The sequence below is a fragment of the Massilia scottii genome (assembly GCF_030846495.1).
In the GTDB taxonomy this organism is placed as follows: domain Bacteria; phylum Pseudomonadota; class Gammaproteobacteria; order Burkholderiales; family Burkholderiaceae_D; genus Telluria_A; species Telluria_A violaceinigra.
In genome coordinates this window covers 1-56,696 of sequence record NZ_JAVCWM010000004.1, presented here as the reverse complement: position 1 = coordinate 56,696, position 56,696 = coordinate 1, and the positions used below count along the sequence as shown (strand labels likewise).

Below are 56,696 nucleotides of genomic sequence, written 5' to 3'. Positions count from 1 at the left end.
TTTCCGTGGCGCGCCAGCAGCATGGCCGCGCCCTCGTTGCGGTGCTCGCGGTAAGCCTGGCCGCAGTCGCTGCAAAAGCGCAGCGGCAGGCCGCCCGTCACCAGATAATAAAACAGCGCCCCGAGGGCAAAATAATCGCTGCGCGTATCGGTATGGTAGCTGCCGGCGGCATCCGGGAAAAACTGTTCCGGCGCCTGCCAGCTGGCCGTGCCGGCGTAGGCGCGGGCCTGGCCGCCGGCCAGCGGGCGGCTGGTGCCGAAATCGGCCAGCTTGACGCTGCCGTGACGGCGCGAGAGCAGCACATTGGCCGGTTTCAGGTCCAGATACGACCAGCCGTACTGGTGAACGGTGGCCAGCGCCTGGTTGATCTGCCCGAGCCAGTCGAGCAGCTGGCCGGTAGGGAGCGGGCGGCCGGCATCGCGTTCGAGGGCGATGTGGCGGCCAAGATCGGTGTCGAGCAGTTCGAGCGCCATGACGGGCAAGCCATCGTGCTCGCCGCTGTCGAGCAGGCGCACCACGTGGCGCTCGTCCCACGGGGCGAGCGATTGCAGGAAGGCGATTTCGTTGCGGGCGCTGCTCACCCAGCGCTCCTGCTGCAGGGGATGGGCGCGCGCCATCTGGTCGCGGTTGACCAGCTTGAGCGCCACCTCGCCGCGCGGTCCCATCGCACGCCACACCTCGCCGTAGGCGGAGCCGCCCAGCTGGCCGCACAGGCGGTACTGGCCCGCCCCAAGCGCGATGATTGCATCCGCTGTTTCCATGCTTCCCCCTCAGGTGCCGGCACGTGCCGTCAGCAAGCCATAGCGGAGGGGCTGGGAAAGCGAGCCGGGACGAAAAAAAGGCACGAGAAACTCGTGCCCGGGCAAAACTGGGGGGAACTAGCTGTAATTAACGGCCGTATCCGTGACCGTGTCCGTGACCACGACCGTGGCCGCGGCCATGACCATGGCCGTACCCGTGACGATATCCGCGGCCGCGCTCGACATACACGACCGCCGGAGGGCCGTAGTAGCGCGGTGGCGGCGCGTAATACACCGGGGCTGGCTGGTAGTAGCTGCGCGATTCGACATACACGCGTGCCGGCTCGCGGTACGGGCGCTCGTAGCGGCGCTCTTCGTAGCGGGTTTCGTAGCGGTTGTCGTTGTAGTTGCCGGAGTTGTAACCACGGTCGCGGGTGCTGATCGAATTGCCGACCACCGCACCGATGACGCCACCAACCAGCGCGCCGTTGCGCGATCCTGTGCTGTTGCCGATTGCTGCGCCGGCGACGGCGCCGATCGCCGTATTGACACCGCGGTCGCTAGCCATTGCGGTGGAGGAGATGGCCGCCGCGGCCAGAATCACCGCACCAGCAAATTTTGTGTTCAACATAGCGTTTCCTTTGGCCTCAACCGAGATCGGGATGATCACGCAAGCGCTGGGGCATGACTCCACTATATCCGTACTCCATCGGAACTCCATTGGTAATACAGAATCTTACAAATGCGGACGTCCTGTAACAACGGTGCCGTGCAATCTCTGCCCTTGCGTAAGCCGATTGCCGCCCCATCTGCCTTCGGTTACCCCTCCTTTTCCGGACCTGCCCATGCCCGCGCGCGCCGTTTTCATTGTTCTGGCCCTTCTGTCAATGTTGCATGTCTATATAGGCATGCGGCTGGTGCCGGCCATCGATCCCGGCCCGCTGGGCGTGGCCTTGGCGGTCGCCTTGCTGGCCGCGTCGACCCTCTTGATGCCGGCCGGCCTGCTGTCGGTGCGCTTCAAGCGCTGGCGCTGGGCCGACCAGCTGGCGTGGGCAGGGATGCTGACGATGGGCTTTTTTTCCTCGCTGCTGGTCCTGACCCTCGTGCGCGACCTGGGCTTGCTGGCGTTTGAAGTGGCCGGCGGCGCGGGCCAGGCCATCGTGCGCGGCACGGCCATGGCGGTGCCGTTGCTGGCGCTGGGCGTGACCCTGATTGGCCTGGTCAATGCCCGCCGCGTGGCGCGCGTGGTCGATGTGGACGTGCCGATCGCCGGCCTGCCGGCCGCGCTGCACGGGTACTCGATCGTGCAGATTTCCGACGTCCACGTGGGCCCGACCATCAAGCGCGGCTACCTGAACGCCATCGTCACCCGGGTCAACGCGCTCAAGCCGGACGCCATCGCCATCACGGGCGACCTGGTCGACGGCAGCGTGCGGCGCTTGCGCATGCATACCGAACCGCTGGCGCGCCTGTCGGCCCGCGACGGCGCCTTTTTCGTCACCGGCAACCATGAATACTATTCCGGCGCCGACGAGTGGATCGCCGAGATGCGCCGCCTCGGCCTGACGGTGCTGATGAACCAGCACGTGGTCTGCGAGCGCGGCGACGCGGCCCTGATGATCGCCGGCGTGACCGACTTCACGGCGCACCATTTCGACGAATCGCACCGCAGCAACCCGCGCGCGGCGGCAGCGGGCGCGCCGGACCATGTGACGGTGCGCATCCTGCTGGCGCACCAGCCGCGCAGCGCGTCCGCCGCGGCCGACGCGGGCTTTCACCTGCAGCTGTCGGGCCACACGCACGGCGGCCAGTTCTTCCCCTGGAACCTGTTCGTGCCCCTGCAGCAGCCGTTCACCGCGGGCCTGAACCGCATGAGCGAGCTGTGGGTCTACACCAGCCGCGGCACCGGTTACTGGGGTCCGCCGAAGCGCTTCGGCGCCCCGTCCGAGATCACGCGGGTGCGCCTGGTGGCGGCATGAGCGGGGGTTGACGCGCTGCCGACCCGCCTTTGACCGGCATCATCCCGGCACGCCCGGCGTAAATGCGCTATCGTTGGAATCCTTCTGCCCACTTCAAGGATTGAACGCATGTCACGCACGTTCCACACGCCTGTGTTGTCCCTTATCGCCGCCAGCATCGTCAGTGGCGGCGCGCTTGCCGCCGCTCCCGGCAACGATCCCGCCGCCCTGGCGAAAATCCGCGATACCGCGCTCAAAAGCGACTGGGCCTACGAGCGCCTGGCCGACATGACGGACCTGATCGGGCCGCGCCTGTCCGGGTCGGCCGGCGCCGCCGCCGCGGTCACCCAGGTGGCCGACGCCATGCGCAAGCTGGGCGCCACCGTGACGCTGCAGCCGGTCAAGGTGCCGCACTGGGTGCGTGGCGAAGAAAAGGGCGAGCTGGTGGACTACCGCGGACGGCCGGCCGGCGTGACCCAGCGCGTGGTGCTTACTGCACTGGGCGGATCGTCGGCCACGCCGGCGGCGGGGCTGGTGGCGCCGGTGATCGTGGTGCGCAGCTTCGATGAACTCAAGGCGCGCAGCGCCGAGGTGAAAGGCCGCATCGTGCTGTTCGACGTGGCCTTCGACCAGGGCATGGCCGAGCGGGGCATGGCGTCGCAGGCTTACCGCCAGGGCGCGAAATACCGGGTCGGCGGGCCGCGCATGGCGGCCGAACTGGGCGCGGCCGCGGCGCTGGTACGCTCGGTCGGCGGCGCCGATTTCCGCCTGCCGCATACCGGCACCGGCGGCATGCAGGACGGCGCGCGCATTCCGGCGGCCGCCGTCAGCGCCGAAGACGCCATGCTGATGGTGCGCCTGGCCGCGCGCGGCCCGGTGAGCATGCGCCTGACGCTCACGCCGCAAGTGCTGCCCGACGCCGACAGTTTCAACGTCATCGCCGACTGGCCGGGCACCGACAAGGCCGACGAATTCGTGATTGTCTCCGGCCACCTCGACTCCTGGGACCTGGCCACCGGCGCCAACGACGACGGCGCTGGCGTGGCCAGCGCGATGGGGGTGATCGAGACGCTGAAAAAGCTCGATTACCGGCCGCGCCGCACGATCCGCGTGATCGCCTGGGCCAACGAGGAAAACGGCGGGCGCGGCGCGCAAGCGTATTTCGAGGCGAACAAGACGACAGTGGGCAAGCAGATTGCCGCGATCGAGAGCGACAGCGGGGCCGGGCGGCCGTTCGGGCTGCGCGCCAGCGTGCTCGCGCGCGACGTGGCGCAGTTCGCGCCGCTGCAGGCCGCGCTCGAACCGATGGGCGCAGGCGCCTTCCAGCGCAGCGATGCGCTCAGCACGGGCGACCTGCACGAACTCGAACAGGCCGGCGTGCCGAGCTTCTCGCCGCTGATCGATACGTCCAGCTACTTCCATTACCACCATACCGCGGCCGATACGCTCGACAAGGTCGATCCGGAAAACCTGCGCCGCCACGTGGCGCTGATGGCAGCCACCACCTGGTTCCTGGCCAATACCGACAAGCCGGTGGCGCGCTGGGTCGACGCCGCCAAACAGTAAGAACCGTCTCAGAAAGCGTTGAGCGGGATCTTCAGGTAGCGCACGCCGTTTTCCTCGGGCGGCGGCAGCTGGCCGGCCCGCAGGTTGACCTGGATCGCGGGCAGGATCAGGGTCGGCATGGCGAGCGTGGCATCGCGCGCGCTGCGCATGGCCACGAAGTCGGCCTCGCTCACGCCATCGTGCACATGGATGTTGTGCGCGCGCTGCTCCGCAACGGTAGTCTCCCATGCGGGTGCGCGTCCGCCGTGCGGGTAATCGTGGCACATGAACAGGCGCGTGGCGTCCGGCAGCGCGAGGATGCGCCGCACCGACCGGTACATCAGCGCTGCGCTGCCGCCGGGGAAATCGCAGCGCGCCGTGCCCACGTCGGGCATGAACAATGTGTCGCCGACGAAGACGGCGTCGCCGACCGCGTACGCCATGTCGGCCGGGGTGTGCCCGGGCACGTGCAGGGCGCGCGCCTGCAGTGCGCCGATGGCAAAAGTCTCGTCGGGCTCGAACAGGTGATCAAAACAGGTCGGTTCGCCCGGATCGGCGAACAGGGCGGAAAAGGCGCGCTGCACGCTGCGGATGTCGGCGCCGATGCCGGTTTTCCCGCCCACTTGCGCGGCCAGCCAGGGCGCTGCCGACAGGTGGTCGGCGTGGGCGTGGGTTTCGAGCAGCCAGGCGACGCTGAGCGCATTGGCGCGCACGAAATCGATGACCCGGTCGGCCGATGCGGTGGCGGTGCGGCCCGAGCTGGGATCGAAATCGAGCACCGGATCGATGATCGCGCAGGGCGTGCCCGGGCCGGCGAACACCACGTAGGTGATGGTGGCGGTGGCGTCGTCGAAAAACGCCTGGATCTGTGCTTGCATCGGAAATAAGGCTGTCATGGTCGCCTGATTATATTCCCACTACATTCCCACGACAGGTAAAAAAGCCCGGCGGTTCCTTTTGGAACTGGCCGGGCCGGTCGAACTGTTGCGGGACTAAAAATTCAGTCGCGGCAGGAAGTTACCCGGAATGATGCCGAAGACGGACAGGACGATCAGGATCAGGAGAATGATGAACAGCACACGGACGATCTGCGCCACGGGCGACGGCAGTGGCAGCATGCTGACGAGCCACCAGATCAGTCCGAAGACGACCAGGTAGACGATGAGGCTGATGAGGATATTCATGGTGTTTTCCAATACGGCTGTTGTTATTTAAGTGCTTCGGAGTAGACAGAACGGACGATATCGGAAAAGCATCTGCCGATCCGTTCGGTAGGGCACATAGCGCATGCGTGAGTGGCGTCGGTGCGGCCGCGATCAATCGATCGGCAGGCGGCGGATGGCGCGCGCCCGGCCGCGATAGGGCCGGCCGTACATGGTCTGGATGCCGCTGGTGAAGTTTTGCCCCCACACCAGGTGGGCGCGCGGCTCCTGCGTTTCGCATGACCAATACCACATGCGCTGGAAGTGCTCGCGCAGGTTGGCGTACAGCAGCGCCAGCTCGCGCCGGGTCGGCAATTCGCCGCCGCACTGCAGCGCCCAGTCGCGCGCAAGTCCCCACGGAACCTCTTCTAGCTCGTCGGGAAGCAACACCAGATGGTGGTCCCGGCAGTTATCTTTTCCAAGAATCAGACCGGCATAGTGCTCGCCAGCGGGAAGGGCGTGTTTGACATCCTTGTAGTCGCGCATGGGTTCTCCGTCAGGTTGAATGTCTTGCTTAGAGCGGCCCGGCGAAGCCAAGTTGCAGTTAAGTGTTTGATTTCTATGCGGGAATTAAAAATGTGGTTCTCATACTTGACAGAAATTTTCCTGTCAAATAGTTGAACCTAAACATTTGATTCCGCTCAAACCTTACTCATTCACGTCACAAGGTAAGGAACCTGTAATGAATAAATTTGTCACTTTTGCTTCGGACATCCGTGTCAGTGCGTTGCTGTGCAGCAGCATGACGGTCTTGCTGACCGCGTGCGGCGGTGGTGCTGACCAACAGGACTTGTCCCAGGCTAAGCAGCAAACGCAGACGGCCGGCTATATCGTCAGCACCGAATCGACCGCTGCGGCCACGGCGCCGGTCGATCCGCTGATGGCGGTCCGCGCCGACGGCGACCAGGCCGAACCCGCCGCCATTGCCCCCCGGGACAACGGCACCGATGCCGCGAGCAGCAGCGCAACGCCTTACTCCGAGAAAGATTTCATACTGACCGGCTATGGCGCCGGCGACGCCATGCCGGCCCGGGCCACCGCCACGGCGTACGGCGCCAGCGATGCCGCCGCCCTGGCCGCGGCCAGAGCGCAGCAAGCACCGGCACCGGCGGCATTGGCGCCCGTCATTCCTGCCACCACCTACAACTTTTACGTCGCACCGAACGGCAACGACAACAACGCCGGCACCGCCTCCGCACCGTTCAAGACGCTGGCCCGCGCGTCGAAAGCGGCTAAACCGAGCACCACCGTGTTCGTGGCCCCCGGCACCTACACCGGCGGCATCAAGACCACCGTCAGCGGTTCCGCGAGCGGGCGTATCTATTACGTGTCGAGCACCAAATGGGGAGCCAAGATTGTGGCTCCCGGTTCCAGCGGCAAGGCCGCCTGGGATAACCGCGGCAATTATGTGGACATCGTCGGCTTTCACGTCGATGGCAGCGGCAGCAAGTGGACCAACGGTATCTACAACGGCGGCTCCTACGACATGATCCGCGCCAACCATGTGCACGACATCGCCAAGGGTGTCGGCTGCAACAGCGGCGGCGGCTCGGCCATCGGCATCGACAGCTACTACAAGGGCGTCAAGTCGGATGTGGTGGGCAACCTCGTGCACGACATCGGCCCTGTCGGCTGCCGCTTTATCCAGGGCATTTATGTCAGCACCTCGGGCAGCGTGAAGAACAACGTGGTCTACCGCGTCTCGGAAGGCGCGATCCACCTGTGGCACGATGCCAACCGCGTCATCATCACCAACAACACGGTGACGACCTCGAGCACCGGCATTATCGTCGGCGGCGGTGACTACTATCACACCAAGGGACCGAACGATTACACGGCCGTGTACAGCAATATCGTGTACGACAACAAGATGGGCGTGTCGGAGCAGGGCCAGACGGGCAAGAACAACACCTACCGCAACAATCTGGTGTTCCAGAATTCGACCTACGACTTCAGGCTCAAGAACGGCCTGAAGCACACAGAGACCGTGTCCTCGGCACCCTTGTTCGTGGACTACAAGCGGACCGGCACGCCGGACCTGCGCCTGACCAGCAGCTCGCCTGCGATCGGACGCGGCACGGCGACCGAGGCGCTCGCATTCGATTACCTGGAAAACCCGCGCAACGCCAAAACCGGGTATGACATTGGCGCCTATCAGTACCAGGCGCCGTCGACGCAGGAGTAACAGCATCCGATGCGCCGGCCCGTCACGGCCGGCGCATCGTCAATACGCCACGCCCGGTGTCGACGCCGGGCGTGCGCATCCGGCAGCGATCCGGTACGATGAAGGGCGAACCCCCCCATTGTTAAGGAGATACCCGATGTTGCCCATTCCCTTGTCCCACACCCTGAGCATCGCGGTAATGATGCTGGCGCTGCCTGCCGCGCTGGCCCAGTTGCCCACCAGCGATGCGCCGCCGCCCGCCAAAGGCTGGCGCGCGGAAACGGTCGGCGAAGGTTTGTCCCATCCCTGGTCGATGGCGTGGCTGCCGGACGGCCGCCTGCTGGTCAGTACCAAGGAAGGCAAGCTGCATCTGCTCACGGGCAAGCGCTTCGGGCAAGTAGCGCTGGAGGGCATGCCGCCGGTCTTCACCAACGGGCAGGGCGGCCTGCTCGACATTGCCATCCATCCGGGCGACAGGAAAAATCCGCGCATTTACATGACCATGGCCACCGGTACCGACGAGGCTAACCGCACCACCCTGGTCCAGGGCGTGTTCGACGGCAAGCGCGTACACGGCATCAAGACGCTGTTCCGCGTCCAGCCCGACAAGAGCGGAGGCCAGCATTTCGGCTCGCGCCTGCTGTGGCACAAGGACGGTACCTTGTTGATGAGCGTCGGCGACGGCGGCAATCCGCCGCAGAAGATTGGCGGCATGCTGGCGCGCGAGCAGGCCCAGAATCTGGGCAGCCATCATGGCGCCATCCTGCGCCTGACCGATGCCGGCAAGGCTGCGCCCGGCAATCCGCTGGCTGCGCGCCCCGGCGCGTTGCCGGAGATCTGGAGCTACGGCCACCGCAACATCCAGGGCATGGCGCTCGACGCCAGCGGCCGCGTGTGGGCCACCGAACACGGACCGCGCGGCGGCGATGAACTTAATCTGGTCGAAGCGGGTCAAAATTATGGATGGCCGCTGCAAAGCTACGGGCGCGATTACCGCACGGGCGAAGCGGTTGGCCAGCCGGTCGTGCCCGGCATGACGCAGCCGAAGGTTGCATGGGTGCCGTCGCCGGGCGCATCCGGCCTGACCCAGTACAGCGGCAGCCAGTTCCCGCAATGGCGCGGCAGCCTGTTCAGCGGCGGGCTGGCCACCACCGATGTGCGGCGCATCGTGCTGGACAAGGAGGGTAAGGTGGTGTCGCAGGAACGGCTGGAGATCGGCAAGCGCGTGCGCGATGTGCGCCAGGGGCCCGACGGGCATCTGTACGTGATTACCGATGAAGACAACGGCCAGTTGCTGCGCATCGTGGCGCAATAAGCGGCGCCTGGTGGCGGTACGGGTATCGTGCCTGGGCCGGCCAGCGCCCGCACCGCCAGCTTTCCGGCACCGGCGCGGCGGGCTCGCAGCCGGGTCCGGGTTCGCGCTGCTCCGGGGCGGGCCGTTCGGAGCCGGGTCTGGATTCGCATTGCAGCGGCGCGGACGTCACCGGTTTCTCGAGCGGCACCGTGGTTATGGAGGGCGTGAACGTACCGATGATCAATGGTTGTCCAACAGCCAGCGTTGGTACCGCCAACGCTGCCGGCCTGACGGAAACCGGCTGGACCATCACCATGTCGGGCCGGAACCTCATCGTTTCACCGATTAGCGCTAAATCCGTTGATAGGTGCAAAGTAACTTGTACCGAGGTGGCGACCTTCTCCCCCATGTCGCCGCAGCGCGCGCCAGGCCAGATCAGCAGGAAGCAGCAATCAACGAATCCTTCTTGCGGCGATGGCCGCCCACACCGGCTATCAGCAAGCCGCCCAGTATCATCATAGCCCAGGACTCGGGCTCCGGAACAGGCAGGAGCGACTGGCGCAAGTCGATGCCGGCATCGGTCACGATGGCGTAAGCCGGCACGGCCACGCCATCGGCGGTGACATTGGACAGCCCGCCCCAGTAGCTTGAATGTGTCGAATCGACGAAGCACCCGGCGGCGGAGTCGATTTCAGCGGTTTCGTACACCGAGCATGCGGCGCCCACCATCTGGTGAAACAGGATCGGCTCGCCCCACACGAAATCGACCACCAGCTCCTGCATTCCGAAACCTGGCTCCTGGCGGATGCCGTCGGCGTCGTCCACCACGTGGCTGGTCAGCCAGGTGGCATTGCCCTGGTTATCCCAGGAGTGCGTTTGCATGAAATCGGCGTAGCTCAGTCCAAGCGACGTGCGCGCCGCGAAAATACTGTCGAATTGCAAGTGGCCAGAGGCTGCCACTGTGCCGCTACCCGGGTAGGTCCCGATCGACGTGCTCGGCGCGTAATCGAAATGGTTGCGGATAGTGAATTGTCCCTTTTTCCCTGCCAGCGCGGCGTTCGACAGGGTGGCGGAAAATTCCCACATCGCAAATGCGCTTGCGGATGCGCTTGAGGACAATGCCGAATTGGTTGCCGCGTGCGCATACGCCTTCAGCACACCCGGGCGCGCATAGCCATAGGCGCTGGCGGCCGAATAAATGCTGGAGGCCGACTGGATCAATTCAAGCGACGGCTCCCCGAATTCACGGTCGATATCGGTACGGTAGTCCTTGACGCGATGGGTCGGCACCTCCGCCTCGGCAATAATGGTCAAGCCGGCGTGGGCCTGGCTCGCAAGCACCAGAAGACTGAACATTGCACAAACAGATTTTGTTGACATCATTTTTCCCCAGGTTAAAGACACCGATCGGGAAAGCAAAATCTGGTCCAGTTATTTAAACCTCATATTAGTCAATTGCTTACAAAAACTCGGTAGGCTAAGTTGTAAAAAGCGTCGACAGAGGTCAAGGTCGTGATCCATGCGACTTGCACTGCGTCAACGGTGCTGTGGATGATGCGCGATGAGGCCTGTATCAAGCTCGCTGGTCGCCAGCAGGTCTGCCGGTGCGGTCGTCTTGGCCATGGCTTCCGCAAACACCTTCGCGAGCTCGTGCAGTCTTTTGTCGGCGTGCCCGGTCGCCAGCTGGGTGGCCCCGGCGCCGATGAAATCGCCCAGGGTGAGCGGCGCGGTGGGGACAGGGTGGTCGGACTGGGGAGGGGCATCGGTCATTGGCTACACCGCGTGCTTGTCAAAAAACGCGATCGCGCGGACGGCCCGGAGCAGGGCCCAGGTTCGCGCTATTCCGGCGCGCCCGCGTGCACGCGGGTCAGGCCAGCAACGCCGGGACCACCGCGGTATCCATGCCCAACAGGCCGATCGGCGTGTCGTGCGCGGATGCGGACGGCATGTCGTGGGCATGATCGCCCGGCGTGCGCGGCGGTGAAAACGACAGGATCGCGTAATTGACGTGCACCTGGTAAGCATCGATTGCCGTCGTCGCCGACACCATCGACAGCAGCGTGCGCGCTGCCGCGGCTGCGTCACTGCCCTGATATGCGCCAATCTCTGTCGGCACATCCAGCTCGGCCGTGAAGTTCCACGCAACGCTGACCTTGTTGGCGATGGTTTGCCTGTCGGTCAATCCCTGGGCCGATGTGTTCGACTGCGCACCGCCAAGAATCGCCAGCGCGGCATTGGCGCGGGTCAGCTGGCCCGAATCGATGGCGGACGTCCAGAAATCGAGCCCGGCCTGGTTCGGGGCGCGGTTCAACAGATTGTTGAAGATGGCTTTGACGAACACGTGGGTGTCGCCCGGGTACAGCGCCTTCGATTCGGCGCTCGTGCCGAACGAGTCGATGAGGTTGCGGATGCCCGCATCGCTGCCGTATTTGCCGCTCAATTCGCTGGCGTTGTCGGGTGCCTTCAGCGCCGCCAGCTGCGACTGGAAGGCGCGCAAGCCGGCCGGATCTGCGGCACGTCCGAAATAACCCAGATACAGCGACTCCGCCAGCATGCTGTAGCGCAGGTCGACCACGCCATCGGCGAAGGCGACCTGCTCCACGTTGCGCACTTCATCGCTACCTTCAAGGCCATCCTTGGCCGAGATCGTCAGGCGGGTACCCATGTGGATCATGCTGTAGGCGGCCCGGTCGCCGGAATAGACCAGGGCATCGTCGCCGGCGCCGCCATCGATTTTCTCGCCGCCCATGCTGGAAAAGAGCTTGTCGTCTGCGCCGCTGCCGGCAATGGGCGTGGGCGTGCTCGCCGTCGCCGTGTCCAGGTCCGCGTAGAGGCGCACGCTTCTGCCCGACGACCCCGGGTACATCAAGACGCCGGCATAGAAGGTTCCCGAGTAGGGAGCAATGAAATCGTGCAGATAGGCGCTGCCATCGGCGGAATAGTCGTACTCCTGGACAATTGCTTCACCGCGTTCGTTGTACACCCAGATCATGGGCGCCTGCTGGTCGTCGGTCGCGCGGATCGCATACTGCTTGCCGGCTACTCCAGTCCAGCTCAGGATCTTTTTGTAGTTGGGGCCCGCAGCCGGGTCGCCGACGCTTGCGGACAGATCCCATCCGAATTCCATGGGCGCGGGGAGATGGGCCTGCAAATTGAGCCTGGTGGCCGCCGCCATGTCTTCGGGAAGCAAGTGAAATTCGGTTGTGATCGTCGTGGTCGTCATGCTGCACCCTTATCGGTCGGACGGAGCCAAAGCGGGGATTTTAAGGGCAGTGATGGTAAAAAAGAAAGAGCTTGTAAATATATAATTTTGCGTATTGGATAACGACTACCGCAGCCGGCGCGGATGATGTCGCAGTACGAACGGCCCGCCACGATCGCTCAGGGGATCGTTGCCGTTTTCCGCATCGCCGTCGATGCGCAAGGTCGAATATGGGCACTGCGTGGGGGAAGCCACGGGCGGCAAAGAAAAGCCCACGCATGCGTGGGCTGGGTCCGTGCTGGCAAGGACGTGATCGCCGCGCCAGCCGCAATGCGGAGCGAGCGGCGCCGGCATCAGGTTCGCCGGCGCCGCTCGGCCGCGGGTTGAAAAAAGACGTCAGCTATCCATATCGTCGCTCAACTGCGCGCTCTGTCCCGATGCGTCCGCGCCACCGCCGGCGGAATCGGACGCGCCCACCGGCGACTGGCCGAAGGACTGGATGATGCCTCCCATGGCCTCGTACCCGGTGAGCGACGGTCCCCAGCTCGAACCGTTCCACCACTTGTGGTACAGCGCGCTGTCCGAGCCCGTGACAAACACATCGAGCCTGTTCGGGCCCCATGCCACCACCCGCGGTTGCGAGGACAGGATGCCGCCCATGTTTTCGAAGCCGAGCAGCGATGGACCCCAGCTGCTTCCGTTCCACCATTTGTGATACAGGGCGCTGTCGGTGCCGACCACGAACACATCGATGCGGTTCGGACCCCACGACACCGCCTCGGGCATGCCCACGCACACGCCGCCGAGTTTTTCCAGGTTACCTCCGGCGGGCAGCCAGGTACTGCCGTTCCACCACTTGTGATACAGCGCGCCATCGGTGCCGGTCACGAACACATCGAGGCGGTTGTTGCCCCAAGCCACCGCGCGCGGCGCGGACATGCACACCCCGCCCAGGTTTTCGTAGCCGGTCAGCGACGGCCCCCAGCTGCTGCCGTTCCACCACTTGTGATACAGCGCGCGGTCGGTGCCGATGACGAACACATCGAGCCGGTTCGGACCCCAGGAGACAATTTCAGGCTGCTCCATGATGATGCCGCCCATGTTTTCGTAGCCGGTCAGCGAGGGTCCCCAGGTCGACCCGCTGCGCCACTTGTGATACAGCGCGCGGTCGGTGCCGATGACAAACACGTCGAGCCGGTTGGGGCCCCACGAGATGGCACGCGGGTCGCCGATGCACAGGCCGCCCAGGTTGGTGTAGCCGGTGAGCGAAGGCAACCAGTTGCTGCCGTTCCACTGCTTGTGATACAGCGCGCTGTCGGTGCCGGTCACGAACACGTCCAGGCGGTTGGGTTGGGTCGAGATGGCCTGCGGCGCGCTGGTGCCGACACCGCCCATGAATTCGTAGCCGGTCAGGGACGGGTTCCAGCTCGAACCGTTCCACCATTTGTGATGTATCGCGCGGCCCGTTCCCAGCGCGAACACGTCGAGCCGGTTCGGACCCCACGACACTACGGGAGACGAACTTGGTTTGCGCGGACCCGCCTGCACAGCCAGTTCTTGGGCGTCGGGCGTGTCGTCCTGCGCCGCGGTCGCTGCGGCAGGCTGGCTCATCATCTGAGCGCCCGGCATGCCATGCGCGCTGGCCGGGGCGGCGCTGCCCGCGTCGGACATCCCGCCACTGGTGATTGAATCCGTAATTTCCGATTGCATCGATTTCATGCTGTTTCCCTTCCGGTTCGTTGATCGTCTTCCTGCACGGTGCCGTGCCAACGGCGTATGTGCGCAGGCCTGTATAAATTATCGACGCATACCAAACGGGAACTTTTGATGGATGTGCAAGCGCGACGCTTCCGTTTCCGGATGCGGGAATAAAAATACCTATCTAAAAAGCAAAAGCGATAGCTTGTTACATGGAAACGCAATCGCGTGGCGTGCCGCGCCTGCGCGCCGCCAGCAACACCCTGCGGCGCAGGCGCTGGCGCACGTGCAGGCGGTGTTCCTAGTCGTCGCCCGGACCCTCGCCGGGCATGGTGTCGGCCATCAGCCGCAGTTCGTCGTCATCGAATTCGTCGTCATCCGGATAGTCCGGCGCTTGCAGTTCGTCGTCCGCAGGGGTGATGCCCTCGTCCGGCACGCCGGGGCAACGCGGCGCGGTTGACGGCGTGGCGCCGGGCAGGTGGTCCGGCTGGTCGTTTTCATGAGCGTTGCTGTTGGACATGGCAAGTCTCCACTGAAGTGATGACTGTTTGGACAACGGTGCATACTGCAAGGTTCCCTGCCGGTTTGTGCGCGCGCATCAAGCGGCGCGGCGCCGCCGTGCAGCCAGCAGGCCGGCGATGCCGATGCCGATCAGGCCGAGCGAGGCCGGCGCGGGCACGGGCACCGGCACCGGGATGGTCGGCACCGTGGTCGCCGCATTGCTCAGCGAGAAACTCAGATCGTTGAACTGGTAGGGCCCGCCGCGTAAATCCTCGAAACTGACGAGTGCGGTTCCCGGCGTCCAGTCCTGCTGCACGCGCGCATGGGCGCGCCGGTCCGGATTACGGCTGGCGGGGCCGCTGAAGAAATCGCGCCCGGTCGTGTTCACGTGCAGGCGGAACATCAGTTCGCTGCCCACCACGAACCGCCCGAGGTTGAAGATGCCGCCGACCTTGGTGTCGCGGTTGCTGAACATGAACACATCGTTGTTGTCGACCCCGTCATCGGTAAACAGATACAGGTCGTTGGCATAGTCGGCCGAGCTGCCCTGGTACGTTGCCACGAGGGCGCCCGCGTTCGCGGCGAGCACGGCCAGCCCCTCGGTGCCGGGCGAAGCGATCGGAATGGCGAACGCCGCGCCGGGTGCCAGCAGCCCGGCCAGTGCCACGGTGCCGGCAATCAGTCGAGAACAGAATGTCATGCGCGTGCTCCCTGCAAAAGCATGTGATATTTCCGTCACCAAAGTACTACGGAGAATAGTCATCATAGCGAGCACAGGATGACGCGTAAGCTATGCGATTTGAGTATAGCTTTTTGTCGAATATTCATATTTCTTGGCTAGCTCGCAGGCTTAGACTGCTTGTCATTCTTGACTAATGGCTAAGCGATGAAAATCATCAAACTGACGACGTACCGGGTTCCGCCGCGCTGGATGCTGTTGAAGATCGAGACCGACGAAGGCATCGTCGGCTGGGGCGAACCGGTGATCGAAGGCCGCGCGCGCACGGTCGAAGCGGCGGTCCACGAGATGACGCCATTCCTGATCGGCCAGGACCCGGGCCGCATCAACGACCTGTGGCAAGCCATGTACCGCGGCGGCTTCTACCGCGGCGGCGCGATCCTGATGAGCGCCATCGCCGGCATCGACCAGGCCTTGTGGGACATCAAGGGCAAGCTGCTCGGCGTGCCGGTCTACGACCTGCTGGGCGGCCGGGTACGCGACAAGATGAAGATGTACAGCTGGGTGGGCGGCGACCGTCCGTCCGACGTCATCGCCGGCATCCGCAAGCTGCGCGCGGTCGGCATCGACACCTTCAAGATGAACGGCACCGAAGAAATGCGCATGCTCGACAGCGCCCGCGCGGTGGACCAGGCGGTCGGGCGCATCGCCGAAATCCGCGAAGCCTTCGGCAACGAGATCGAATTCGGCATCGACTTCCACGGCCGCGTGGCCGCCCCGATGGCCAAGGTGCTGCTGCGCGCCCTCGAACCGTACCGGCCCCTGTTTGTCGAAGAGCCGGTGCTGGCCGAGCAGGCCGAGTATTATCCGCGCCTGGCCGAATCGACCTCGATCCCGCTGGCGGCCGGTGAGCGCATGTACTCGCGCTTCGAATTCAAGCGCGTGCTCGAACAGGGCGGCCTGGCGATCCTGCAGCCGGACCTGTCGCACGCGGGCGGCATCACCGAATGCGTCAAGATCGCGGCCATGGCCGAAGCCTACGACGTCGCCGTGGCGCCGCATTGCCCGCTCGGTCCCGTCGCGCTGGCGGCCTGCCTGCACCTCGACTTTGTCTCGCATAACGCGGTGCTGCAGGAACAGAGCATGGGCATCCATTACAACCAGGGCGCCGAACTGCTCGACTACGTCAAGAACAAGGAAGACTTCCGCATGGAAGGCGGCTACATCGCGGCCTTGACCAAGCCGGGCCTGGGCGTCGAGGTCGACGAAGAGCGCGTGATCGAGGCCAGCAAGAACGCGCCCGACTGGCGCAATCCGCTGTGGCGCCATGAGGATGGCAGCGTCGCCGAGTGGTAGCGGTCAAAAAAACAAAGACGCAAGCAGTACCATAATAATAACGGAGACAAGATGCACCTGATCGTCAAATGCCTGCCACTGCTGGTGGCAGGCGCCTTTGCCAGCACCGCGTGCGGCCAGGCCCTGCTGCGCATCGACGCCAGCGCGCCGGCCAAAACGCCGCTCGAAAACCAGCTGCACATGGGCGCCTCGGTGTCGCCTTCGGGTGAGCGCATCGGCGCCAACAGCCAGTACCTGACCCGCAACGGCAAGCCATGGATGCCGGTAATGGGCGAGTTCCACTACAGCCGCACCCCGGCCGACGAATGGGAAGCGGAACTGCGCAAGATGAAGGCGGCCGGGATCGACATCGTGGCCACCTACATCATATGGAACCACCACGAAGAGCGGCAGGGCGCGTACGTCTGGAAAGGCCAGCGCGACCTGCGCCGCTTCGTGCAGCTGGCAGCTGGCGCGGGCCTGGACGTGATGGTGCGGGTCGGCCCGTGGGTGCACGCGGAAGTGCGTTACGGCGGCATTCCCGACTGGGTGGTGGGCGCCATGCCCACGCGCGGCGACGACCCGCAGTACCTGCGCCACGTCGCGCGCCTGTACGGCCAGATCGGACGCCAGCTCAAGGGCTTGCTGTGGAAGGAAGGCGGGCGCGTGATCGGCGTGCAGATCGAAAACGAATACAACCACAATGGTCCGGGCGAAGGCGCCGGCCATATCAGCACCCTCAAGCGCATGGCGCGCGAGGCCGGCATGGACGTGCCGCTGTACACCGTCACCGGCTGGGACCAGACGGTGTATCCGTCCGGTGAAGTCACACCGGTGTTCGGCGGCTATCCCGACGAGCCTTGGGCACGCAGTACCACCGAGCTGGCGCCGAAAGAAACCTACGCCTTCCGCTTCGACAGCCGCGTCAGCGGCGACCTCGGTGCGCAGACCCGCGCCAGCACGCGCGGCACCGCCGAAACCGATATCGACAAGACCCCGTTCCTGGGCGCCGAATACGGGGCCGGCCTGCCGTTCATGTACCGCCGCCGCCCGGTGGTATCGAGCGACGACATCGCCTCGATGCTGCCGGTGCAGCTGGGCTCCGGCGTGAACCTGGTCGGCTACTACATGTTCCACGGCGGGCGCAATCCGGTCGGCATGACCACGCTGGAAGAAAGCACGCTCACCGGCGGCTACAACGACACGCCGATGATCAGCTACGACTTCCAGGCGCCACTCGGCCCGGACGGCCAGCAGCGTCCCGTGCTCACGCGCCTGCGGCCCTTCCACCTGTTCATGCGCGACTTCGGCGACCGCCTCGCGCCGATGACGGTGCGTAAGCCCGACGTCGTACCGGCCGGCCCGGACGACCTGACAACGCCGCGCTTGTCCGTGCGCAGCCGGGGCGACAGCGCCTTTCTGTTCGTGAGCAACCACGTGCGCCAGTATCCGATGCAAGTGCAGCGCCAGGTGCGCTTCTCGGTCAGGCTGCCCGGCCAGACCGTGGAGTTCCCGCGCCAGCCGGTCGACCTGGCCGACGGCAGCTACTTTATCTGGCCGGTCAACATGGACCTGGACGGCACCCGCCTGGCCTATGCCACGGCGCAGCCGGTGGCGCGGCTCGATAACGGCAAGGCCGGCGTCGTGTACGTGTTCGCGGCCAGCGCCGGCATTCCCGTCGAACTGGGTTTCGACGGCGCCGCCGCAAGCAGCCTGACGGCCCCCGGCGCGCGCATCGCCCAGGAGGGCGGCAAGACCGTCATCGATGGCATCACCCCCGGCACGCAGGCGGCGGTGACGATCCGGCGCGCCGGCAAGGCGCCCGTGACGCTGCTGGTGCTAACTAAAGAACAATCGCAGCAACTGGCCATCGGCCAGCTGGCCGGCCAGCGCCGCCTTGTCATCGGCGCCCAGCAAACCTGGTTTGCCGACGGCAGCCTGCGCATGCGCTCGGACGGCAATCCGGCCTTCCGCTTCGCCGTGTATCCGGCGCTGCCGCGCACGCCCAAGGCCGACATGCCACTCAACGCCGGCCAGGACGGCATGTTCCAGTCGTTCGCCGTTACGCTGCCGGCGCGCAGCCATGAGGCGACGTTCAAGCCGGTGCGCGCGGCGCGCCCGGTCCGCCCGGTGATGATCGGCGGCCTGGCCAACGCCGCGCTGCAACCGCTGCCCGAGAGCTTCAGCGCCGCCGCGGCCTGGTCGATCGCGCTGCCGCGGGACGAGAACAGGCTCGATGCGCTGATCGAACTCGATTTCGTCGGCGACATCGGACGCCTGTTCAACGGCACCCGCATGCTCGACGACTGGTACTACAGCGGCTACGGCTGGCAGTTCGCGGCGCGCCATGCGGGCAGCGGTCCGCTGACCCTGTCGGTGCTGCCGCTGCGCGCCGACGCCCCGGTCTACATTCCGAAGGAAGGCCGCCCGGACTTCGGCGGCAAGGAGCAGATCGCCGAACTGCGCGCCGTGCGCGTGACGCCGATCTACCGTCTCGATGTGAAGCCGTGACGATGACGGCGCCATCGTCACGTTTGTCGCACCATCCCGGGCGCTGCCTGCGCTGGGATGCGCGCGGCCACCGCTGGTGGTGGGCGGGCAGCGGGGCGCACGCGGTGCACGCCCTGGCCGAGCAGGATCCGGCGCCGCTGGCCTGCCGCCTGCCGGACGCCGCCGGCCTGCTGGCGCACTGCGCGTCCGGGCGCGTGCTGCTCGGGCTGAGCAAGCGCCTCGGTTTCTCCGAGCCGGGCCGCGACACCGGCCCGCGCCAGTTGCGCGTGCAGCCGCTGGTGGCGGTGGACGCCGCCGAACCGCGCACGGCGATCAGCGACGGCTGCACCGACCGACGCGGTTTTCTGGTGTTCGGAACCCGCAACGTGGCCGAGGACGGGCGCGCGATCGGCAGTTTTTATCAGTTTTCGGGCAAGTACGGCTTGCGCCGGCTGGCCTTGCCGGTGGTGGCCGAAGCGAGCGCGATCTGCTTCAGTGCCGACGGCAAGCGCATGTTTTTCGCTGATGCACGCACCAGCGAGTTGCTCGCCTGCGACTACGACGCCGAGCGTGGCAGCGTTGGCGGCATCAAGGTGTTCGCGCAGCTCGATGCCGGCGCCACGCCGCGCGGCGCGGTGCTCGACGCCGCCGGCTGCCTGTGGAACGCCCAGGCGGGCCAGTTGGTCCGGTACGCGCCCGACGGCAAGGTGTTACGGCGCATCGCGCTCGATTGCAGCAGCATCGCCTTTGGCGGTGCTGGCCTTACGCAGCTCGCCGCAGTAGGCGAGGGCGGTTTGTTCACCGTCTCTGTTCCCGGCGTCGCGGGCCAGCCAGACAGTCCATTCGACGATCATCCATCACAATAATTGAACAGGAGACCACCATGAAAACCTTCCCTACTCTCGCAAAACTGGCGGCGGCCGCTGTCGTGGCATGCGCTTTCGGCGCCGCCCAGGCGGCCGATCCGGTCAAGATCGGCTTTTTGGTCAAGCAGGCCGAGGAACCGTGGTTCCAGGACGAATGGCGCTTCGCCGAGCAAGCCGCCAAGGACAAGGGCTTCACCCTGATCAAGATCGGCATCCCGAACGGCGAAAAAATGATCGCCGCGATCGACAACCTGGCCGCGCAAAAGGCGCAGGGTTTCGTCATCTGCGCGCCGGACGTCAAGCTGGGCAAGGCGGTCGAACGCGCCGCCAAGCGCAATAACATGAAAGTCATCTCGGTCGACGACCGCCTGCTCGATGGCGCCGGCAAGCCGCTGGCATCGGTGCCGCACATGGGCATTTCGGGCTACGAAATCGGCAAGCAGGTGGGCGCCGGGCTGGCCGCCGAAATCAAGGCGCGCGGCTGGAACCTTGCCGACGTCGGCATCCTGCGCGTGTCGTACGACCAGCTGCCCACGGCGCGCGAGCGCACCATGGGCGCGGTCGATACCTTGAAAGCGGCCGGCGTGCCGGCGGCGAACGTGGTCGATGCGGCGCAATCGAAGACCGATACCGAATCGGCCTTCAACGCCGCCAACATCGCCTACACCAAGCAGCAGCGCTTCAAGCGCTGGGTGGCGGTGGGCCTGAACGATGAAGCGGTGCTCGGCGCCGTGCGCGCCGCCGAAGGACGCGGCATGCGCGCCGACGCGATGATCGGCATCGGCATCGGCGGCAGCAAGACGGCCCTGAACGAATTCGCCAAGCCGCAGCCGACCGGTTTTTTCGGCACCGTGATGATCAGCCCGAAACGCCACGGTTACGAGACCGCCGCCAATCTGTACGACTGGATCGCCACCAACAAGGTCCCGGCGGCCGAAACGCTGACCGCCGGCACGCTGATGACGCGCGCCAATGCCGCCAAAGTGCACGCCGAAATGGAGCAGTGATCCACGATGTCCGCTTACCTCCAGTTTGACGAGGTCTCCAAGCACTTCCCCGGCGTGATCGCGCTCGGGGGCGTCAGCTTCGAGGCCCATGCCGGGACCGTGCATGGCCTGCTGGGCGAAAACGGCGCCGGCAAGTCGACCCTGCTCAAGATCCTGGGCGGGCAATACCGCCCGGACGGCGGGCGCCTGCTGCTGGACGGGCGCGAAGTGCGCTTCGGTTCGGCCAGCGACGCCATCGCCGCCGGCGTGTCGATCATTCACCAGGAACTGCAGTACGTTCCGGAGCTGACCGTGGCCGAGAACGTCCTGCTGGGCCGCATGCCGACCCGCATGGGCTTTCTCGACAAGGGCGCCGCCAACAAGCTGGTGTCCGGGCGTCTTGCCAAGATCGGCGTGGACCTCGACCCGAACGCGCGCCTTGCCGACCTGTCGATCGCGCAGCGCCAGATGGTCGAGATCTGCAAGGCGGTGATGCAGGACGCGCAGGTCATCGCGTTCGACGAGCCGACCAGCAGCCTGTCGCACCGCGAAACGGAAATCCTGTTCCGGCTGGTGCGCGACCTGCGCGCCGAAGGGCGCACGCTGATCTACATCTCGCACCGGCTGGAAGAACTGTACGCGCTGTGCGACGCCTGCACCATCTTCCGCGACGGGCGCAAGGTCGCCACCCACCCGGTGATGGCCGAGGTGCCGCGCGACCGTTTGATCAGCGACATGGTCGGGCGCGAGCTGAGCGACATCTACGACTACCGCGAACGTGAACTGGGCGCCGAACGCCTGACGGTGCGCGGCATGGCCGACGGCTGCGATTTTTCCGTGCGCGCGGGCGAAGTGCTGGGCTTTTTCGGCCTGGTGGGGGCCGGACGCAGCGAATTGATGCGCCAGATGTACGGCGCCGACAAGCGCCTGCCTGGCACCGTGATGCTCGACGGCGCGCCGGTGGCAATGGGCGGCCCCTCGGCGGCAATCGCGGCCGGCATCGTGCTGTGTCCCGAAGACCGCAAGGAGCAGGGCATCCTGGCCCAGTCCTCGGTGGCCGAGAACATCAACATCAGCTGCCGCCGCCACGCGCTGCTGGGCGGCGTGTTCCTGCGCCACGCGCGCGAGGCGGCGCTGGCCGATGAGTTCATCGCCCGCCTGCGCATCAAGACTCCCAGCCGCGAGCAGGAAATCCGCCTGCTCTCGGGCGGCAACCAGCAGAAGGTGATCCTGGCGCGCTGGCTGGCCGAACCGGGCCTGAAAGTGCTGGTGCTCGATGAGCCGACGCGTGGCATCGACGTGGGCGCCAAGAACGACATTTACCGCATCATCCACGAAGTGGCCGCGCGCGGCTGCTGCGTGATCGTGGTCTCGAGCGAACTGCCCGAAGTGCTGGGCATTTCCGACCGCGTGGCGGTCATGCGCGACGGCCGCATCGTCGGCGAGCTGGCGCGTGCCGACGCCGACGAACAAGCGGTGCTGCGCCTGGCGCTGCCCGATACCGGCAACGATAACGACAACGACAACGACGGCGACAACGCCGATAACACCTCCCGGAGAACCGCATGAGCACCATCCCAGTCACCCACACCGGCGCCCCCGCGCTGGCCGGCCGCCAGCGCGCGCTCCTGATCGAATACAGCATGCCGCTGGCGTACGCGGTGCTGTTCGCCGTGCTGGCGGCCACGGTCGATAACTTCTTCTCGGTCGCCAACGTGGTCGGGCTGATGCTGTCGGTGGCGCAGATCGGCATGGTTGCCTGCACCATGATGCTGTGCCTGGCCTCGCGCGACTTCGACCTGTCGGTCGGCTCCACCATCGCCTTTGCCGGCGTACTCGGGGCCATGGTCCTGGAGCGCACCGGCAGCGTGACGCTGGCGGTGGGCGCCGGCCTGGGCGCGGGGGCCCTGATCGGCGCCGGCAACGGCGTGCTGATCGCCTACCTGCGCGTCAACGCGCTGATCGCCACCCTGGCCACCATGCTGATGGTGCGCGGACTGGCCTTCATCGCCTCGCAAGGGCAGGCGGTCGGCATCAACTCCGACGCCTTCATCGCGTTCGGCGATGCCCAGGTGTTCGGATTGCCGCTGCCGGTGCTGGTGGCCGGCGCCTGCTTCCTGGTTTTCGGCGTGCTGCTCAATCATACGGTCTTCGGGCGCAACACCCTGGCCATCGGCGGCAATCCGGAAGCGGCGCGCCTGGCCGGCGTCAAGGTCGAGAAGCTGCGCGTGTGGATCTTTCTGCTGCAAGGGCTGGTCACGGCGCTGGCGGGCCTGATCCTGGCGTCGCGCATCACCAGCGGCCAGCCGAATGCGGCCCAGGGGTTCGAGCTCGATGTGATTTCGGCGTGCGTGCTCGGTGGCGTCTCGCTCCAGGGCGTCAAGGCGCGCATCTTCGGTGTGCTGATCGGGGTACTGATCATGGGGACGGTGGAAAACGTGATGAACCTGCTGAACGTCGACTCGTTCTACCAGTATCTGGTGCGCGGATCGATCCTGCTGGCCGCCGTGCTGCTCGATCAGCTCAAGGCGCGCGGCGAGCGCCGCACATAAGCGAGGATAATGGTTGTCGGAACGTCAGATGTCATATGTGTTGACGTTTTGCTTACTGTACATATATCATCGGCATCCCTGATTTCCGACAGCCACCCATGCCCGATCCACGCTCCGACCGATTTGTCCGCTCGCACCTCAAGACCCGCCACCTGGTGCTGCTGGTCGAACTGGGCCGGCACGGCTCCATCATGCACGCGGCGCAAGCCGCGAACCTGACCCAGCCCGCCGCCTCCAAGCTGCTCGGCGAACTCGAACACGCGCTCGGCGTGCAGCTGTTCGAGCGCCTGCCGCGCGGCGTGGCGCCCACCTGGTACGGCCAGGTGCTGATCCGCCGCGCCGGCGCGGCCCTGGCCGAGATGGACGCCGCCCACCAGGAAGTGATGGAACTGCTCTCCGGCCTGCGCGGCCGGGTCGATGTGGGCACCGTGCTCACGCCGTCCACCAGCCTGGTGCCCGAAGCGGTCAACCTGCTCAAATCGCGCCACGCGCGCGTGCACGTGTCGATCAGCGTCGATACCAGCAAGATCCTGGTGCAGCGCCTGCGCGCCGGCGAACTCGATCTGGTCGTCGGACGCATTCTTGATACCGGCGCCGCCGCCGAACTGTATTTCGAGCCGGTCACCGACGAACCCCACAGCCTGATCGTGCGCGCCGGCCATCCGCTGGCCGGCCGCACCGATCTCACGCTCGACGAACTGGCGCGCCAGGGCTGGATCTTGCCGCCCAACGGCAGCATCCTGCGCGACCGCCTGACCGCCTTGTTCCTCGCGCGCGGCCTGGAACCGCCGGCCGAAACGGTCGAAACGCTGGCGCTTCCCGTGATCGCACACCTGCTGACCGGCAGCGACATGGTGGTAGCGCTTCCGCTGGAACTGGCCCAGCCCTACCTGCAAACGGGCCTGCTGACCGTGCTGCCGTTCGACCTGAACATCCGCATGGACATGTACGGCATCATCACGCGCCGCCACCACCAGCTTTCGCCCGGCGCCGAGAGCATGCTGGCCACGATGCGCGAAGTGGCGGCCCTGCGCTATCCACCTTCCCAAGCTATATGATTTAAGCATGCTTTTTTGTAAATAAGCAATTGGAATCATATCCCTGGAGTCCGTACGATCCTGACCATGACCCGGATTCGCGGACAGCAAAGCGAACTGCGCATGGCAGCACCATACAATCCCAGGAGACCCGTGTGAAACAGAAGAAGCTCAGTTGGCTGATCGCGAGCGTGTTCGCCTTGCCGCTCGCCGTGGCGGACGCCCGCGCCCAGGCCGGCGAGGTACAGCAAGTGACCGTGTCCGGCATCCGTTCGTCGGTGCGCAATGCGCTGGCCGTCAAGGAAGCGTCGGACAGCATGGTCGAAGTGATCGCCTCCGAAGACATCGGCAAGCTGCCCGACACCACCATCGCCGAATCGCTGGCGCGCCTGCCCGGCCTGTCGTCCGGCATCGACCGCGGCAACGCCAGCCAGGTGGTGGCGCGCGGCCTCGGCCCGCGCTTCATCGGCGCCACCCTCAACGGGCGCGAACTGGCCACGTCGGAACCGGATCGTTCGGTGCGTTTCGAGCAGTTTCCGTCCGAGTCGCTCAGCGGCGCCACCGTCTACAAGACCCAGTCGGCCGAACTGGTGGAAGGCGGCGTGGCCACCACGATCGACCTGAAAACCGTCCAGCCGCTCAAATACAGCGGCCGCCAGGCTTCGCTGCGCGCCGATGCGCTGTACTACGCGCTGGGGCGCGATATCCCGGGCGCGAAGAAAACCGCGCCACGCGTGGGCGGCATCTGCCTCGACCAGTTCTTCGACAAGTCGCTCGGCGTGGCGCTGGCGTTCAGCTACCAGGACCAGCCTTCGCTGCAAAAGAACAAGGATCACTGGGGCTTCAACGAAAACAATTCGGGCGACATCGATGGCGACGGCAAGGTCGACAAAACGCCGTGGGGCTTCCAGGACAAGGTCTTGCGCGGCACCGACGAGCGCTCCAGCGTGCTCGGGAAAGTCGAATGGAAGAACGGCGAGAGCCTGCTCACCGCCGACGCCTACTACGCCCTGGCCAGGATCCGCGAACCGGGCCTGCAGCACTGGACTGGCGACATCGGCAACTGGGATAACGGCCAGAAGGGCCGCTACAGCAAGCTCAATATCCGGAACGGCTACGTGGCCGGCGCCAGCGTGGCCGATATTGGCTTCAGCAACCACGATTCGCTGTGGGTGCAGGACACCGGCACCCTGGCGCTGGGCATGAACGGCAAAACCACGGCCGGCGCCTGGAAGCTTGAGGCGGACCTGTCCACCTCGCGCGCGCAGCGCGACAGCCAGTGGCGCGACCTGCGCCAGTTCAGCCGCGCCACGGGTACCCTCAGCTGGGCCTTCACCGGCGGCGGGCGGCAATCCTTCTCGCTTGGCCAGGACAGCGGCAACCCCGCCAGTTTCTGGGGTCCGACCATGCACATCGATACCGACGGCCGCCTCAAGGATGAACTGAGCGCGCTGCACCTGAACGCGGCGCGCGATATCGCGCTCGGCCCGGTCAAGCGCCTCAAGTTCGGCGCGCGCGCCACCCACCGCGAAAAATCGTACGGCCAGACCACCTGGCAGGTCGCCCCGATCGCGGCGATTTCCGACGCCGATTACGAGACCGTCAACGTGGCCGGCATGGCGCCCTACATCGCGCTGCGCGACTTCGGCGCCAGCACGGCGGCCGCCTTCGCGCCGGGCGCTTTCGACGCGGCGGGCCGCCCGCGCACCCAGAACGACCTGCTCTCCGGCTGGAAGGTGCGCGAGCGCGGCGCCTCGCTGTACGGCCAGGCCGACCTCGATGGCACGCTGTTCGGCAACACCTTCCGCGGCAATGCCGGCCTGCGCGTGGTCCGCACCAGGCAGACCGGCGAGGGCATGCAGACGGTGAACGGCGTGGCGCCCACGGCGGCCGGCGACGGCACTTCCTGCACCGAAGTGCTGCCGAGCGTGAACCTGATTTTCAACATGGACGAGAAGCAGGAACGCCAGGTGCGCTTGTCCATCGCCCGCGCCATGTCGCGCGCGCCGCTCGACGAAATGCGCGCCTCGCGCAACCTGAACGTGGACGCCAATCCCACCCAGCCGCTGACCGGCAGCGCCGGCAATCCGCAGCTCAAACCCATGCTGGCCGACCAGATCGACCTGGCCTGGCAGTGGTACTTCGACAAAGGCGCGCTGCTGTCGGCCGGCCTGTTCTACAAGGATATCAGCCGCTACATCGGCATCACCAGCGACCGCACCACGCTGGACGGGCGCGGCGCGCTGGTCACGCGTTCGGTCAACGGCAAGGGCGGCAATATCCGCGGGGCCGAGCTGGTGTACCAGCAATCCTTCGCCAACGGCCTTGGCCTCTCCGGGAACTACGCCTACACTGCCAGTAACATCCACGAAAATATCCCGGCCGCCAAACCGTTCCCGATCGAAGGGCTGATGAAGCACAACGGCGGCCTGACGGTCTGGTACGAACAAGCCGGCTACGAGGCACGCATGTCGGCCAACTATCACAGCGCTTTTGTGCGCAACCCGACCTGGGGCGCGGGCCAGCTGGTCGAGAACGGCGCCGAAACCTATGTCGCGCTGTCGTTCGCCAAGCACCTCACGCCGAAACTTCAGCTGCGTTTTGGTGTCGATAACGTGACGAACCAGAAGGTGGTCTACACCAGCGCGAACAATCCGTACGAGCAGGAAGTGACCGAGTTCGGGCGCCGCTTCAATCTCGGCTTATCGTACAAACTATGAGAGGAACCATGCATACGCAATTACTCGGTATCGACTGGGGAACCAGCAACCGCCGCGCCTACCTGGTCGGACGCGACGGCAAGTGCCTCGCGCGCCATGCGGACGACCAGGGCATGCTGGCCGTCGGCGGCGACTTTGCCGGCTCGCTGGCGGCGCTGCGCGCCAGCATGGGCGTCGGCACCGCCATTCCGGTGGTCATGTCCGGCATGGTCGGTTCGGCCAGCGGCTGGCAGGAAGTACCCTATCTGGATACCGGCGTGCCGCTGACCGCGCTGCCGGCCCACCTGGCGAGCGTGGCGGGCCACCCCGGCTGCTTCATCGTGCCCGGCTACTGCACGCGCGATGGCGCGATCGATGTGATGCGCGGCGAAGAGACGCAACTGCTCGGCGCCGCCGGGCGCGGCCTGAGCGACGGCTGGGTGGTGCTGCCGGGGACCCACAGCAAGTGGGTCTTCCTGCGCGGCGGCCGCGTCGACCAGCTGGTGACCTACATGACCGGCGAACTGTTTTCGATGCTGGCCGCCGGCGGCACGCTGGCCGCGCTGATGGCGGCCGGCCCGGACGACGAGACCGCCTTTGCCGCCGGCCTGCAGGAAGCGCGGCGCGGGCGGCCGCTGTCGAACGCGCTGTTCGGCGTGCGCGCGCGCGTGGTGTCGAAGACCATGGCGGCGGCGCAGGCGCGCTCGTTCGTCAGCGGCCTGCTGATCGGCACCGAGTTCGTGGCGGCGCAGGGGCATGCCGACAGCGCCATCGACATCATCGCTTCGCCCGCGCTCAGTGCGCGCTACGAGAGCGCGGCTGCGTACTACGGCATGCCGGCGCGCGCGCACGATCCGGACGAGGTCTACCTGGCCGCCCTGGCCCACTTTTTTGAAAGGCTCTGATCATGGACCTGACCCAATTGACTCCACCGCTGGTCGCCATTTTGCGCGGCCTGCAAGCGCCTGACGCCGAGGCGGCCGGCGCAGCCCTGTTCGGGGCCGGCTTTCGCCTGCTCGAGGTGCCCCTCAACCGCCCCGGCGCGCTCGCATCGATCGCGCTGCTGGCGCGCATGGCGCCGGCCGGCGCCATCGTCGGCGGCGGCACCATGCTCAGCGTGGCCGATGTCGACGCCGTGCATGCGGCCGGCGGACGCATGCTGGTCGCGCCGAACTGCAACCCGGCCGTGATCGCGCGCGCGGCGGCGCTGGGCATGCTGTGCGCGCCCGGCGTGGCCACGCCCAGCGAAGCGTTCGACGCCCTCGGCGCCGGCGCCCACGCGCTCAAGATCTTCCCGGCGGAGATGGTCGGCTATGCCGGCCTGAAAGCCTTCAAGACCGTGCTCCCGCCGGGCACGCCCCTGTGGCCGGTCGGCGGCGTGTCGCCGGAAACGATGCCCGCCTGGGTCGCGGCCGGGGCCACCGGTTTCGGCATCGGCGGCGCCTTGTATGCGCCCGGCGTGACGCCGGCCGAACTGGGTGCGCGGGCCGCAGCGTTCGTCGCCGCGTGGCAGTCCACCCAGGCCAGCTAGCAGCAGCGGGCGGCATGCCGCCAGCATGAACAGTCAAAGCGCATTAGCAGCATCAGCATCAGCAGCGCTCAACAACAAGAAAAAGGACACACCATGGAATTTGCGAATTACCCGAGCCTGGCCGGCAAGGCCGTCTTCGTGACCGGCGGCGGTTCGGGCATCGGGGCCGATATCGTGGCCGCCTTTGCGCGCCAGGGCGCGCGCGTGGCGTTCGCCGACCGCGATATCGCCTCGTCCACCGAGCTGGTCGACGGCCTGGCCGGCACGGTGGCGCACACGCCGTACTTCATCGGCTGCGACCTGTCCGACATCGATGCGCTGCGCGCCAGCGTGAAGGCGGCCGGCGAGAAACTGGGCGACTTCGATGTGCTGGTCAACAATACCGCCAACGACGAGCGCCACGATTTCCTGCTGGTCAGTCCGGAGTACTTCGACGACAAGGTCGCGATCAATCTCAAGGTGGCGTTCTTCGCGGCCCAGGCGGTGATGGAAGGCATGCAGCGCCGCGGCGGCGGGGCCATCATCAACCTCGGCTCGACCGGCTGGAAGAACAAGGTGGCCGGCTATCCGGTGTACGCGGCAAGCAAGTCGGCCGTGAACGGTCTCACGCGCAGCCTGGCGCGCGAATTCGGCAAGAGCGGCATCCGCGTCAACACGCTCACGCCGGGCTGGGTCATGACCCCGCGCCAGCTCGACAAATGGGTCGACCCGGCCGGCGAGCGCGCCATGGATGAACACCAGTGCCTGCCGGGACGCATCGTCGGGCAGGATGTGGCCAGCATGGCGCTGTTCCTGGGCGCGCACGACAGCCGCATGATGACGGCCCAGGAATTCATCGTCGACGCCGGCTGGACCTGATTCCACGATCATTTCAATGGTGCGCCAAGTTGCGAATATTGCAAGTTAAAATCGGTGGCAGGAACAACATGGCGCATTGAGGGGATGATTTTTGCTTACTTGGCTCTATGACGAGGCGGGCAGGGCGTCCGCCATCCTGGACGAATTCTGCCTGCGCCGGGCCGCCGGCGGCTGGTCGCGCCGCGTGCTGCCCGACTACGTCGATACCAGCGCCGCCCTGGCGCCGGTGGCGGCGCTGCTGCCCGCGGTGCGTGCCGCAGTCAACGACCTCCCGGGCTGATTGCGCGCGCGTGTTGTCATCCGCCGACGCTGGACAAACCGTACGTCGCATGTCGTTACATAATGATACGATTACGCATGCGCTAACGCTTTGCCGTGCGCGTGCTTCATTTTCGGCGACAACAACCGGGCACTGGATGCGTCTGACATTTGATTTTCTCTCCAACGGCGGAGAACTCGGCGCCCTGATGCGCGTCAAGGACTGGAGCACCACTCCCCTCGGTCCCCCCGAACACTGGCCGACGTTGCTCAAAAGCACGATCCGCCTGATCCTCACCTCCCGCCATCCGATGTTCCTGTGGTGGGGCGGCGAGCTGGTGCAGTTCTACAACGACGCCTACCGGCTGACCATGGGTCCGGAGCGCCATCCGGGCGCGCTGGGCCAGCGCGGGCGCGATTGCTGGGAAGAAATCTGGCCCATCATCGGCCCGCAGATCGAGATGGTCATGGCCGGCAACGGCAGCACCTGGCATGAAGACCAGCTGGTGCCGGTCACGCGCCACGGCAAGCGCGAGGATGTCTGGTGGACGTACGGCTACAGCCCGATCGAAGACCACGATGGCGTGCACGGCGTGTTGGTGGTGTGCAACGACGTCACGGCCCAGCACAATGCCAAGGCGGCGCTGGAACGGATGAACCTGGCCCTGACCGAACAGATCGCCCAGCGCGAGCAGGCGCAGCGGCTCGAAGCCATCCAGACCGGACAGCGGCTGCGCGCCGAACAGGCCCTGCGCGAGCAGCGCGAAGCCGAAACCACGCGCCTGCGTTCGCTGTTCGAGCAGGCGCACGGCTTCATGTGCATCCTGCGCGGGCCGGAGCATGTCTTTGAATTTGCCAACTCGGCCTACCTGCGCCTGGTGGGCGCGCGTCCGCTGATCGGCAAGACCGTGCGCGAGGCCCTGCCGGACGTCGTCGGCCAGGGATTTTTCGAGCTGCTCGACGCGGTGTATGCCAGCGGCAAGCCGTACAAGGCGGGCGACCTGCGCATCGAACTGCGCATGGCGCCCGACAGCGCGCCGATCCAGGCCTATATCGACTTCGTGTACCAGCCGATCATCGAAGACGGCAGCGTGAGCGGCATTTTCGTGCAGGGTTTCGATGTCACCGACCGCACCATGGCGCGCCAGGCGCTGCAGCGCAGCGAACTGCGCCTGAAGGAAGGCATGAAAGTGGCGCGCATGGTGGTGTGGGACTGGGACCTGGCCAGCAATGAGGTCTTGTTTTCCGATAACGCGCCCGAACTGTTCGGCGAAAACTGGACCGACATGCGCAGCCTGTGGGATTTTCTCGATCCCGCCGATCTGCAAAGGATGGAACTTGCGCGCAGCGAGGCGATCAAATCGAATGGGAGCTACGGCGAGGTGGTGCGCCTGCGCCGGCCCGACAATGGCCAGACTGTCTGGCTGCAGGTGTACGCCACCGTGGTGCCCGATCACGCCGGCCATGCGCGCTGCATACGCGGCGTGTCGATCGATGTCAGCGCCCGCAAGCGCGCCGAGGAATCGTTGCGCGAAGCGGGGCGCCACAAGGATGAATTCCTGGCGATGCTGTCGCACGAGCTGCGCAATCCGCTCGCGCCGATCCGTTCGGCCGCGCATTTGCTGGCCATGGCGCCAGACAATGCCTCGCGCGTGAAGATGTCGAGCGTCATCATCGAGCGCCAGGTCAACCATATGACTAGCCTCATCAATGATCTGCTGGACGTGTCGCGCGTGAACACGGGGCTGGTGGTGCTCGACAAGCAGCTGATCGACCTGCACCAGGTGGTGCTGGAATCGGTAGAGCAAACCCAGCCGCTCATTGCCGAGCGCGGCCACGTGCTCAGCCTCGACGTGCCGGGCGAGGGCGAGGTGGCCGTGTGGGGCGACCGCAAGCGGCTGGTGCAGGTGCTGACCAACCTGCTGCACAACGCGGCCAAGTACACGCAGCCGGGCGGGCGCATCATGCTCGAGATCAGCCATCAGGCCGACACGGTCGAGCTGCACGTGCGTGACAACGGCATTGGCCTCGATGCCGTGCTGATGCCGCACATCTTCGACCTGTTCACCCAAGAAAAACGCTCGTCCGACCGTTCCCAGGGCGGGCTGGGCCTGGGGCTGGCGCTGGTGCGCAGCCTGGTATCGCTGCATGGCGGCCATGTGACGGCGGCCAGCCCGGGACTGGGGGAGGGCGCGACCTTCTCGGTGTACCTGCAAAAGCACGCCGCGCCCAGCGGGGCCGGCGCTTCCGGGCGCGGACCCGGCTACCATGCGGGCGAAGGGCTGCGCCTGATGCTGGTCGACGACAACAAGGATGCCGCGAACGCCATGGCCATGGTGCTGGAGTCGGCCGGCCACGTGGTGATGGTCGAGCACGATCCGCATCGGGCGCTGGAAAGCGTGGGCAGCTTCGGGCCGGACGCCTGCCTGCTCGATATCGGCCTGCCCGGCATGGACGGCAACGAACTGGCGCGCCGGCTCAGGACCAGCACGCACGCGCGCGCCGCCACCCTGATCGCCGTGACCGGCTACGGCAACAAATACGACAAGGCCAGCGCGGTGCAGGCCGGTTTCGACCATTATTTCGTCAAGCCGGCCAACACGGCCGAGCTGATCGGTGTGCTGGCCCGGATCAAGCCGGCTGCCGGCGCCACCCAGGCGAAGCCGGTCGCGGCGGGAGTGCACGGCTGACGGCGCGCATGCGAGGTGGGTAAGGGCGCGCGCGCGGCGCGCCATTTGGCGTATCGAAAGCGCAACATCGCAGGCCCGATGGTAAAGTTTGGCATCGTTCATTTCATTGTCAGCCCCATGCCCGCGCCGCTTTTTATCATTCTCAATGCCGGATCTGGTCACGCGGAAACCGAACTCCAGCGTACCACCATCGAAGACCTGCTCACCGGCGCCGGGCGCGAGTTTGAACTGGCCGTGCTCGAGCAGGCCGGCGAGCTGGCCGGCATCGCCAAGCACATGGCCGCGCGCGCGCGCGACACCGGTGGCGTGCTGGTCGCCGCAGGCGGGGACGGCACCATCAACACCGTCGCGCGCGCGGCGGTGGACAGCGGATGCCAGTTCGGCGTGCTGCCGCAGGGCACCTTCAACTATTTCGGCCGCACCCACCAGATTCCCGAAGACCTGGCCGAGGCCGTGCAGGCGCTGCTGACGGCGCGCGTGGAGCCGGTGCAGGTGGGGCTGGTCAACGACAAGGTATTCCTGGTCAACGCCAGCATCGGCCTGTATCCCAAGCTGCTCGAAGAGCGCGAGATCGACAAGAAACAGTACGGACGCAGCCGGCTGGTGGCCCTGCTGTCGGCCCTCAAGACGGTGCTCGGTTCCTACCGGCATTTGCACATCACCGTCGAGCTCAACGGCAAGATGCGCACCCTGCGCACCTCCACCCTGTTCGTCGGCAACAACCGTTTGCAGATGGAGCAGGTCGGCATCGCGCCGCTGGCCGAGCGCATCGAGGATGGCAAGCTGGCCGCGCTGGCGCCCCAGGTGGTGGGCAAGTTCGGCATGCTGGCGCTGCTGCTGCGCGGCGCGCTCGGGCGCCTGGGCGACGCGCCCAATCTGCACGCCTTCGGCCTGACCAGCATGACGGTCAAGCAGCGCGGGCTGGTTGGGCGGCGCCGGATCAAGGTCGCCATCGATGGCGAGGTGACGCATCTGGACGCGCCGCTGGTGTTCCGGGTGCTGGAAGGGCAGCTGTTGCTGCTCAAACCCGTGCCGGCGGCCGAGGCCGCGGACCAGGAGCCGCTGGCGCTGGCTTCCTGAGGCATCGTAGTCCGCGTTCGCCGCGCTCCCGGCCATGCATCCCGGGACCTACGCGGCCGCCGTCAACGCGGCCGATGCGTGCACCTGGACGAACTCGATTACCTCAGCTTCGCGCTGCTCTCGAGCAGCGGCATCGGCGACGTGATTCCGCTTACGGCGCATGCGCGCGCTGGCCAGCGTCGACATGTTCGTCGGCCTGATTTAGCTGGCGGCGGCGGTGCCGCGCCTGAGCGGTTTTACCCTGCAGCAGACCAGGGAAGGGCGCGACTAAGCGTTCTGTTGCGCCAGCTGCGCCTGCACGATGCGGCCGACGGTGGCCAGTGCCGCCTCGGCGCGCGCGTCCCACGCATGGCCGTAGTTCAGGCGCAGGCAGTTTTCAAACCCCGGCTGCGGCGAAAAGATCGGCCCCGGCGCGACGCTGATACCCTGCGCCAGCGCGGCCGCGTGCACCGCCAGCGCATCGACCCCGCCCGGCAGCTCCAGCCATAACAGATAGCCGCCCTTGGGCCGCGTGACGCGCGTGCCCTCGGGGAAGTGGCGCCGCACTGCTTCCATGAACAGTGCCTGCTGCGAGGCCAGCGTGTGGCGCAGCAGGCGCAGATGGCGGTCGTAGCCACCTTTTTCCAGGTACAGCGCCAGCGCGCCCTGGGCCGGGGCGCAGGTGGTCAGGGTGCTGGCCAGCTTCTGGCGCGCCAGCTGGCGCGTGAAGCGTCCGCCCGCCACCCAGCCGACCCGGTAGCCGGGCGCCAGGCATTTCGAGAACGACGAACAGTGCATCACCAGGCCCTCGGTATCGAAGGCCTTGGCCGGCAGCGGGCGCTTGTCGCCGAAATAGAGCTCGCCGAAGACATCATCCTCGATCAGCGGCACCTGGTAGCGCGCCAGCAGGCGCACCAGGTCGCGCTTTTTCTCGTCGGGCATCAGGCTGCCGAGGGGATTCTGGAAATTCGTCATCAGCCAGCAGGCTTTGGGGCGGTGCCGTTCGAGCGCGCGTTCGGCCGCGGCCAGGTCCATGCCGTCGCGCGGGTGGGTCGGCACCGCGATCGCCTCCAGGCCCTGGCGCTCGATCGCCTGCAGCGAGCCGTAAAAGGCGGGCGACTCGATCAGCACCGCGTCGCCCGGGCGCGCCACCGCCATCAGGCACAGGCTCAATGCTTCCAGCGCGCCGTTGGTGACGACGATATCGTCGGCGTGCACGGTCATCCCGTCGATCAGGTAGCGCAGCGAGATCTGGCGCCGCAGGCGCGCGTTGCCCGGCGTGAGATCGTCGACGCTGGCCCACGGGTCGAGCTGCTGCACGCTGGTGCTCATCACCCGCGCCAGGCGCGCCAGCGGGAACAGCAGCGGGCTGGGAAAGGCCGAGCCGAACGGCACCACATCGCGCCGCATGGTGGTTTCGAGCAGGTCGAACACGCGTTCGCTCATGGCGATCGGCAGCGCATCTTCGGCCGGACGCGAGGCCGTATCCGGTTCCGGCGGCAGGCGCGTGGCGCCGACGCTGACGAAGTAACCCGAGCGCTCGCGGGCCTGCACCAGGCCCTGGGCCTCCAGCGTGTAATAGGCTTCGAACACGGTGGCCGGGCTCACGCCGCGGCTGGCGCTGGTCTTGCGTACCGACGGCAAGCGGTCGCCCGGCTGCAGTACGCCGCTGAGGATCGAGTCGGAGATATCGCGCGCGAGCGCTTCATAAAGTTTCATGGTGCGGCCAGGGCCAGGCGGGGCGACGTGGGGGAAGTGCTGCATCATAAATCATATTTCCCCGGCTGGCGTTCCCAGCGGCATCGCGTGGTTCTGGTCATTTATTGCCGACATCGATGCATTGCCTTGCTACGGCGCGCCAACTCGCGTGTCCGGCCATGCGTGCGTGCCCGCTTACAAGCCAACGCCGCCCAACCGGGGTCAGAGCTCTGATTAGCAATTGATTGCAGAATCGACAATGAATCCCGTTTTTGTGAGGCGTGACGGCCATTGATTGAACAAAATTTGGGGAAAGCCCGGATTGTTCGTCGTCGTGCGGGAAATGTGTCGAGTCAGAGCTCCGACCCCGGTTGGGAAATTAGGTGGTGCGGAAGATGATTTCCTTCATCCGCTGCAGACGCGGGTAGACCACCGGCACCGTCAGCATGGTGCTGGCGATCGCCATCAGGAGCAGGGCGGTGAAGGTTTCGCTGGTGATGATCTGTTTGTCGAGCAGGATGTTGACGAAGATGATCATGATCAGCGCCTTGGTCTGCAGCAGCCAGCCGATGATGCCCGCTTCGCCCTTTTTCCATTTGAGGATGCGCCCTGCGATATGGGCGCCAATCAGTTTGCCGCCGACCGAGGCCACCAGCAGCACGCCGGCGGCGACGAAAACCGCGGCGCTGCCCATGTCCCAGTTGGTGCGCAGGCCGGTGCTGAGGAAGTAAACGGGCATGATCGCCAGCAGCACGTGGTGGCGCATCAGGTCCATTTTTTCCTGATCGAACCAGTGCGCGTCCATCACCGCGCCGGCCAGGAAGGCGCCGACCATGAAGTGCAGGCCGGCCCAGTCGGCGCCGAAGCCGCACAGCGCAAGCCAGATCAGGCCGACGTACCAGCGGTCGCGTTCCTGCAGCCAGACCATCAGGCGGCGGTAGCCGACCGTGGCGATGCCGAAGGCGAGCAAAAAGCCGAGCTGGCGCCCGACCCGGTCCCAGTCGAGCAGGATCAGGGCCAGCACGCCCCAGATGGCGATGTCGTCCAGGCTGGCGTAACGCAGGATGCGCTGGCCGATCGGCTGGCGCAGGATGTCGAGCTTTTCCATCAGCAGGATCAGGATCGGCAGCGCCGTGACGGCGCAGGCCATGCCGACGCCGACCACGAACTGCCAGGTCATCGCCTTGGGCCCGATCCAGCCGGCGTAGCCGAGCATCCCGGCCGCGACCGCCGCGCCGAAGAGCAGCGGCACGCCCAGCGCCAGGCTTGATGTGATGGTGGTTTCGCGGCGGTGCGCCCAGGCTTGCTTGAGGTCGAGCTCGATGCCGGCGATCATCACGAAGATCATCACTGCCCACCACGCGATCCCGTTCATGGCCAGCATGACGGAAGGGTTGACGATGAATTTGTAGTAATCCGGATAAATCGCCCCCATCACGCCCGGCCCGAGCAGCACGCCGGTGATGATCTGCACCACTACCAGGGGGGCGTAGTAATCGGTCTTGAAGACGCGCCAGACGAGGTAGGGAATGGAGAAAATAAGGAGCATCGCGAGGAGAAAGATCTCCGTCGTGTTCATGGCTGTGTGCATCGGACTGTCTCGTTCTTGTTATCGTGTGCGCGCGAGTGTGGTCCTCGTGCTGCTTGTCAGCCCCTGCAAAAATCGCGTAGTAAAATTTCAGAAAAGGGCGAGGCCATGCTAGCTCAACAATTGAGTAAGTTCAACAACTATGTTGGGATGACATTGATCATGGGCTGGCGGGGATCGTGAAAGTGCAAAGAGTCGGCGGAAGTTTTTGTTGTTGATCCTTCGCCAGTTCAACCGTGACGCCTGCAGATGGTCGCGGAACGGGAAGCCGATGTCATGGCCGTGCACGTCGCCACCATACGGACTACACTATCGTGCAATTTGAAAAAGATACCGAAATATTTGGCATGTTTGATTTTCATCGCGTTGATTATTATCACAATGAAATTAATTTCAAATAGCTAAGTCGTTTTTGCGTGGGTAATATCCATTTATTGAGAAAGAAATTTCGACGTTTATCTGTTTCGGATGAAAAACCAGGTCGGGATTGCTTTTCTCATCAAAGTAGATCTTCACACAAACCGTCGTTCTCACTTTACAGGGTGCCATATGCAAGAATTATCTCGTAACGAAGTCGAGTTGGTTTCTGGTGGAACAGCGAAAGAGAGTGCGGCTGCATTCGGCCTTGGCGCAGGCATCGGTGCCGCCGCTTTTACCTCAACCTGGGGTACGATGGCGGTCGGCGCGGCGTTCGCAATAAGTCCCCTCAGTGTCATAGCACTTGCCGGGTGCGCCGGCTACGCTGGTTGGCGCCTGCTCAGTGCAAAATAAATATCCTGAACCTTAACTTCTAGCGGGAAATCGGAATGCATACATTTCCCGCAGTTTTTTTTGAGGAGGCGAACGATGTCTGCGACTGACTTAGATTACATGCTCAACATGACGATTCTTATCGGAGTAATACTCCTGTTGTCGCGGGTTGGGGCGCTAACGGAGCGGCTGAAAAAGGTCGAGACGCTATTGTTGACTCTTCCGGTGGATAAGACGGCACTGGACTTGTCGCCGGACGTAAAAAAATTGATTGCGGAGGGCCGCAAGAATAAAGCGGTGGCTTTGCACCAGAAACAGACCGAGTCTTCCGGTCGCAATGCACAAACGGCGGTCGAGGAATATATCGCCCGGGAAGCTAGCTCCATGAGCAAAGTTTGACCGCCGTCGGGCCTGAGCTGCTTTGCTCCGGTCTCACCGTTCACAAGCGGCGGTGAGACCGGGAACCCATCAGCGTTGCCGCACGCTGCCGATCATGGCCGCCAGACCGGCCGGGCCTTGGTGTTGATGTCGGTAGCCGACCCCACGGTGGACGTGGCGTCGACGAAGCCCGACCGGTTCCCTGAGCTCAGATTGAGGCCCGTCCCACGGTACTCCACATCGCCGTACAGGTTCAAGGTGCCGGATGCGACCTGGGCGCGCTCGAAGAAGCCGAGCGGATAGAACGTGGTGCGCACCTGCGCCGAGCCACCCACGATAAACGCGTTGTCGCCATTGTTGCCCCTCTCGCCGATCACGCTCAAGCCGCCCACCGTCCCACCCGATACCGTGCCGTTGGCAATGATGGCCTGGTCTTCAATGCGGGCGTTGCCCGTCACCGAATTCCCAGCAAGTACCGTGGCATACGGGCCGACATAGACGCTCGCCGGGGTCGTGGACGGCGCGCAGCCGCCGCCGTTGGCGTGGCGCGCCGTGCCCGATGGGCAGGGGTCGCGCTGGCCGTTCTGGAATCCCTGCGGCCAGGCGTTGGCCAGTTCGATCATGTAGGGGTAGCGCCAGATGGTCCCGTACTCCTGTTCGGCGACGATGGTCTTGAACACCGCCGGCGTGGCCGTCACCACCAGGAACAGCGGCTCGCCCGCATTGACCTTGTAGGTCAGGTTGGCGTCCAGGCCCTTTTGCAAGGCGCTGTAGCGCGGCGCGGTGAACTGCGCGTTGGTGGCCACCAGGCCCCAGCGGAAATCGGCGTCCGACCCTGGCTGGTTCACGCCGCGGAACTTGACGGTGACGGTGGTCGCGCCGCTGGCCGGGTACAGGCGCACCACGTTGTAGCCGAAGCGCTGCGGCGCGCCGTAGTGCGGCGAGACGAAGCGGCGGTTGCTGCTCCAGTTGGTGTCGAGCGATTCGAGCGGCATCAGGCGGTGCAAGCGCTCGGACTTGTCGGTCTGGGTGATATTGCCGTAGGCGTTGCGGAAGGCGTCGGGCGTGGACTTGTAGTCCCAGGTCACGTTGTGCATGGCCCAGTCGCCGAAGAAGTCGTTGAGCTGCGAGATGCTCCATCCGTGCGACTTCTGGATGTTGGTGAACGGGTCCGGGCCCGGGGTGGTGAAGATCTGGTTGGTCGCGGCCGGGCACTGCTTGTCCTTCAGGTACTCCATGAACTGCCAGTTGCAGTAGCGGTCGCGGGTCGATCCGAGGTACAGGTGCGGCGCATTGACCAGCATCTCGGAGCAGTGGGCCTCGTTCTTGTATTCAGGGAGCTGGTGCGGCGTGTAGTTCGCGTGGCTCTCGGCGATCCAGCCGCAGGTGTTCGAGTCCGGGCAGCCAAGGCCGCCGTTGTAGGCCATCCAGAACTGCCAGGCGTGGGTGAATTCGTGGGTCAGGCCCCAGTGTTCTTTCAAGGCGCCAGGTCCGATCCACATGCCGACCCGGTCGCGCGCCCAGCCACCGGCGGTCAGGCCGTCGGTTGAATGGATGTGGATCGAGGGCTTGATCTTGTTGGCCGTGTTGTAGAACGGCTCGGGCATGAACAGGTTGCTGTTGAAGAGATTCTGCCACACCGTGTTTTCCAGCGTGGTCACCGCCAGATTGAGGTCGGCGTCGGACACCGTTTCGTCGGAATAGAAGGCAAAGTGCGCCGACTCCTTGACCAGCCGGTAGTTGGCGCGGTCGGGCGAGGGGCCGCCCGCCGTCCAGGTGCCGGGTGTGGTGGCGGGCTTGCCGGTGTCGCAGCCTGTGGCCCAGACGGTCGTCGTGGTGCCTGCGTCGACGACCGGCGTTGGGGTCGGTGTAGGAGTCGGAGTTGGTGTAGGCGTTGGAGTCGGCGTCGGTGTTGGTGTCGGAGTTGGCGTCGGCGTTACCGGACCAATCGCACAATACTTCTTTTTGCCCACGATCGGATCGCCAAACGTCGCGTTGGTGCACGCTACATTGCCGGACAGGCTCTTGGTGACCCACTTGTTACTGGCGCCGTAAGAGACGGAGCGCTTGCTGGCGCCGACAACACAGGTTTCCTTCTCGGCGGCGCACTTCGTATAACCGCTCGGCCAATCGGCGGCGAGCACCTGTGTTGAAGCGCCACAGGCCAGCAAGGCAGTGGCGCTGGCAATCAAGGTTTTGCGAATGAAATTGGTCATTTGTCTCTCTATTGTTATTCAAAGATAAATTGTATGTTATCAGATGACTTGCATATTATATAACTATGTATTGACGTAAGCGTGAAATTTTCCCGCCGAGTGCACATTTGCCGCTCAGGCCCACGGTGATTGGACAACTGCTGCCGGTGACGCGAACGCATTGCCAGCCCATTCCCCGGTAAAAGTGGCCGTATCGACCACATCCTGTGCTAGAATCTCGCCCGCTGCCCGGATGGTGAAACTGGTAGACACCCGAGACTTAAAATCTCGTGCTCGTAAGGGCGTGCCGGTTCGATTCCGGCTCCGGGCACCAGCAATGGCGGGGTTTTGAAGGCTTCAAAGCCCCGCCACCTTTTCCGCAAATGCAGGTCTGTTCCGCAAAATCTCCTTTTTATCCCTGACCGATGCGCCGCGCCGGCGCCGTCCGTCGTGAGCTGTGCTGTCGCCCGACGTCGACTTCGAACTATCCGTTGGTGTAAAAACAATAATGATCCCATTCCCATCGATTAAGCAGTTTCGTGATGTCATCCGGAACGTGCACAACAAGGCCCACTTTGTCGGGCTCGATGCGGCCGGCGAGCCGGTCTACGACAACCGGCGCCCTGTTCCGGCTCTGCGTTTTCGCGGTTCGGTGAAGCTGCATGGCAGTAATGCCGCTGTCGTATTCGGGCCGAACGGCATCGGCTTCCAGTCGCGCGAGCGCGTGCTGACGCTGGAGGACGACAACTTCGGCTTCCATGCCCATATGAGCGGGCACATGGACGAGCTGCGGCGTATCGCCGTCCTCATCGCGGCACAGGCGCAGGTGTCGCCTTCGCCAGACACGCAGATCGTCCTGTACGGCGAGTGGTGCGGCGGCACGATCCAGAACAAAGTCGCCCTGACCGGACTGCCAACCATGTTCGTCATTTTCGCGGTGTGGATCGACGGCAACTGGTACGACGTCGATACATTGGACTGCCTGATCAGCGAGGCGGCGCGTATTCGCAGCATCGCCGACTTTCCCCAGTACGACATGGTGATCGACTTTGCGCAGCCCGCCCTGGCCCAGGGCATGTTGGGTGACATCACCCGCGCCGTCGAGCTGCGCTGCCCGGCAGGACTGGCGCTCGGCCGGGAGGGCGTGGGCGAGGGCGTCGTATGGCGATGCCTCGATGAACCGGGCTCGGACTACTGGTTCAAGGTCAAGGGCCAGAAGCATTCCGCCTCGCGCGTGACGAAGCTGGCGGCCGTCAGCGTCGAAAAGATCGCCAAAACGTCGGACTTCGTCGCCATGGCAGTGAGCGAGGCGCGCCTGAGCCAGGGGCTGCACAACCTCATTCACGAGCAGCGCAAGCCGTTCGACATGTCCGGCATGGCCGATTTCATTCGCTGGGTGGTCGGCGACGTGATGAAGGAGGAAGCGGACACGATCGCTGCGAACGGTTTTGACCCGCGCAAGCTGGGCGAGCCGATCGCCGCCGTCGCGCGACGCTGGTACTGCGCACAGCTGGCCGACGCCCCCAGATCCTGAACGATCCGGTCCGCATTCCCCTCGCTCACGGGATGGTGTAGCATTCGTGGCGGCGCGCCGCAGTCCGGCCGCCGCAGTACTTACAAGGACACGAATTGAACATCACTATCAACGAGGAACTGCGTTCCTTCATCGACCCGCTCACCGCCAACGAATACGCCGCGCTCGAACGCAGCCTGCTGGCCGAGGGCTGCCGCGACGCCCTGGTTCTGTGGAACGATGTGCTCATCGACGGCCACAATCGCTACGAAATCTGCCAGAAGCACCACATCGAATTCAAAACCGTGCAGAACGCGACCTTCGCCACGCTCGACGACGTGATGCTGTGGATGATCGATAACCACCTGGCGCGCCGCAGCGTGTCGGACTACCAGCGCGGCGTGCTCGCCCTGCGCAAGAAGGATATCGTCGCCGCCCGCGTGGCGCAGAAGGAAACCACGCAGGAAGCGCCGGATGCGCCGAGGGTGCCCGAATCGCCGCCCTGGAACACGCGTGAAGACGTGGCCAAGGCTGCGCGCGTGTCGAGCAATACCATCAGCCAGATCGAACGCATACAGAAGGCGGCCACGCCGCAGCTGGTCGAAGCGGTGCGCTCGGGGACCATCTCGATCAACGCCGCCGCCAACGTGGCCTCGCTGCCCGAGTCGGTGCAGATCGCGGCCGTCGCCGGCGGACGCAAGGAACTGCAGCAGGCAGCGCGCCAGGTGCGCGAGCAAAAGGCATCGAGCCGTCCGCCGAAAGAGCCGGCAGCCGATGCCGAGACCGAACTGCGCGCCCAGGTAGCTACCCTGCGCGGCAAGGTCGACGCCTTGAGCGCCGAGAACCAGGCCCTCAAGGAGCGCCTCGCGGCCCTGGGCGACAGCGGCGAGTAGCAGCGCGGGCGGCCACCTCGCATTCCCATTTTCGTCAGGAGATTCATCGATGTTTCGACCCATTCTCGTCTCGACACTGCTAGGCTGCGCCACCCTCGGCGCCACGCTGCCGGCCGGCGCAGCGCCTGAAACCCGCGCCGGCGTATCGTCCGAACAGGCGCGCTGGAACAAGACCGCCAGGCGCGTGACCATCATGCGCGACAAGTGGGGCATTCCCCACGTGTTCGGCAAGACCGATGCCGACGCCGTCTTCGGCCTGCTGTACGCGCAGGCGGAGGACGATTTCAACCGGGTCGAACTCAATTACATCAACGCGCTGGGCCGCCTGGCGGAAGTCGAGGGCGAGGCCGAAATCTGGCGCGACCTGCGCATGAAGATGTACATCACGCCGGAGGACATGAAGGCCAAATACGCGGCCAGTCCGGCGTGGCTCAAGAAGCTGATGGTCGCCTTTGCCGATGGCCTGAACTTTTACCTGCACACCCATCCCGAGGTCAAGCCGCGCCTGATCACGCATTTCGAGCCGTGGATGGCGCTCGCGTTCAGCGAAGGCAGCATCGGCGGCGACATCGAATCGATCAACCTCAAGGACCTGGAACAGTTCTATGGCAAGAAGCCCGCGCTGGCGCTGGCCGACGCGCCCAATGCACTCGACAAGGAACCGCGCGGCTCGAACGGCTTTGCCATCGCGCCGAAACTGAGCGCGTCCGGGCGCGCGCTCCTGCTGATCAACCCGCACACCTCGTTCTACTTCCGCCCCGAGGTTCACGTCGTCAGCGACGAGGGCCTGAACGCATACGGCGCCGTGACCTGGGGCCAGTTCTTCGTCTACCAGGGCTTCAACGACAAGGCAGGCTGGATGCACACCTCCGGCGGCGGCGACGTGATCGACGAGTATCTCGAAACGGTGACCGAAAAAGACGGCAAGTACGTCTACAAATACGGCAGCGGCGAGCGCGCGCTGCGCGAAGTGAAGGTAACGCTGCCTTACAAGACCGACGGCGGCATGGCCAGCAAGACCGTCACCGCCTACTTCAGCCATCATGGCCCGGTGGTGCGCGAGGAGGGCGGCAAGTGGGTGTCGGTCAAGCTGATGGAGGAGCCGCTCAAGGCGCTGATGCAGTCGTACACGCGCACCAAGGCCCGCAACTACAAGCAGTTCCGCAAGTCGATGGAGCTGCGCACCAACTCGTCGAACAATACCGTGTATGCCGACGGCGACGGCAACATCGCTTACTTCCACGGGAATTTCCTGCCCCGGCGCGATACCGCCTTCGACTGGAAAAAGCCGGTCGACGGCAGCAATCCGGCCACCGAATGGCAAGGCTTGCACGCCATCGACGAGACCATCACGCTGTTCAATCCCGCCAGCGGCTGGATCCAGAACACCAACAACTGGCCGTTCGCCGCCTCGGGCGCGAGCAGCCCGCGCCAGCAGGACTATCCCCTGTATATGTGGTCGCTGCCGGAAAACGCGCGCGGCCTGCATGCCGTGGCCGTGCTGGAAAAGCGCAAGGACTTCACCCTCGACAGCCTGATCGCCGCCGCCTACGACAGCCACCTGACCGCCTTCGATCCGCTGATCGCCTCACTGTCCGCGGCGTATGACGAACTGCCGGAGGGCGACGTGCTCAAGGCGCAGCTGGCGCCGCAGATGGCCGCACTGCGCGCGTGGGACCGGCGCTACAGTGTGTCATCGGTGCCGACGTCGCTGGCCATTTACTGGGGCCAGGACATGGTCGAGAAGGCGTCAGGCGCGGCCAGGTTGAAGGGTGTGCCGACGGTCGACTACATCCGCGACAGCCTCGCGCCGGCCGAGCGCCTGCAGGCGCTGGTGCGCGCCACGGCGAAGCTGGAAGCCGATTTTGGCACCTGGCAGACGCCGTGGGGCGACATCAACCGCTTCCAGCGCATCAGCGGCGACGTCAGGCAGCAGTACGACGACGCCAAGCCGAGTTATCCGGTGGCGTTCGCGTCAGCCAGCTGGGGTTCGCTGGCGGCCTTCGGCATGGTGGCGCCGCAAAAGACCAAACGCATTTACGGGGACCGTGGCAACAGCTTCGTGGCGGCCGTGGAATTTGGGCCGCGCGTGCGCGCCAAGAGCATTCTGGCGGGCGGCAACAGCAGCAATCCGGCCTCGCCGCATTTCAGCGACCAGGCCGAGATGTACAGCAAGGGCCAGTTCAAGGACGTGCTGTTCTACAAGGCGGATATCGAGAAGCAGCTCGAGCGCAAATACCATCCCGGCCAATAGGAGCGCCAAGTGAGTCTGAGCGAAAAACAGAAAATGCTGGCTGGCGAGGCGTTCAGCTTCGGCGACCCGGAAATCCAGGCCGACGACGCCGCGGCAAGGGCGTGGATGGTGCGCTACAACGCGGCGCTGGCCGAGCCGGCGTCGGCGCGCCGCGTTCTGCTGGCCGAGCAGCTCGGCGCGGTGGGCGAGGGTGCGGTGATCCGTCCGCCGTTTCACTGCGATTACGGCTACAACATCCGCCTCGGCAAAGGCGTTTTCATGAACTTTAACTGTGTGATTCTCGATGTCGCCGGCGTGACCATCGGCGACGGCACGCAGATCGGGCCGGCCGTGCAGATCTACACGGCGGACCATCCGCGCGACCCGGCGCAGCGCAGCGCGGGCCTGGTATTCGGCCGCCCGGTCAGCATCGGCCGCAATGTGTGGATCGGCGGCGGCGCCATCATCCTGCCCGGCGTGACCATCGGTGACGATGCCATCATCGGCGCCGGCAGCGTGGTCACGCGCGATGTGCCGGCCGGCGCCACGGCGGTCGGCAACCCTGCACGGGTGCTAGCGGCGCACCACTGAGTCCTGCCCGGCCAGGCGCGCCTTCAGGAAGTCGACGAACAGCCGCGTGCGCGCCGACAGCAGGCGCGTATCGGTAATCGCATGCACCGGGATCGGCGCCAGGCTCCATTGCGGCAGCACCCGCTGCAGCAGTCCTGACGCCAGCTCCGCGCGCGCGATCACGTTGTCGAGAATGGCGATGCCTGCCCCCTGGGCCGCCAGCGAGCGGCTCAGCCCCATGCTGTTCAACCTGAAGCGCGATGCGATCGGCACGGTCGTGCTGTCCGCCCCGTTGAAAAGTACCCACCCATCCTGCTTGATGCCCCCGGCGACGCACAAGGTGTGATGCGCCAGGTCCGCGGGATGGGCCAGCGGCGGCGCTTGGTCGAGGTAAGCGGGGGACGCATATAAATGGCGCTCCAGCAGTGCGATCTGGCGCGCGACCAGGGTCGATGGCGCGGCCGGAGCAGGCCCCATGCGGATCGCCAGGTCGAACGGTTCGGCCAGCAGGTCGACCCGGCGCGCGCCGGCATCGAGTTCAAAGTCGATCATCGGGTAAGCTCGGGCAAATTCGGCCAGCACCGGTGCCAGATAGTTGATGGCAAAGTCCACCGGCATCGAGATGCGCAGCGTGCCGCTCGGGTGGGCCGCTTCGCCCCGCAGCGCTTCGTGCGCCACGTTGGCTTCTTCCACGATGCCCTGGCAGCGGTTGAAGTAAGCCTCGCCGGCCTCGGTCAGTTCGACCCGGCGCGTGGAGCGGTGCAGCAGGCGCACGCCGATTTCCTTTTCCAGCGCGGCGATATTGCGCGAGAGCGTGGAACTCGACATGCCCAGGGTATCGGCCGCTTTGCGGAAATTTTTCGTCCGCGCGACTTCCACGTAGAGATGCATATAGTTAAGTAATTGCATGTCAATTGCTCCGTTTATGCAGCAGTGAATCCCATTTTTGTCTATTTCATGCATTGACGCAGCAATGTACCATGGCTTTTCACTCAGCCAAAAGGGAATCAGATGAACACGCTATTCACCCCGCTCGACCTCGGCCACCTCACCTTGCCTAACCGCGTCGTCATGGCGCCCATGACGCGTTCGCGCGCCGACGCTGCCAGCGGCGTGCCTTCCGCGGCGACCATCACCTATTACGAACAGCGCGCCGACGCCGGCCTGTTGATCACCGAAGGCACCTTTCCCGGCCCGATGGGCAAGGGCTACGTGCGCACGCCCGGCATTCATACCGGCGACCAGATCGCCGCGTGGAAGCAGGTCACCGAAGCGGTGCACGGCAAGGGTGGGCGGATCTTCATGCAACTGATGCATTGCGGCCGCATCTCGCATCCGACGCTGCTGCCCGACGGCGCCGCGCCCGTTGCGCCATCCGCGATCAAGGCGGCCGGCACGGTCTATACCGATGCCGGTCCGCTGGAACTGGCGCAGCCGCGCGCACTGACCACCAGCGAGGTGCGGCAGGTCGTCGAGGAGTACCGCGTGGCGACCCGCAATGCGCTCGCCGCAGGCTTCGACGGGGTTGAACTGCACGCCGCGTCGGGCTATTTGCCGGAGCAGTTCCTGTCCTCGTCGACCAACGAGCGCACCGACCAATACGGCGGCTCGGTCGAGAACCGGGCGCGCTTCATCCTCGACGTGCTGGCCGCGATGGTGAGCGAGGCCGGTGGCGAGCGTGTCGGCATCAAGATCGCGCCTGAGATGGGCTTTAACGACATCAGCGACGCCACGCCGCAGGAGACCTACCGCTATCTGGTGCAGCAACTGGCGCCGTTCAAACTGGCCTACCTGCACGTGGCGCTGTTCAAGACGTCGTTCGACTACCATGCGGCGCTGCGGCCCCTGTTTGCCGGCGCCTACCTGCAGGGTGGCGGATTGACCAAACCGGGTGCCGAAGCCGTCGTCGGCGAGCAGCATGCCGACGCCGCGGTATTCGGCGGCCTGTATCTGGCCAATCCCGATCTGGTGCAGCGCTTCCGTCTCGACGCGCCGCTCAACACGCCCGACCAGTCGACCTTTTATTCGCCCGGGCCGGTTGGCTACACCGATTACCCGACGCTGGGAGAAGCAGCATGAGCCGCGCCGTTCGCATCCACGGTTACGGCGGCGCCGACGTTGTGCAGGTCGACCAGATCGACGTCCCCGCGCCGGGCCCCGGCGAGGTGCTGGTGAAGGTGCACGCGGCCGGCGTCAATGCGCTGGACTGGAAGATCCGCCAGGGCTACCTGCAGGCGGCGTTCCCGCTGCCGCTGCCCGCAACGCTCGGCATCGAACTGGCCGGCGAGGTGATGGCGGCCGGCGCTGGCGTGACCAGGTTTGCGCCGGGCGACCGGGTCATGGGTCCGATGGGCGGGCTTGGCGCCTATGCCGACGTGGTCGCGATTGCGGCGGACAAGCTGGCGCTGGTGCCGCCGGCGATGGATTACACGCAGGCCGCGGCGCTGCCGGTGGCCAGCCTGACGGCGTGGCAGGCTTTGCGCGCGGCCGGCCCGCTGCGGCCCGGCCAGCAGGTGCTGATTCACGGCGCGGCTGGCGGCGTCGGGGGCTTCGCGGTGCAGTTTGCAAAGGCGGCGGGCGCCGTGGTGGTGGCGACAGCGTCGGCATCGAGCCGCGGGCATGTCCTCGCACTGGGCGCCGACCGCGTGATCGACCGCCACGCCGAACGCTTCGAGGAGCAGGTGCGCGATGTCGACCTGGTGCTCGACCTGGTCGGCGGCGACGCGCTGGACCGCTCCTGGCAGGTGCTCGCCGCCGGCGGCGCCATCGTCAGCACGGCCGCGCCGGACATCGCGGGGCGCGCACCGGCCGGACAGCGCGGCCTGTGGTTCATGATGATGCCGCACCAGCAGCAGCTGACCGAGATCGCCGCCATGGTGGCCGCGGGCAGCGTGCGTTCGACCATCGCCAGGGTCGTCGCCTTCGATGCCCTGGCGCAGGCGATCGAGGAATCCCACAGCGGGCATGCGCCCGGCAAGGTCGTCGTCGATTTCACTCGCTGATGCTAAGGTGCAACGGGTGGGCCCGCCGCGCTTGCTATAATGACGCGCTTCAATCGGTGGGAACACGCAGTGGCAAAACTTTATTTCAGGTATTCGGCGATGAACGCCGGCAAATCGACAGCACTGCTGCAGGTCGCGCATAACTATGAAGAGCAGGGCCAGCAGGTCAAGCTGTACACGGCCGCGATCGACAGCCGCTATGGCGTGGGGCAGGTCACATCGCGCCTGGGGCCGCAGCGCGAGGTCGATATGTTCGATGGCGCGACCGATTTCCTGAGCGATGCGCCGCACGTGGCTTGCGTGCTGGTCGACGAAGCGCAGTTTTTATCGACCGCCCAGGTGCAGCAATTGCACCAGCTGGCGCAAATCAGGGGCGTGCCGGTGATTTGCTACGGCTTGCGCAGCGATTTCCGCGGCGAGCCGTTTCCGGGGTCGGCCTATTTGCTGGCGCTGGCCGACGATATCGAAGAGTTGAAGAATATCTGCACCTGCGGGAAAAAAGCCACGATGAATATTCGCGTGGACGGGCAGGGCAAGCGGATCAGGGAAGGCGAGCAGGTCAGTATCGGCGGAAACGAGCAGTACCGCCAGGCTTGCGGCCGGTGTTTTTACGCGGGCTAGAAAGCCCCGTGGGTCAGGAGGTGTTTGCATGTCTTATCCCGTCACCTATATTCATCTTGCGCCGGGCGCTACGCCGACCGGGCGCGTGCAGCCGGCGCCGTACAAAATGGTGGTCGTCGCCGATGCCGCCGTGTCGCCGGAATGGCAATCGCAGGTCAGCGACTGGATTGTCAAATCCGGTTGCCGCTACATGATCGCCTGGGGCGTCGATTGCAGTTCCTGGGACGACGCGGTCGATATGGCCAATATCGAAGCGTTCGACTTCGGCGATATCCCCGACCAGCATTTCATTCCCACGTCGTGGCATGCCGACGACCTGATCGAGGACGTTTTCGGCTTTTGCAAGCACGATGCGGCGCATCCGGTGGTGGAGCTCAAGCAGACGGTCCTGTTGCATATTGCCGACGCGGCAAACGAGGAAGCGCTGCTGCAACTCTATGCAGCAGCATAAATCCGCCGTGTCGTGCTTAACGCCGTGACGAGCGTGGCGGCCTGGAACGCTTGCTCAAGCGGGCCGCAACGTCCCTGCGTACGGACGGGCTTTTGATCAGGCATACTGCCAGCGTTTTGATACGGGCCGCTTCGTCCGGTTCGCCATTTCCGGCCAGAACGGTGAGTACCCGCTGTACCTCGGTGACGTAGGTGGTGATTTCGGCGCGCCGCTGCGGTGCGTGCGAAAACGCACGCTGCTTGATTGCCGCGATGTCCTGTTCGAGCACGCGCGCCATCTCGCGTACGAACGGCTCGGCTGGCGGCATCAGTTTTGCCGCCAGGGCGTAGTCTTGTGCCTCGACAATTGCCGGCATGGCAATCAGCGCGCACTCGGCGGCAAACACCGGCGACGCGTCGGCCAGCGCTTGATAGAACTGATAGGTCGCTGCCGTATCGCCGAGTTCCGAATCGATGATGACAATATCCCAAAACAGTTCGCGGTCGTTTTCGCCGGCCAGCAGGGCCTTGGCCTTGTCGCCGCGGATGGTGCGCAGTGCGTCGAGCGCCTTGGGATAGGCCCGGCCCAGCTCGACCCACATGCCGATCAGGTAGTAGCGCATTTCTTCCAGCGACGGATCTTCGTCCAGCGCGTGCTGGTAGAACCAGATAAAGCCTTGCAGCGCGTCGTCGTGGCGGCCCTCGTGCATGGCGTCTTCCGCATCGCTGAACCGTGTGAGTGCTGTCATGATTTCCTTTTAAGTTGGGCATCTCGCCCGAAAGGCGCATGATGCCATACTTGCCATTGATGCAAAAGCGCGCCACAAAGCCCGTTGTACTGCGCGCCGATCTGGTGGATAATTCGCCCATGAACGATACCACTACACTCCCCCCATTGCCCGACCGCCTGTCGATCGATCCGCGCAGCCCTTTTCATAACGCTGACGCTTTCGAACGCGACGTCGGCATCACGCTCAACGGCAAAGAACACCTGAATGTCGAGGAATACTGCATCAGCGAAGGCTGGATCAAGATTCCGGCTGGCAAAAGCCTCGACCGCAAGGGTCAGCCGATGCTCATCAAACTCAAGGGAACGGTCGAAGCGTTCTATAAATAGAGCGGTTTGACGGCATCCGGCCGCTTCAGCCGGGTGCCGCACCCTGGTATTCCATTTCCATCCCCGCTGCGATGCCGCCTGTTTTCAGGCGACACGACCATCGGGGATATTATTTTGTGCGCGCGGGCGTCGAGACGGCCTTGCCGACTACCCGACTTTCATCACCAGGAGCCATCTTGAGCATAGGAATGTGGTTGGGCCTGATCGTCGGGTCATTGGCATCGTGGCTACTGGTGGGCGCCGTCAGGGCAAGCCAGCGCGAAAAAGCCTTCCTGGCGGCAATGTCCGCAGCCGGGCTCAGGGTGACGCAGCATATTGTCGGCATCGACCAAAAAACCGGCGTCGGCATCGATGAACTGAGCGGGAAAATCTGCCTCATTACCGCGGACGGCGAAAATCTGCCAACCCGTTTGTTTCCGTACGACGACCTGTTCAGTGCCGAGCTGATTGAAGACGGTATGTCGCTCATGATGGCGTCAAGAGGCAGGTTTTTGCATCCTGGCGACAAGGGTAGCTGGGTCAATTCCGCCGCAAGCTCGGCGCGGGTGCTCGAATTGCGCCTGGTAGTCAGCAGGACTACCGCGCCGCCGCTGAGCCTTACTTTTCTCAACGCCCAGACGCCGAAGAACAGCCGGCAGTATACAGACAAGGCTGCCTCGGCCAGGCGCTGGTTCTCGATCATGAACGTGATTATCGATCAAGCCAATCGCAATGAAGAGGAGCGCATGGCGCGCCGGGCTGCGGTCGATACTCCCGCAGCGCCGCCGGTGCCGCTGGGAGCTGTCGCCGATGAAATCAAGAAGCTTGGCGAGTTGATGAGCAGCGGCTTGCTTACCGCCGAGGAATTCGCGGAACAGAAAGCCAAGCTGCTGGGCGATACCGATTACGAGGCACGCGCTGCGGCGCGCCGGCTGTCGTTCGGCAACCGGACCGGCCGTCCGTTGTGACCGCACAAAGGTTATAGCGTGCATTGGATCCTGCAAGACGGATTTCTGTCCGAAACCGGCTGGGACGCCCTGATCGCCAACCTGGAACGGTTCGGCATCGCCTATTCCGTGCACGCGGTGGTGCCGAAAACCGGCGAGCTGCTGCCGCCACCCGGGATTGATCACGCCAACGTTATTTGCATCGGTTCGTATTCGATGCGCCACGTGGCGGCGAAACACGGCTGGATTCCGGGCGTATTCGACCTGTACGCGCAGGATTTCGGGCAGCAGCGGGCGCACTGGGGCCATCATATGCTCAATGCCGGCGCCGTCGTCACCACGGTGCGCGACGCGCGCTTCAGCGGCGAACAGATGTTCGTCCGGCCGATCAACGATTCCAAATACTTTTCGGGGCGCGTGTTCGATGCAAACGCATTTAGCGCCTGGCAAAGCGCTGTCTGCGATCCGGCGGCCAATCACGCCACCAGCCTGGCGCCGGATACCCTGATCCAGCTATCCCGGCCAGTGGCCATTTACGCCGAATACCGTTTCTGGATTGTCGGCGGCGATATCGTCACCCAATCGCTGTACAAACGCGGGAGCCAGGTGATGTATTCGAGCGATGTCGATGAGCGGCTCACGCAATTCGTCAGCGCGCGCAGCGGCGAATGGTCGCCGCACGACGCGTTCGTGATCGACGCCTGCGATTGCGCGAACGGTATGAAGATTGTCGAAATCAATACCCTCAATTCCTCCGGCTTTTATGCCGCCGATGTCCAGCGCCTCGTGCTCGCGCTGGACCAACGCTACACTGTTAAATGAACCCTGCCGCCCGCGCCGAACTGGACCGGCTGCGCCAGGCGCAGCGCAGCGCGTCGCTGGCCACCGCCGGCGGTTTTCGCCCACCGCAGGACCCGCTGACATCGTGGTTCGCGCGCGGCGTCGGCTTGCCGCACGAGACATTGCCCGCATTTGAAGGCACTGCGATGTTCCCGCTGCTGCAGATCCGGGTCAGCGAACTGCCGTTCGTGCCCCCGCAGTTGCGCGACGTCGCGCTGCTGGTGCTGTTCCAGAATCTGTCGCGTCATCCCTTCGACCGGCCGCATGGCGACGGATGGCTGATCCGCGAATACGCGAGCGTCGACGGCCTTGTTCTGCTCCCTGAAGTGGCGCGTCCTTTCCGGCCCTTTCCGATCCGCTGGAGTCGCGTGGACGACGATGCGCCGGGCTGGGAGGGCGCCTGGGAAGTTGTCGATCTGACAGCAGTTAACGAGGACGAGGCCGCATCCGACGCGTTTTTCGACGACTTCTCGCGCCATATGGGCACCAAGGCCGGCGGCTATCCGTACGAAATCCAGCACGGCGTCGGCCACCACGACTTCGTGTTCCAGGTCGGCTCGGAAGAGAAGGTCGGCTGGATGTGGGGCGACAACGGGATCGGCTACTTCCACCGCTCGCCGGGCGGACAGTGGCGCTGGGAATGCCAGTTTTACTAGTGTACCCGGCCGTGCAGCCGGCACGGCAACGCGCCAGTACCTCGATCCGGTGCCTCAGCGCTGCCGGATGGATGACGGTCACCATGGCATGACGACAAGCTCGGTAAAGCTGGGAAAGGCATGAGCGGGCCGCGCACGATAGCGTGCCGGCTTCCTGTCGGGCTGGTCTATGGTATAAGTTCGGCGATGAACGCCGGACAATTTCCCGCCGCATTGCCGATAGCGGCCCCATGAAAGAGATTTTCCTCTACCTCGCGCCCTCGGCCGCGCTGGCGCTGGTGATCCGGGTGCTGGCCGGCGCCCATCCATTTTTCTTCCTGTTCACCGTCGCCGGCACCATCTGCCATGAACTGGCGCACTTCGTGGCCGGCCTGCTGACGGGTGCGCGGCCCGCCTCGTTCACCGTGATTCCGCGCAGGGTAGGGCGGCACTGGGAGCTCGGATCGGTGACCCTGACCCGGGTGCGCTGGTACAACGCCGCCCCGGCGGCCCTGGCGCCGCTGGTGATCGTGCTGCTGCCGTTCTGCGTGGCCTGGTGGCGCACGCGCCAAGCGTGGCAGTTCGACACGCGCGACCTGTTCATCGCGCTGGCGCTGGCGCCCCAGTTCCTGTCGTTCTGGCCATCGATGGTTGATTGGCGTATCGCAGTACGCTCCTGGCCTTATCTGTTTATCATCGCCGGCGCGGCCTGGCTGGTGTTTCACTTCCGGCCGCACCTGTTTCAATTTGTAAATCCATGAACCCGTACCGCCCCCAGCCCGTAAGCTCGGTTTCGCGCCAACGCGCTGGCTGGCTCTGCCCCATGCCACTATCCTGTTAGAATCAGCTGCAGTAGCCGATTTAGCGGCTGGGCGCCCTTGCAGTGCACGGTTTCGCCCGCAGATAACACCAGTTCCCGCTCGGAGAGACAACGAATGAAGAAGCACATGTTGATGGTCGCACTGGCATTCGCCGCGACGACATACGCGGCAGTCCCGCAGCCTGTCAAGGTAGGGGCCACCCAGCTGCGGCCGGTTGCGACGCAAACGCAGGCCGCGGCCTGGGCCGCCACCGTCTTTGGACGCCACCATTACAAGGTCACGCCGCTCGACGATGCGATGTCCGAAAAGATTTTCGACCGCTACCTCAAGTCGCTCGATGGCGACCGCCTGCATTTCCTGCAGAGCGATGTCGACTCGTTCGACAATGTGCGTACCAAGCTCGACGACGCGATCAGGACGGAAAACCTGGCCACGCCGTTTTCCATGTACAGCCTGTACCAGCAGCGCTTCAACGAGCGCTTCGCCTATTCGCGTGAACTGCTCAAGGGCAAGTTCGACTTCACCGTCGACGAAACCTTCCAGATCGACCGCGAAAAAGCCGCCTGGCCGAAAAACCTGGACGAAGCCCGCGATCTGTGGCGCAAGCGCGTCAAGAACGACTGGCTGCGCCTCAAGCTCGCTGGCAAGGATGACAAGTCGATCCGCGAAACGCTCGACAAGCGCTACGAAAACTACGTTGGCCGCATGGGCAAGGTCGACAGCGAAGACGTGTTCATGACCTTCATGAATGCCTACGCCACCTCGATCGAGCCGCACACCAACTACCTCGGCCCGCGTTCGGCCGACAACTTTGCCATCGCCATGCGCCTCTCGCTCGACGGCATCGGCGCCGTGCTGCAGCAGCGCGAAGACTACACCGTCATCCGCGAAATCGTGGTGGGCAGCCCGGCCGGCATGTCCGGCAAGCTGAAAGTGGGCGACCGCATCGTCGGCGTGGCCCAGGCCGATTCGCCGGGTTTCACCGACGTGCTCGGCTGGCGCATCGATGACGTGGTGCAGCTGATCCGTGGTCCCAAGGAATCGGTGGTGCGCCTGAACGTGCTGCCGGTCGACGCCGGTACCGACGGCAAGACCGTCACGGTGTCGCTGGTGCGCAAGAAAATCAATATGGAAGAGCAGGCCGCCAAGAAAACCATCATCGAAGTCAAGGAAGGCGGCGTCAAGCGCCGGGTGGGTGTGATTTCCCTGCCGACGTTCTATCTGGACTTCGAGGCGCGCCGCCGGGGCGACAAGGACTTCAAGAGCGCCACGCGCGACGTGGCCCGCATCCTTGGCGAACTCAAGAAAGAAAAGGTCGACAATGTGCTGATCGACCTGCGCAACAATGGCGGCGGCGCCCTGGGCGAAGCGGTCGAGCTGACCGGCTTGTTCATCGACAAAGGCCCGGTCGTCATGCAGCGCAGCGCCGAAGGCCGGGTCGAGGTCGAGAGCGACGTCCAGCCGGGCCTGGCCTGGGATGGTCCGATGGGCGTGCTGATCAACCGCGGCTCCGCATCGGCGTCGGAAATTTTTGCCGCCGCCATCCAGGACTACGGCCGCGGCCTGGTGCTGGGCGAACCGAGCTTCGGCAAGGGCACCGTCCAGACCCTGGTCAACCTCGACCGTGGCAACCCGGGCGAAAAGGCACGCTACGGCGAGCTCAAGATGACGATCGCGCAGTTTTTCCGCATCAACGGCGGCACCACGCAGTTGCGCGGCGTTACGCCCGACATCAAGATGCCGGTCACCTCCGATCCGGAAGGCTTCGGCGAGTCGAGCTACGAGAATGCCTTGCCGTGGGTGGCGATCAAGCCGGTGCCGTTCACGCCGTCGGGCAACCTCAAGCAATTGGTTGCTCCGCTGCAAAAGCGCCACGAAGCGCGCATCGCCAAGGACAAGGACTTCCAGTACCTGCAGGAAGACATGGCGGAATTGCGCAAGTTGCGCAAGGATAACGTGATCTCCCTGAACGAAGCCGTGCGCCGCAAGGAACGCGATGCGCTCGAAGCGAAAGCCAAGCAGCGCGAGGCACGCCAGGTCGCCCTGCGCGCCGCCGTGACCGACGAGCCGGCCGATCTGGCCGACGCCAAGGATGCGCGCAGCAAGCTGGCGCCGCCGGCCAAGACGGCCAAGGCCGCCACTACCAAGCCGAACCGTCAGGACGATGGCTTGCAGGCCGACGAGCGTAATCTGGCATCCGAGCTGGCCGCCGAAAAAGCGGCCAAGGATGCCAAGGATGTGATGCTGCAGGAAGCGGCGCACATCCTGGCCGACGAGATCGACATGCTCAAGACCGATACGCGCATGGCTGCGCGCCTGATGCCTTACCTGCCGGCCGCCAAGTAACTGAGCAGGCATGAAGTAATTTACGACAACGGGGCCTGATGGGCCCCGTTGTCATTTACCGTCCGGCTTGCAAGTCACATCAGCTTTTTTCGATCGTTTTGTACGCCCATGCCTTCCATCCGGCGCAGAGCAGCACGATGGCCATTGCCGCGCCCGCCATACCCGTCGTTATGGCGTTGAAAAGCCCGCGTTCGATGGTGCTCGCATGGCGAAGCAGCAATCCCGCCGCACTGCCGGCCACGGCCGCCGTGCCGACCGCGGCCACGACCAACAGCCGCTGCCTGTTGCTCAACGATAGTGGATATGGTGGGCCAGGCTGGCTGCGTAACACCCAGGCGACGGTACAACTGGCGATCACAAGGAATCCGACCAGGCTGCTCATGTGCTGCAGAACTTTATACACGGGTATGTCGTGGCCAGCGATCGAGACCAGCGTGCGTGCCAGTCCAAAATAATTGACAGGCAATGTACCGGGGTGAGTGAACGCGTCCCAGGCAATATGGGTGGAGGCGCCGATTGCCAGCGAAAGGAGCGCCACCCCAGCCGCGCGCGCACCTTGGAAGGGCATGGGAACGTGCCACGTCATGCGTGCGCTGATTGCCCGCGGCAGCCACGCCAGGAAGGCTTGCCTCAAGAGCGCGTAATAAACGATAAACACCAATGCGCCGGCCGGAACGCAATACCCGAGTATGCCCGGCACGCTGTGACAGAATGGTCCGCTGACACCGAATGAAAAGAAGTACACGAAATCGGGGGCCCAATGCCGTTTTGAGTGGAAGTTGACATCGGCTACTATC

General features: G+C 64.9%; 52 protein-coding genes and 1 tRNA gene (1 of these 53 running past the window's edge). 35 read left to right on the top strand and 18 right to left on the bottom strand.

All coding sequences use genetic code 11. The features are described 5' to 3' along the window. Together RBA41_RS06355 and RBA41_RS06350 are read right to left on the bottom strand one after the other, a co-directional pair. Positions 1-761: the 5' portion of a serine/threonine-protein kinase gene (locus tag RBA41_RS06355; protein ID WP_306622171.1), read on the bottom strand. 244 nt of this gene lie to the left of the window's left edge; the window shows 761 of its 1,005 coding nt (coding positions 1-761); it begins with the start codon at positions 759-761; its stop codon lies off the left edge, out of view. 127 nt (positions 762-888) lie between these two features. Continuing rightward, positions 889-1,371, bottom strand: a complete 483-nt coding sequence (locus RBA41_RS06350) for a glycine zipper domain-containing protein (protein ID WP_306622169.1) — start codon at positions 1,369-1,371, stop codon at positions 889-891. A gap of 214 nt (positions 1,372-1,585) precedes the next feature. Between RBA41_RS06350 and RBA41_RS06345 the strand changes: the two genes are divergently transcribed. Then, a complete protein-coding gene (locus RBA41_RS06345) occupies positions 1,586-2,719 on the top strand; it encodes a metallophosphoesterase (protein WP_306622167.1) in 1,134 nt (377 codons plus the stop codon). Positions 2,720-2,827: 108 nt separating this feature from the next. After that, positions 2,828-4,264 carry a M20/M25/M40 family metallo-hydrolase gene (locus RBA41_RS06340; protein WP_306622165.1) on the top strand — a complete coding sequence of 479 codons (1,437 nt, stop codon included), beginning with the start codon at positions 2,828-2,830 and terminating at the stop codon, positions 4,262-4,264. 8 nt (positions 4,265-4,272) lie between these two features. Here RBA41_RS06340 and RBA41_RS06335 read toward each other — a convergent pair whose 3' ends face one another. From RBA41_RS06335 to RBA41_RS06325, 3 genes are all read right to left on the bottom strand, one after another. Further along, positions 4,273-5,121, bottom strand: a complete 849-nt coding sequence (locus RBA41_RS06335; RefSeq protein ID WP_306622740.1) for an MBL fold metallo-hydrolase — start codon at positions 5,119-5,121, stop codon at positions 4,273-4,275. A 114-nt stretch (positions 5,122-5,235) separates the two neighbouring features. Then, on the bottom strand, positions 5,236-5,427 hold the full coding sequence (locus tag RBA41_RS06330) for a Thivi_2564 family membrane protein (RefSeq protein WP_099879863.1): 192 nt from the start codon (positions 5,425-5,427) through the stop codon (positions 5,236-5,238). A 132-nt stretch (positions 5,428-5,559) separates the two neighbouring features. Continuing rightward, the gene (locus RBA41_RS06325) at positions 5,560-5,931 is read right to left on the bottom strand and encodes a DUF1566 domain-containing protein (RefSeq protein ID WP_306622162.1); all 372 of its coding nucleotides are present in this window, start codon (positions 5,929-5,931) and stop codon (positions 5,560-5,562) included. 196 nt (positions 5,932-6,127) lie between these two features. Here RBA41_RS06325 and RBA41_RS06320 point away from each other — a divergent pair, with 196 nt between their 5' ends. Both RBA41_RS06320 and RBA41_RS06315 read left to right on the top strand, forming a co-directional pair. After that, positions 6,128-7,630 (top strand): right-handed parallel beta-helix repeat-containing protein, encoded by a 1,503-nt coding sequence (locus RBA41_RS06320; protein ID WP_306622160.1) that lies wholly within the window; start codon positions 6,128-6,130, stop codon positions 7,628-7,630. Between the two features lie 136 nt (positions 7,631-7,766). Then, positions 7,767-8,924, top strand: a complete 1,158-nt coding sequence (locus tag RBA41_RS06315) for a PQQ-dependent sugar dehydrogenase (RefSeq protein WP_306622158.1) — start codon at positions 7,767-7,769, stop codon at positions 8,922-8,924. Positions 8,925-9,338: 414 nt separating this feature from the next. Here the strand turns inward: RBA41_RS06315 and RBA41_RS06310 are convergent, their stop codons facing one another. The 6 genes from RBA41_RS06310 to RBA41_RS06285 form a co-directional block, all read right to left on the bottom strand. Next, entirely contained in the window at positions 9,339-10,322 is a 984-nt protein-coding gene (locus RBA41_RS06310) for a PEP-CTERM sorting domain-containing protein (RefSeq protein ID WP_306622156.1), read from the bottom strand. Between the two features lie 117 nt (positions 10,323-10,439). After that, on the bottom strand, positions 10,440-10,673 hold the full coding sequence (locus RBA41_RS06305; RefSeq protein ID WP_306622154.1) for a hypothetical protein: 234 nt from the start codon (positions 10,671-10,673) through the stop codon (positions 10,440-10,442). Between the two features lie 97 nt (positions 10,674-10,770). Then, entirely contained in the window at positions 10,771-12,126 is a 1,356-nt protein-coding gene (locus RBA41_RS06300; RefSeq protein WP_306622151.1) for a DUF4214 domain-containing protein, read from the bottom strand. 375 nt (positions 12,127-12,501) lie between these two features. Next, positions 12,502-13,824: a PLL family lectin gene (locus RBA41_RS06295; protein WP_306622149.1), complete on the bottom strand. Its 1,323-nt coding sequence runs from the start codon at positions 13,822-13,824 to the stop codon at positions 12,502-12,504. Between the two features lie 280 nt (positions 13,825-14,104). Further along, positions 14,105-14,323 carry a hypothetical protein gene (locus RBA41_RS06290; RefSeq protein WP_306622147.1) on the bottom strand — a complete coding sequence of 73 codons (219 nt, stop codon included), beginning with the start codon at positions 14,321-14,323 and terminating at the stop codon, positions 14,105-14,107. Between the two features lie 78 nt (positions 14,324-14,401). Continuing rightward, positions 14,402-15,004, bottom strand: a complete 603-nt coding sequence (locus tag RBA41_RS06285; RefSeq protein WP_306622145.1) for a PEP-CTERM sorting domain-containing protein — start codon at positions 15,002-15,004, stop codon at positions 14,402-14,404. A gap of 186 nt (positions 15,005-15,190) precedes the next feature. Between RBA41_RS06285 and dgoD the strand changes: the two genes are divergently transcribed. The 14 genes from dgoD to RBA41_RS06215 all read left to right on the top strand — a co-directional run bounded on the left by dgoD (position 15,191) and on the right by RBA41_RS06215 (position 33,365). Next, positions 15,191-16,339, top strand: a complete 1,149-nt coding sequence (dgoD, locus tag RBA41_RS06280; RefSeq protein WP_306622143.1) for a galactonate dehydratase — start codon at positions 15,191-15,193, stop codon at positions 16,337-16,339. Positions 16,340-16,390: 51 nt separating this feature from the next. After that, positions 16,391-18,829: a beta-galactosidase gene (locus tag RBA41_RS06275; protein ID WP_306622141.1), complete on the top strand. Its 2,439-nt coding sequence runs from the start codon at positions 16,391-16,393 to the stop codon at positions 18,827-18,829. A gap of 2 nt (positions 18,830-18,831) precedes the next feature. Next, positions 18,832-19,674 carry an SMP-30/gluconolactonase/LRE family protein gene (locus RBA41_RS06270; protein WP_306622139.1) on the top strand — a complete coding sequence of 281 codons (843 nt, stop codon included), beginning with the start codon at positions 18,832-18,834 and terminating at the stop codon, positions 19,672-19,674. A 17-nt stretch (positions 19,675-19,691) separates the two neighbouring features. Beyond that, entirely contained in the window at positions 19,692-20,681 is a 990-nt protein-coding gene (locus RBA41_RS06265; RefSeq protein WP_306622137.1) for an arabinose ABC transporter substrate-binding protein, read from the top strand. Between the two features lie 6 nt (positions 20,682-20,687). After that, entirely contained in the window at positions 20,688-22,229 is a 1,542-nt protein-coding gene (gene araG / locus RBA41_RS06260) for an L-arabinose ABC transporter ATP-binding protein AraG (RefSeq protein WP_306622135.1), read from the top strand. Next, positions 22,226-23,212, top strand: a complete 987-nt coding sequence (gene araH / locus RBA41_RS06255) for an L-arabinose ABC transporter permease AraH (RefSeq protein WP_306622133.1) — start codon at positions 22,226-22,228, stop codon at positions 23,210-23,212. Before araG ends, araH begins: the two co-directional genes overlap by 4 nt. A 98-nt stretch (positions 23,213-23,310) precedes the next feature. Continuing rightward, positions 23,311-24,270 (top strand): LysR substrate-binding domain-containing protein, encoded by a 960-nt coding sequence (locus RBA41_RS06250; protein WP_306622132.1) that lies wholly within the window; start codon positions 23,311-23,313, stop codon positions 24,268-24,270. A gap of 134 nt (positions 24,271-24,404) precedes the next feature. Further along, complete coding sequence (locus tag RBA41_RS06245; protein WP_306622130.1) at positions 24,405-26,969, top strand: TonB-dependent receptor; 2,565 nt, start codon at positions 24,405-24,407, stop codon at positions 26,967-26,969. A gap of 8 nt (positions 26,970-26,977) precedes the next feature. After that, complete coding sequence (locus tag RBA41_RS06240) at positions 26,978-27,853, top strand: 2-dehydro-3-deoxygalactonokinase (RefSeq protein WP_306622128.1); 876 nt, start codon at positions 26,978-26,980, stop codon at positions 27,851-27,853. A 2-nt stretch (positions 27,854-27,855) separates the two neighbouring features. Then, a complete protein-coding gene (locus RBA41_RS06235) occupies positions 27,856-28,479 on the top strand; it encodes a 2-dehydro-3-deoxy-6-phosphogalactonate aldolase (protein ID WP_306622126.1) in 624 nt (207 codons plus the stop codon). A gap of 93 nt (positions 28,480-28,572) precedes the next feature. Continuing rightward, positions 28,573-29,337: an SDR family NAD(P)-dependent oxidoreductase gene (locus RBA41_RS06230; protein WP_306622124.1), complete on the top strand. Its 765-nt coding sequence runs from the start codon at positions 28,573-28,575 to the stop codon at positions 29,335-29,337. A 91-nt stretch (positions 29,338-29,428) separates the two neighbouring features. Continuing rightward, positions 29,429-29,617 (top strand): hypothetical protein, encoded by a 189-nt coding sequence (locus tag RBA41_RS06225; protein WP_306622122.1) that lies wholly within the window; start codon positions 29,429-29,431, stop codon positions 29,615-29,617. A 136-nt stretch (positions 29,618-29,753) separates the two neighbouring features. Beyond that, entirely contained in the window at positions 29,754-32,285 is a 2,532-nt protein-coding gene (locus RBA41_RS06220) for a hybrid sensor histidine kinase/response regulator (RefSeq protein WP_306622120.1), read from the top strand. 117 nt (positions 32,286-32,402) lie between these two features. Further along, positions 32,403-33,365 (top strand): diacylglycerol/lipid kinase family protein, encoded by a 963-nt coding sequence (locus tag RBA41_RS06215; RefSeq protein ID WP_306622118.1) that lies wholly within the window; start codon positions 32,403-32,405, stop codon positions 33,363-33,365. Positions 33,366-33,413: 48 nt separating this feature from the next. On the opposite strand, the gene RBA41_RS06210 is transcribed toward RBA41_RS06215, so the two are convergent. The 3 genes from RBA41_RS06210 to RBA41_RS06200 form a co-directional block, all read right to left on the bottom strand. Further along, positions 33,414-33,551, bottom strand: a complete 138-nt coding sequence (locus RBA41_RS06210; protein ID WP_306622116.1) for a hypothetical protein — start codon at positions 33,549-33,551, stop codon at positions 33,414-33,416. An 81-nt stretch (positions 33,552-33,632) separates the two neighbouring features. Next, a complete protein-coding gene (locus RBA41_RS06205; protein ID WP_306622114.1) occupies positions 33,633-35,063 on the bottom strand; it encodes an aminotransferase-like domain-containing protein in 1,431 nt (476 codons plus the stop codon). Between the two features lie 358 nt (positions 35,064-35,421). Beyond that, positions 35,422-36,621 (bottom strand): cation:proton antiporter, encoded by a 1,200-nt coding sequence (locus tag RBA41_RS06200; RefSeq protein WP_306622112.1) that lies wholly within the window; start codon positions 36,619-36,621, stop codon positions 35,422-35,424. 477 nt (positions 36,622-37,098) lie between these two features. On the opposite strand from RBA41_RS06200, the gene RBA41_RS06195 reads away from it, so the two are divergent. Continuing rightward, complete coding sequence (locus tag RBA41_RS06195) at positions 37,099-37,401, top strand: hypothetical protein (protein ID WP_306622110.1); 303 nt, start codon at positions 37,099-37,101, stop codon at positions 37,399-37,401. Positions 37,402-37,476: 75 nt separating this feature from the next. Next, positions 37,477-37,779: a hypothetical protein gene (locus tag RBA41_RS06190; RefSeq protein WP_306622108.1), complete on the top strand. Its 303-nt coding sequence runs from the start codon at positions 37,477-37,479 to the stop codon at positions 37,777-37,779. A gap of 92 nt (positions 37,780-37,871) precedes the next feature. On the opposite strand, the gene RBA41_RS06185 is transcribed toward RBA41_RS06190, so the two are convergent. After that, positions 37,872-39,974, bottom strand: coding sequence for a DUF6055 domain-containing protein (locus RBA41_RS06185; protein ID WP_306622106.1), 2,103 nt, complete (start codon positions 39,972-39,974; stop codon positions 37,872-37,874). 226 nt (positions 39,975-40,200) lie between these two features. On the opposite strand from RBA41_RS06185, the gene RBA41_RS06180 reads away from it, so the two are divergent. From RBA41_RS06180 to RBA41_RS06160, 5 genes are all read left to right on the top strand, one after another. Further along, positions 40,201-40,287: transfer RNA gene (locus tag RBA41_RS06180), tRNA-Leu, on the top strand. A 174-nt stretch (positions 40,288-40,461) separates the two neighbouring features. Further along, positions 40,462-41,487, top strand: a complete 1,026-nt coding sequence (locus RBA41_RS06175; RefSeq protein ID WP_306622104.1) for an RNA ligase family protein — start codon at positions 40,462-40,464, stop codon at positions 41,485-41,487. 95 nt (positions 41,488-41,582) lie between these two features. Then, on the top strand, positions 41,583-42,359 hold the full coding sequence (locus RBA41_RS06170) for a hypothetical protein (protein WP_306622102.1): 777 nt from the start codon (positions 41,583-41,585) through the stop codon (positions 42,357-42,359). Positions 42,360-42,408: 49 nt separating this feature from the next. Further along, positions 42,409-44,613, top strand: a complete 2,205-nt coding sequence (locus RBA41_RS06165) for an acylase (RefSeq protein WP_306622100.1) — start codon at positions 42,409-42,411, stop codon at positions 44,611-44,613. 9 nt (positions 44,614-44,622) lie between these two features. Continuing rightward, complete coding sequence (locus RBA41_RS06160; RefSeq protein ID WP_306622098.1) at positions 44,623-45,183, top strand: sugar O-acetyltransferase; 561 nt, start codon at positions 44,623-44,625, stop codon at positions 45,181-45,183. Here RBA41_RS06160 and RBA41_RS06155 read toward each other — a convergent pair. Beyond that, positions 45,166-46,071, bottom strand: coding sequence for a LysR family transcriptional regulator (locus tag RBA41_RS06155; RefSeq protein ID WP_306622096.1), 906 nt, complete (start codon positions 46,069-46,071; stop codon positions 45,166-45,168). The genes RBA41_RS06160 and RBA41_RS06155 overlap by 18 nt on opposite strands. 102 nt (positions 46,072-46,173) lie before the next feature. On the opposite strand from RBA41_RS06155, the gene RBA41_RS06150 reads away from it, so the two are divergent. The 4 genes from RBA41_RS06150 (at position 46,174) to RBA41_RS06135 (ending at position 49,236) form a co-directional block, all read left to right on the top strand. After that, entirely contained in the window at positions 46,174-47,241 is a 1,068-nt protein-coding gene (locus RBA41_RS06150; protein WP_306622094.1) for an alkene reductase, read from the top strand. Next, positions 47,238-48,164, top strand: coding sequence for an NADP-dependent oxidoreductase (locus tag RBA41_RS06145; protein WP_306622092.1), 927 nt, complete (start codon positions 47,238-47,240; stop codon positions 48,162-48,164). The genes RBA41_RS06150 and RBA41_RS06145 overlap by 4 nt, the downstream gene beginning before the upstream one ends. Before the next feature lie 69 nt (positions 48,165-48,233). Next, complete coding sequence (locus RBA41_RS06140) at positions 48,234-48,785, top strand: thymidine kinase (protein ID WP_306622090.1); 552 nt, start codon at positions 48,234-48,236, stop codon at positions 48,783-48,785. Between the two features lie 28 nt (positions 48,786-48,813). Then, positions 48,814-49,236 (top strand): DUF7684 family protein, encoded by a 423-nt coding sequence (locus RBA41_RS06135; RefSeq protein ID WP_306622088.1) that lies wholly within the window; start codon positions 48,814-48,816, stop codon positions 49,234-49,236. Between the two features lie 16 nt (positions 49,237-49,252). Here the strand turns inward: RBA41_RS06135 and RBA41_RS06130 are convergent, their stop codons facing one another. After that, complete coding sequence (locus tag RBA41_RS06130; protein WP_306622086.1) at positions 49,253-49,963, bottom strand: hypothetical protein; 711 nt, start codon at positions 49,961-49,963, stop codon at positions 49,253-49,255. Positions 49,964-50,082: 119 nt separating this feature from the next. On the opposite strand from RBA41_RS06130, the gene RBA41_RS06125 reads away from it, so the two are divergent. From RBA41_RS06125 to RBA41_RS06100, 6 genes are all read left to right on the top strand, one after another. Beyond that, positions 50,083-50,331, top strand: coding sequence for a DUF3297 family protein (locus tag RBA41_RS06125; RefSeq protein ID WP_306622084.1), 249 nt, complete (start codon positions 50,083-50,085; stop codon positions 50,329-50,331). A gap of 194 nt (positions 50,332-50,525) precedes the next feature. After that, the gene (locus tag RBA41_RS06120) at positions 50,526-51,278 is read left to right on the top strand and encodes an SHOCT domain-containing protein (RefSeq protein ID WP_306622082.1); all 753 of its coding nucleotides are present in this window, start codon (positions 50,526-50,528) and stop codon (positions 51,276-51,278) included. Positions 51,279-51,296: 18 nt separating this feature from the next. Continuing rightward, positions 51,297-52,079 (top strand): ATP-grasp domain-containing protein, encoded by a 783-nt coding sequence (locus RBA41_RS06115; protein ID WP_306622080.1) that lies wholly within the window; start codon positions 51,297-51,299, stop codon positions 52,077-52,079. Beyond that, the gene (locus tag RBA41_RS06110) at positions 52,076-52,753 is read left to right on the top strand and encodes a DUF1963 domain-containing protein (RefSeq protein WP_306622078.1); all 678 of its coding nucleotides are present in this window, start codon (positions 52,076-52,078) and stop codon (positions 52,751-52,753) included. The genes RBA41_RS06115 and RBA41_RS06110 overlap by 4 nt, the downstream gene beginning before the upstream one ends. A 230-nt stretch (positions 52,754-52,983) precedes the next feature. Next, positions 52,984-53,493 (top strand): hypothetical protein, encoded by a 510-nt coding sequence (locus RBA41_RS06105; protein WP_306622076.1) that lies wholly within the window; start codon positions 52,984-52,986, stop codon positions 53,491-53,493. Positions 53,494-53,667: 174 nt separating this feature from the next. After that, on the top strand, positions 53,668-55,899 hold the full coding sequence (locus RBA41_RS06100) for a carboxy terminal-processing peptidase (protein WP_306622074.1): 2,232 nt from the start codon (positions 53,668-53,670) through the stop codon (positions 55,897-55,899). Positions 55,900-55,978: 79 nt separating this feature from the next. Here the strand turns inward: RBA41_RS06100 and RBA41_RS06095 are convergent. Continuing rightward, a partial coding sequence (locus tag RBA41_RS06095) for a DUF4184 family protein (protein ID WP_306622072.1) occupies positions 55,979-56,696 on the bottom strand: 718 nt, incomplete at its 5' end.

What these genes read in the sequence shown, in the direction of transcription:
- araH (WP_306622133.1), top strand. Translation starts at nt 22,226, where the DNA reads ATGAGCACCATCCCAGTCACCCACACCGGCGCCCCCGCGCTGGCCGGC.
- RBA41_RS06320 (WP_306622160.1), top strand. Translation starts at nt 6,128, where the DNA reads ATGAATAAATTTGTCACTTTTGCTTCGGACATCCGTGTCAGTGCGTTG.
- RBA41_RS06325 (WP_306622162.1), bottom strand. Translation starts at nt 5,931, where the DNA reads ATGCGCGACTACAAGGATGTCAAACACGCCCTTCCCGCTGGCGAGCAC.
- RBA41_RS06165 (WP_306622100.1), top strand. Translation starts at nt 42,409, where the DNA reads ATGTTTCGACCCATTCTCGTCTCGACACTGCTAGGCTGCGCCACCCTC.
- RBA41_RS06240 (WP_306622128.1), top strand. Translation starts at nt 26,978, where the DNA reads ATGCATACGCAATTACTCGGTATCGACTGGGGAACCAGCAACCGCCGC.
- RBA41_RS06210 (WP_306622116.1), bottom strand. Translation starts at nt 33,551, where the DNA reads ATGTCGACGCTGGCCAGCGCGCGCATGCGCCGTAAGCGGAATCACGTC.
- RBA41_RS06295 (WP_306622149.1), bottom strand. Translation starts at nt 13,824, where the DNA reads ATGAAATCGATGCAATCGGAAATTACGGATTCAATCACCAGTGGCGGG.
- RBA41_RS06345 (WP_306622167.1), top strand. Translation starts at nt 1,586, where the DNA reads ATGCCCGCGCGCGCCGTTTTCATTGTTCTGGCCCTTCTGTCAATGTTG.
- RBA41_RS06100 (WP_306622074.1), top strand. Translation starts at nt 53,668, where the DNA reads ATGAAGAAGCACATGTTGATGGTCGCACTGGCATTCGCCGCGACGACA.
- RBA41_RS06305 (WP_306622154.1), bottom strand. Translation starts at nt 10,673, where the DNA reads ATGACCGATGCCCCTCCCCAGTCCGACCACCCTGTCCCCACCGCGCCG.
- RBA41_RS06220 (WP_306622120.1), top strand. Translation starts at nt 29,754, where the DNA reads ATGCGTCTGACATTTGATTTTCTCTCCAACGGCGGAGAACTCGGCGCC.
- RBA41_RS06290 (WP_306622147.1), bottom strand. Translation starts at nt 14,323, where the DNA reads ATGTCCAACAGCAACGCTCATGAAAACGACCAGCCGGACCACCTGCCC.
- RBA41_RS06235 (WP_306622126.1), top strand. Translation starts at nt 27,856, where the DNA reads ATGGACCTGACCCAATTGACTCCACCGCTGGTCGCCATTTTGCGCGGC.
- RBA41_RS06285 (WP_306622145.1), bottom strand. Translation starts at nt 15,004, where the DNA reads ATGACATTCTGTTCTCGACTGATTGCCGGCACCGTGGCACTGGCCGGG.
- RBA41_RS06230 (WP_306622124.1), top strand. Translation starts at nt 28,573, where the DNA reads ATGGAATTTGCGAATTACCCGAGCCTGGCCGGCAAGGCCGTCTTCGTG.
- RBA41_RS06125 (WP_306622084.1), top strand. Translation starts at nt 50,083, where the DNA reads ATGAACGATACCACTACACTCCCCCCATTGCCCGACCGCCTGTCGATC.
- RBA41_RS06250 (WP_306622132.1), top strand. Translation starts at nt 23,311, where the DNA reads ATGCCCGATCCACGCTCCGACCGATTTGTCCGCTCGCACCTCAAGACC.
- RBA41_RS06130 (WP_306622086.1), bottom strand. Translation starts at nt 49,963, where the DNA reads ATGACAGCACTCACACGGTTCAGCGATGCGGAAGACGCCATGCACGAG.
- RBA41_RS06190 (WP_306622108.1), top strand. Translation starts at nt 37,477, where the DNA reads ATGTCTGCGACTGACTTAGATTACATGCTCAACATGACGATTCTTATC.
- RBA41_RS06110 (WP_306622078.1), top strand. Translation starts at nt 52,076, where the DNA reads ATGAACCCTGCCGCCCGCGCCGAACTGGACCGGCTGCGCCAGGCGCAG.
- RBA41_RS06300 (WP_306622151.1), bottom strand. Translation starts at nt 12,126, where the DNA reads ATGACGACCACGACGATCACAACCGAATTTCACTTGCTTCCCGAAGAC.
- RBA41_RS06315 (WP_306622158.1), top strand. Translation starts at nt 7,767, where the DNA reads ATGTTGCCCATTCCCTTGTCCCACACCCTGAGCATCGCGGTAATGATG.
- RBA41_RS06145 (WP_306622092.1), top strand. Translation starts at nt 47,238, where the DNA reads ATGAGCCGCGCCGTTCGCATCCACGGTTACGGCGGCGCCGACGTTGTG.
- RBA41_RS06200 (WP_306622112.1), bottom strand. Translation starts at nt 36,621, where the DNA reads ATGAACACGACGGAGATCTTTCTCCTCGCGATGCTCCTTATTTTCTCC.
- araG (WP_306622135.1), top strand. Translation starts at nt 20,688, where the DNA reads ATGTCCGCTTACCTCCAGTTTGACGAGGTCTCCAAGCACTTCCCCGGC.
- RBA41_RS06105 (WP_306622076.1), top strand. Translation starts at nt 52,984, where the DNA reads ATGAAAGAGATTTTCCTCTACCTCGCGCCCTCGGCCGCGCTGGCGCTG.
- RBA41_RS06340 (WP_306622165.1), top strand. Translation starts at nt 2,828, where the DNA reads ATGTCACGCACGTTCCACACGCCTGTGTTGTCCCTTATCGCCGCCAGC.
- RBA41_RS06335 (WP_306622740.1), bottom strand. Translation starts at nt 5,121, where the DNA reads ATGCAAGCACAGATCCAGGCGTTTTTCGACGACGCCACCGCCACCATC.
- RBA41_RS06270 (WP_306622139.1), top strand. Translation starts at nt 18,832, where the DNA reads ATGACGGCGCCATCGTCACGTTTGTCGCACCATCCCGGGCGCTGCCTG.
- RBA41_RS06265 (WP_306622137.1), top strand. Translation starts at nt 19,692, where the DNA reads ATGAAAACCTTCCCTACTCTCGCAAAACTGGCGGCGGCCGCTGTCGTG.
- dgoD (WP_306622143.1), top strand. Translation starts at nt 15,191, where the DNA reads ATGAAAATCATCAAACTGACGACGTACCGGGTTCCGCCGCGCTGGATG.
- RBA41_RS06215 (WP_306622118.1), top strand. Translation starts at nt 32,403, where the DNA reads ATGCCCGCGCCGCTTTTTATCATTCTCAATGCCGGATCTGGTCACGCG.
- RBA41_RS06185 (WP_306622106.1), bottom strand. Translation starts at nt 39,974, where the DNA reads ATGACCAATTTCATTCGCAAAACCTTGATTGCCAGCGCCACTGCCTTG.
- RBA41_RS06155 (WP_306622096.1), bottom strand. Translation starts at nt 46,071, where the DNA reads ATGCAATTACTTAACTATATGCATCTCTACGTGGAAGTCGCGCGGACG.
- RBA41_RS06195 (WP_306622110.1), top strand. Translation starts at nt 37,099, where the DNA reads ATGAAAAACCAGGTCGGGATTGCTTTTCTCATCAAAGTAGATCTTCAC.
- RBA41_RS06205 (WP_306622114.1), bottom strand. Translation starts at nt 35,063, where the DNA reads ATGAAACTTTATGAAGCGCTCGCGCGCGATATCTCCGACTCGATCCTC.
- RBA41_RS06330 (WP_099879863.1), bottom strand. Translation starts at nt 5,427, where the DNA reads ATGAATATCCTCATCAGCCTCATCGTCTACCTGGTCGTCTTCGGACTG.
- RBA41_RS06350 (WP_306622169.1), bottom strand. Translation starts at nt 1,371, where the DNA reads ATGTTGAACACAAAATTTGCTGGTGCGGTGATTCTGGCCGCGGCGGCC.
- RBA41_RS06135 (WP_306622088.1), top strand. Translation starts at nt 48,814, where the DNA reads ATGTCTTATCCCGTCACCTATATTCATCTTGCGCCGGGCGCTACGCCG.
- RBA41_RS06275 (WP_306622141.1), top strand. Translation starts at nt 16,391, where the DNA reads ATGCACCTGATCGTCAAATGCCTGCCACTGCTGGTGGCAGGCGCCTTT.
- RBA41_RS06175 (WP_306622104.1), top strand. Translation starts at nt 40,462, where the DNA reads ATGATCCCATTCCCATCGATTAAGCAGTTTCGTGATGTCATCCGGAAC.
- RBA41_RS06150 (WP_306622094.1), top strand. Translation starts at nt 46,174, where the DNA reads ATGAACACGCTATTCACCCCGCTCGACCTCGGCCACCTCACCTTGCCT.